Source organism: Arthrobacter sp. B0427-1-12 (assembly GCF_059092905.1).
Genome location: NZ_JBNHIC010000017.1, coordinates 1 through 56431, shown reverse-complemented (window position 1 = coordinate 56431; position 56431 = coordinate 1). Strand labels below are relative to the sequence as shown.

56 protein-coding genes (1 of these 56 cut by a window edge) are annotated in these 56431 nt (G+C 67.0%); 24 read left to right on the top strand and 32 right to left on the bottom strand.

The annotated features are described in order from the left end of the window. From lplAB to AC5RWU_RS12065, 5 genes are all read right to left on the bottom strand, one after another. Window positions 1-1010, bottom strand: the 5' portion of a protein-coding gene (gene lplAB, locus AC5RWU_RS12085; RefSeq protein WP_494031135.1) for a lipoate-protein ligase LplAB. 73 nt of this gene lie to the left of the window's left edge; only the first 1010 of its 1083 coding nucleotides appear in the window; it begins with the start codon at window positions 1008-1010; the stop codon falls past the left edge of the window. 107 nt (window positions 1011-1117) lie between these two features. Next, entirely contained in the window at window positions 1118-1372 is a 255-nt protein-coding gene (locus AC5RWU_RS12080) for a type B 50S ribosomal protein L31 (protein ID WP_494031136.1), read from the bottom strand. A gap of 109 nt (window positions 1373-1481) precedes the next feature. Next, window positions 1482-2306 (bottom strand): TrmH family RNA methyltransferase, encoded by an 825-nt coding sequence (locus tag AC5RWU_RS12075; protein WP_494031137.1) that lies wholly within the window; start codon window positions 2304-2306, stop codon window positions 1482-1484. Continuing rightward, a complete protein-coding gene (locus AC5RWU_RS12070; RefSeq protein WP_494031138.1) occupies window positions 2303-3076 on the bottom strand; it encodes a sulfite exporter TauE/SafE family protein in 774 nt (257 codons plus the stop codon). The genes AC5RWU_RS12075 and AC5RWU_RS12070 overlap by 4 nt, the downstream gene beginning before the upstream one ends. A 30-nt stretch (window positions 3077-3106) precedes the next feature. After that, the gene (locus AC5RWU_RS12065) at window positions 3107-3892 is read right to left on the bottom strand and encodes an ABC transporter ATP-binding protein (RefSeq protein ID WP_494031139.1); all 786 of its coding nucleotides are present in this window, start codon (window positions 3890-3892) and stop codon (window positions 3107-3109) included. Between the two features lie 121 nt (window positions 3893-4013). Between AC5RWU_RS12065 and serB the strand changes: the two genes are divergently transcribed. Continuing rightward, the gene (serB, locus tag AC5RWU_RS12060) at window positions 4014-4922 is read left to right on the top strand and encodes a phosphoserine phosphatase SerB (protein ID WP_494031189.1); all 909 of its coding nucleotides are present in this window, start codon (window positions 4014-4016) and stop codon (window positions 4920-4922) included. Between the two features lie 65 nt (window positions 4923-4987). Here serB and AC5RWU_RS12055 read toward each other — a convergent pair whose 3' ends face one another. Together AC5RWU_RS12055 and AC5RWU_RS12050 are read right to left on the bottom strand one after the other, a co-directional pair. Further along, on the bottom strand, window positions 4988-5737 hold the full coding sequence (locus AC5RWU_RS12055) for an SDR family oxidoreductase (RefSeq protein WP_494031140.1): 750 nt from the start codon (window positions 5735-5737) through the stop codon (window positions 4988-4990). 102 nt (window positions 5738-5839) lie between these two features. Further along, the gene (locus AC5RWU_RS12050) at window positions 5840-6577 is read right to left on the bottom strand and encodes a beta-ketoacyl-ACP reductase (RefSeq protein WP_494031141.1); all 738 of its coding nucleotides are present in this window, start codon (window positions 6575-6577) and stop codon (window positions 5840-5842) included. Window positions 6578-6726: 149 nt separating this feature from the next. Between AC5RWU_RS12050 and AC5RWU_RS12045 the strand changes: the two genes are divergently transcribed. The 4 genes from AC5RWU_RS12045 to AC5RWU_RS12030 are packed head-to-tail and all read left to right on the top strand — an operon-like array spanning window position 6727 to window position 9208. Further along, a complete protein-coding gene (locus AC5RWU_RS12045) occupies window positions 6727-7236 on the top strand; it encodes a DUF3099 domain-containing protein (RefSeq protein ID WP_494031142.1) in 510 nt (169 codons plus the stop codon). Then, window positions 7233-7481, top strand: a complete 249-nt coding sequence (locus AC5RWU_RS12040) for a hypothetical protein (protein WP_494031143.1) — start codon at window positions 7233-7235, stop codon at window positions 7479-7481. Before AC5RWU_RS12045 ends, AC5RWU_RS12040 begins: the two co-directional genes overlap by 4 nt. Continuing rightward, on the top strand, window positions 7481-8347 hold the full coding sequence (locus AC5RWU_RS12035; RefSeq protein ID WP_494031144.1) for an SURF1 family cytochrome oxidase biogenesis protein: 867 nt from the start codon (window positions 7481-7483) through the stop codon (window positions 8345-8347). The genes AC5RWU_RS12040 and AC5RWU_RS12035 overlap by 1 nt, the downstream gene beginning before the upstream one ends. 15 nt (window positions 8348-8362) lie before the next feature. Beyond that, window positions 8363-9208, top strand: coding sequence for a carbonic anhydrase (locus tag AC5RWU_RS12030; RefSeq protein ID WP_494031145.1), 846 nt, complete (start codon window positions 8363-8365; stop codon window positions 9206-9208). A 39-nt stretch (window positions 9209-9247) separates the two neighbouring features. On the opposite strand, the gene abc-f is transcribed toward AC5RWU_RS12030, so the two are convergent. Further along, window positions 9248-10846, bottom strand: a complete 1599-nt coding sequence (gene abc-f, locus AC5RWU_RS12025) for a ribosomal protection-like ABC-F family protein (RefSeq protein ID WP_494031146.1) — start codon at window positions 10844-10846, stop codon at window positions 9248-9250. A 161-nt stretch (window positions 10847-11007) separates the two neighbouring features. Here abc-f and AC5RWU_RS12020 point away from each other — a divergent pair, with 161 nt between their 5' ends. Genes AC5RWU_RS12020 through ypfJ form a run of 4 tightly spaced genes read left to right on the top strand, consistent with a single transcriptional unit; the run spans window position 11008 to window position 13941 of the window. Next, entirely contained in the window at window positions 11008-11634 is a 627-nt protein-coding gene (locus AC5RWU_RS12020) for a biotin transporter BioY (protein WP_494031147.1), read from the top strand. Further along, window positions 11631-12395: an energy-coupling factor ABC transporter ATP-binding protein gene (locus tag AC5RWU_RS12015; RefSeq protein ID WP_494031148.1), complete on the top strand. Its 765-nt coding sequence runs from the start codon at window positions 11631-11633 to the stop codon at window positions 12393-12395. Before AC5RWU_RS12020 ends, AC5RWU_RS12015 begins: the two co-directional genes overlap by 4 nt. Continuing rightward, window positions 12392-13042: an energy-coupling factor transporter transmembrane component T family protein gene (locus AC5RWU_RS12010; RefSeq protein ID WP_494031149.1), complete on the top strand. Its 651-nt coding sequence runs from the start codon at window positions 12392-12394 to the stop codon at window positions 13040-13042. Before AC5RWU_RS12015 ends, AC5RWU_RS12010 begins: the two co-directional genes overlap by 4 nt. Beyond that, the gene (gene ypfJ / locus AC5RWU_RS12005; RefSeq protein WP_494031150.1) at window positions 13039-13941 is read left to right on the top strand and encodes a KPN_02809 family neutral zinc metallopeptidase; all 903 of its coding nucleotides are present in this window, start codon (window positions 13039-13041) and stop codon (window positions 13939-13941) included. Before AC5RWU_RS12010 ends, ypfJ begins: the two co-directional genes overlap by 4 nt. Window positions 13942-13996: 55 nt before the next feature. Here ypfJ and AC5RWU_RS12000 read toward each other — a convergent pair whose 3' ends face one another. The 6 genes from AC5RWU_RS12000 to AC5RWU_RS11975 form a co-directional block, all read right to left on the bottom strand. Continuing rightward, the gene (locus AC5RWU_RS12000; protein WP_494031151.1) at window positions 13997-14326 is read right to left on the bottom strand and encodes a metal-sulfur cluster assembly factor; all 330 of its coding nucleotides are present in this window, start codon (window positions 14324-14326) and stop codon (window positions 13997-13999) included. A 42-nt stretch (window positions 14327-14368) separates the two neighbouring features. Next, window positions 14369-15136, bottom strand: coding sequence for a Fe-S cluster assembly ATPase SufC (sufC, locus tag AC5RWU_RS11995; RefSeq protein ID WP_494031152.1), 768 nt, complete (start codon window positions 15134-15136; stop codon window positions 14369-14371). Between the two features lie 71 nt (window positions 15137-15207). Continuing rightward, entirely contained in the window at window positions 15208-15570 is a 363-nt protein-coding gene (locus AC5RWU_RS11990) for a non-heme iron oxygenase ferredoxin subunit (protein WP_494031153.1), read from the bottom strand. Next, complete coding sequence (sufD, locus tag AC5RWU_RS11985; RefSeq protein ID WP_494031154.1) at window positions 15570-16844, bottom strand: Fe-S cluster assembly protein SufD; 1275 nt, start codon at window positions 16842-16844, stop codon at window positions 15570-15572. Before sufD ends, AC5RWU_RS11990 begins: the two co-directional genes overlap by 1 nt. A 1-nt stretch (window position 16845) precedes the next feature. After that, a complete protein-coding gene (sufB, locus tag AC5RWU_RS11980) occupies window positions 16846-18306 on the bottom strand; it encodes a Fe-S cluster assembly protein SufB (protein ID WP_494031155.1) in 1461 nt (486 codons plus the stop codon). Next, window positions 18306-19124 (bottom strand): helix-turn-helix transcriptional regulator, encoded by an 819-nt coding sequence (locus AC5RWU_RS11975; protein ID WP_494031156.1) that lies wholly within the window; start codon window positions 19122-19124, stop codon window positions 18306-18308. Before AC5RWU_RS11975 ends, sufB begins: the two co-directional genes overlap by 1 nt. Window positions 19125-19228: 104 nt before the next feature. Between AC5RWU_RS11975 and AC5RWU_RS11970 the strand changes: the two genes are divergently transcribed. The 3 genes from AC5RWU_RS11970 to AC5RWU_RS11960 are packed head-to-tail and all read left to right on the top strand — an operon-like array spanning window position 19229 to window position 21868. Then, window positions 19229-20182, top strand: a complete 954-nt coding sequence (locus tag AC5RWU_RS11970) for an ABC transporter ATP-binding protein (RefSeq protein ID WP_494031157.1) — start codon at window positions 19229-19231, stop codon at window positions 20180-20182. Further along, window positions 20179-20922 (top strand): ABC transporter permease, encoded by a 744-nt coding sequence (locus tag AC5RWU_RS11965; protein ID WP_494031158.1) that lies wholly within the window; start codon window positions 20179-20181, stop codon window positions 20920-20922. The genes AC5RWU_RS11970 and AC5RWU_RS11965 overlap by 4 nt, the downstream gene beginning before the upstream one ends. 4 nt (window positions 20923-20926) lie before the next feature. Continuing rightward, complete coding sequence (locus AC5RWU_RS11960) at window positions 20927-21868, top strand: COX15/CtaA family protein (RefSeq protein ID WP_494031159.1); 942 nt, start codon at window positions 20927-20929, stop codon at window positions 21866-21868. A gap of 183 nt (window positions 21869-22051) precedes the next feature. Here AC5RWU_RS11960 and AC5RWU_RS11955 read toward each other — a convergent pair whose 3' ends face one another. Further along, the gene (locus AC5RWU_RS11955; RefSeq protein WP_494031160.1) at window positions 22052-22960 is read right to left on the bottom strand and encodes a dihydrodipicolinate synthase family protein; all 909 of its coding nucleotides are present in this window, start codon (window positions 22958-22960) and stop codon (window positions 22052-22054) included. 28 nt (window positions 22961-22988) lie between these two features. After that, window positions 22989-23918 (bottom strand): heme o synthase, encoded by a 930-nt coding sequence (locus AC5RWU_RS11950; protein WP_494037006.1) that lies wholly within the window; start codon window positions 23916-23918, stop codon window positions 22989-22991. A 556-nt stretch (window positions 23919-24474) separates the two neighbouring features. On the opposite strand from AC5RWU_RS11950, the gene tkt reads away from it, so the two are divergent. The 6 genes from tkt (at window position 24475) to pgl (ending at window position 32733) form a co-directional block, all read left to right on the top strand. Next, entirely contained in the window at window positions 24475-26592 is a 2118-nt protein-coding gene (gene tkt / locus AC5RWU_RS11945) for a transketolase (RefSeq protein WP_494031162.1), read from the top strand. Window positions 26593-26602: 10 nt separating this feature from the next. Next, the gene (tal, locus tag AC5RWU_RS11940) at window positions 26603-27727 is read left to right on the top strand and encodes a transaldolase (protein ID WP_494031163.1); all 1125 of its coding nucleotides are present in this window, start codon (window positions 26603-26605) and stop codon (window positions 27725-27727) included. Window positions 27728-27733: 6 nt separating this feature from the next. Continuing rightward, the gene (locus AC5RWU_RS11935; protein WP_494031164.1) at window positions 27734-29344 is read left to right on the top strand and encodes a phosphoglucose isomerase-related protein; all 1611 of its coding nucleotides are present in this window, start codon (window positions 27734-27736) and stop codon (window positions 29342-29344) included. 70 nt (window positions 29345-29414) lie between these two features. Next, window positions 29415-30986: a glucose-6-phosphate dehydrogenase gene (gene zwf, locus AC5RWU_RS11930; RefSeq protein ID WP_494031165.1), complete on the top strand. Its 1572-nt coding sequence runs from the start codon at window positions 29415-29417 to the stop codon at window positions 30984-30986. After that, window positions 30983-31921 carry a glucose-6-phosphate dehydrogenase assembly protein OpcA gene (locus tag AC5RWU_RS11925; RefSeq protein ID WP_494031166.1) on the top strand — a complete coding sequence of 313 codons (939 nt, stop codon included), beginning with the start codon at window positions 30983-30985 and terminating at the stop codon, window positions 31919-31921. The genes zwf and AC5RWU_RS11925 overlap by 4 nt, the downstream gene beginning before the upstream one ends. Next, window positions 31918-32733 carry a 6-phosphogluconolactonase gene (gene pgl, locus AC5RWU_RS11920; RefSeq protein ID WP_494031167.1) on the top strand — a complete coding sequence of 272 codons (816 nt, stop codon included), beginning with the start codon at window positions 31918-31920 and terminating at the stop codon, window positions 32731-32733. Before AC5RWU_RS11925 ends, pgl begins: the two co-directional genes overlap by 4 nt. 38 nt (window positions 32734-32771) lie before the next feature. Here the strand turns inward: pgl and AC5RWU_RS11915 are convergent, their stop codons facing one another. The 14 genes from AC5RWU_RS11915 to AC5RWU_RS11850 form a co-directional block, all read right to left on the bottom strand. Continuing rightward, window positions 32772-33146: an RNA polymerase-binding protein RbpA gene (locus AC5RWU_RS11915; protein ID WP_494031168.1), complete on the bottom strand. Its 375-nt coding sequence runs from the start codon at window positions 33144-33146 to the stop codon at window positions 32772-32774. A 94-nt stretch (window positions 33147-33240) separates the two neighbouring features. Beyond that, the gene (gene secG, locus AC5RWU_RS11910; RefSeq protein WP_494031169.1) at window positions 33241-33492 is read right to left on the bottom strand and encodes a preprotein translocase subunit SecG; all 252 of its coding nucleotides are present in this window, start codon (window positions 33490-33492) and stop codon (window positions 33241-33243) included. 41 nt (window positions 33493-33533) lie between these two features. Further along, on the bottom strand, window positions 33534-34349 hold the full coding sequence (gene tpiA / locus AC5RWU_RS11905; RefSeq protein WP_494031170.1) for a triose-phosphate isomerase: 816 nt from the start codon (window positions 34347-34349) through the stop codon (window positions 33534-33536). Window positions 34350-34457: 108 nt separating this feature from the next. Then, window positions 34458-35684: a phosphoglycerate kinase gene (locus tag AC5RWU_RS11900; RefSeq protein WP_494031171.1), complete on the bottom strand. Its 1227-nt coding sequence runs from the start codon at window positions 35682-35684 to the stop codon at window positions 34458-34460. 13 nt (window positions 35685-35697) lie between these two features. Continuing rightward, entirely contained in the window at window positions 35698-36708 is a 1011-nt protein-coding gene (gene gap, locus AC5RWU_RS11895; protein ID WP_494031172.1) for a type I glyceraldehyde-3-phosphate dehydrogenase, read from the bottom strand. A gap of 212 nt (window positions 36709-36920) precedes the next feature. Beyond that, entirely contained in the window at window positions 36921-37550 is a 630-nt protein-coding gene (locus AC5RWU_RS11890) for a superoxide dismutase (RefSeq protein WP_494031173.1), read from the bottom strand. 109 nt (window positions 37551-37659) lie between these two features. Next, window positions 37660-38640 (bottom strand): DNA-binding protein WhiA, encoded by a 981-nt coding sequence (whiA, locus tag AC5RWU_RS11885; RefSeq protein ID WP_494031174.1) that lies wholly within the window; start codon window positions 38638-38640, stop codon window positions 37660-37662. A 10-nt stretch (window positions 38641-38650) separates the two neighbouring features. Continuing rightward, the gene (locus AC5RWU_RS11880) at window positions 38651-39682 is read right to left on the bottom strand and encodes a gluconeogenesis factor YvcK family protein (RefSeq protein WP_494031175.1); all 1032 of its coding nucleotides are present in this window, start codon (window positions 39680-39682) and stop codon (window positions 38651-38653) included. After that, the gene (rapZ, locus tag AC5RWU_RS11875; protein ID WP_494031176.1) at window positions 39682-40581 is read right to left on the bottom strand and encodes an RNase adapter RapZ; all 900 of its coding nucleotides are present in this window, start codon (window positions 40579-40581) and stop codon (window positions 39682-39684) included. Before rapZ ends, AC5RWU_RS11880 begins: the two co-directional genes overlap by 1 nt. Before the next feature lie 157 nt (window positions 40582-40738). Then, complete coding sequence (gene uvrC, locus AC5RWU_RS11870; RefSeq protein ID WP_494031177.1) at window positions 40739-42754, bottom strand: excinuclease ABC subunit UvrC; 2016 nt, start codon at window positions 42752-42754, stop codon at window positions 40739-40741. 22 nt (window positions 42755-42776) lie between these two features. After that, window positions 42777-43445 (bottom strand): lysophospholipid acyltransferase family protein, encoded by a 669-nt coding sequence (locus AC5RWU_RS11865; RefSeq protein WP_494031178.1) that lies wholly within the window; start codon window positions 43443-43445, stop codon window positions 42777-42779. Then, complete coding sequence (locus AC5RWU_RS11860) at window positions 43432-44172, bottom strand: HAD hydrolase-like protein (RefSeq protein WP_494031179.1); 741 nt, start codon at window positions 44170-44172, stop codon at window positions 43432-43434. Before AC5RWU_RS11860 ends, AC5RWU_RS11865 begins: the two co-directional genes overlap by 14 nt. Before the next feature lie 64 nt (window positions 44173-44236). Further along, a complete protein-coding gene (uvrA, locus tag AC5RWU_RS11855) occupies window positions 44237-47227 on the bottom strand; it encodes an excinuclease ABC subunit UvrA (protein WP_494031180.1) in 2991 nt (996 codons plus the stop codon). Window positions 47228-47283: 56 nt separating this feature from the next. Then, the gene (locus tag AC5RWU_RS11850) at window positions 47284-47658 is read right to left on the bottom strand and encodes a GntR family transcriptional regulator (protein ID WP_494031181.1); all 375 of its coding nucleotides are present in this window, start codon (window positions 47656-47658) and stop codon (window positions 47284-47286) included. 144 nt (window positions 47659-47802) lie between these two features. Here AC5RWU_RS11850 and AC5RWU_RS11845 point away from each other — a divergent pair, with 144 nt between their 5' ends. Next, entirely contained in the window at window positions 47803-48441 is a 639-nt protein-coding gene (locus tag AC5RWU_RS11845) for an MBL fold metallo-hydrolase (RefSeq protein WP_494031182.1), read from the top strand. A gap of 5 nt (window positions 48442-48446) precedes the next feature. Here the strand turns inward: AC5RWU_RS11845 and AC5RWU_RS11840 are convergent, their stop codons facing one another. After that, window positions 48447-49220, bottom strand: coding sequence for a trans-aconitate 2-methyltransferase (locus tag AC5RWU_RS11840; protein WP_494031183.1), 774 nt, complete (start codon window positions 49218-49220; stop codon window positions 48447-48449). Between the two features lie 102 nt (window positions 49221-49322). Here AC5RWU_RS11840 and AC5RWU_RS11835 point away from each other — a divergent pair, with 102 nt between their 5' ends. Further along, the gene (locus AC5RWU_RS11835; RefSeq protein WP_494031184.1) at window positions 49323-49772 is read left to right on the top strand and encodes an SRPBCC domain-containing protein; all 450 of its coding nucleotides are present in this window, start codon (window positions 49323-49325) and stop codon (window positions 49770-49772) included. 85 nt (window positions 49773-49857) lie between these two features. Next, window positions 49858-51144 carry an ATP-binding protein gene (locus tag AC5RWU_RS11830; RefSeq protein ID WP_494031190.1) on the top strand — a complete coding sequence of 429 codons (1287 nt, stop codon included), beginning with the start codon at window positions 49858-49860 and terminating at the stop codon, window positions 51142-51144. Window positions 51145-51165: 21 nt separating this feature from the next. On the opposite strand, the gene AC5RWU_RS11825 is transcribed toward AC5RWU_RS11830, so the two are convergent. Then, the gene (locus AC5RWU_RS11825) at window positions 51166-51885 is read right to left on the bottom strand and encodes a PIG-L deacetylase family protein (RefSeq protein WP_494031185.1); all 720 of its coding nucleotides are present in this window, start codon (window positions 51883-51885) and stop codon (window positions 51166-51168) included. A gap of 76 nt (window positions 51886-51961) precedes the next feature. Between AC5RWU_RS11825 and AC5RWU_RS11820 the strand changes: the two genes are divergently transcribed. The 3 genes from AC5RWU_RS11820 to AC5RWU_RS11810 are packed head-to-tail and all read left to right on the top strand — an operon-like array spanning window position 51962 to window position 56379. Then, complete coding sequence (locus AC5RWU_RS11820) at window positions 51962-54532, top strand: DEAD/DEAH box helicase (RefSeq protein WP_494031186.1); 2571 nt, start codon at window positions 51962-51964, stop codon at window positions 54530-54532. Between the two features lie 9 nt (window positions 54533-54541). Continuing rightward, window positions 54542-55057 (top strand): GNAT family N-acetyltransferase, encoded by a 516-nt coding sequence (locus AC5RWU_RS11815; RefSeq protein ID WP_494031187.1) that lies wholly within the window; start codon window positions 54542-54544, stop codon window positions 55055-55057. Beyond that, window positions 55054-56379 carry an alpha/beta fold hydrolase gene (locus tag AC5RWU_RS11810; RefSeq protein WP_494031188.1) on the top strand — a complete coding sequence of 442 codons (1326 nt, stop codon included), beginning with the start codon at window positions 55054-55056 and terminating at the stop codon, window positions 56377-56379. Before AC5RWU_RS11815 ends, AC5RWU_RS11810 begins: the two co-directional genes overlap by 4 nt. The last annotated feature ends 52 nt before the right edge of the window (window positions 56380-56431 follow it).

Genomic DNA, 56431 nt, shown 5'->3' with positions numbered 1-56431 from the left:
TCCTCGGTGATACCGGAGACGTGGGCAGCATAGCGGTCCGTGAAAGTCCGGGCCATGGTATCGATGATGTCCTTCCGGCTGGCACCGGTCTGCCGGCGCAGCGGGTCAACGCGCTTCTTCGCGCTGCGGATGCCTTTGTCCGACAGCTTCTCCTTGCCGATCCGCAGCACATCCATCATCTTGTCCGCGTCGATGTCGTAGGACATCGTCACGTGGTGCAGCATCGCGCCGTTGGCGAGCCGCTTCTGCGCCGCACCGCCGATCTTGCCCTGGTCCGTGGCGATGTCGTTGAGCGGCTGGTACCAGGCCTTGATGCCCAGTTCCTCCAGCGCCGCCATCACCCAGCTGTCCAGGAACGGATAGGAATCCGCGAAGCTGATGCCGTCCACCAGGGTCTGCGGCAGGTACAGCGAATAGGTGATGCAGTTGCCTGCCTCCATGAACATCGCGCCGCCGCCGCTGATCCGCCGCGCCACAGTAATGCCGTGCCTCTCGGCCCCCGCGGGATCGATCTCGTTGCGCAGGGACTGGAAGCTGCCGATCACCACCGACGGTTCGGCCCAGTCCCAGAACCGCAGGGTCGGATGGCGCCGGCCGGCCCCGACCTCCTCGGTCAGCACTTCGTCCAGGGCCACGTTGATGCGGGTGGGCAGCACGCTGGGCGGGATGACCTGCCAGCTGTGGTCGGCCCAGCCGGTGGCCTGGGAGAGCGCGCGGCGCACCGCCACGGCCACTGCGTGGGCGGAGAAGCCGAACAGCACCGCGTCCGCCGGCAGGGCGGCTTCCACCGCTTTGGCGAAGTCCTCGGCGGAGGTACCGGCCTGCAGTCCGGTCAGCCCGCGGTTGATGTCCAGCAGGGCCTCGTCCGGCTCCAGGAAGAAGTCGCCGCTGATGGACACGTTCGCCAGCCTGTGGTCAACCACGTCGAAATCAGCCACGACCAGCTTTCCGCCGAGCACCTTGTACTCGCCGTGCCGATGGCCGTCACTCACCGTGCCGCCTGCTGACATCCGTCCTCCTGGAAAAGCAACGTGGAAATCCGATGCGAAAGGGCCCGGCCGGCCTGTGCGGCCGGGCGGACCCTTTCAATGTATAACGCGTATGACCCAGCGGGAGGTTACTTCTTGCCGAAGTTCTTGAAGCGGGCGTTGAAGCGCTCCACGCGTCCGGCGGCGTCCATGATGCGCTGCTTGCCCGTGTAGAACGGGTGGGACTCGGCGGAGATTTCCACGTCGATGACCGGGTAGGTGTTGCCGTCTTCCCACTCGATGGTCTTGTCGGAGGTGGCGGTGGAACGGGTCAGGAACTTGACGCCGGACGCCAGGTCGTTGAACACAACCGCGTTGTAAGTGGGGTGGATATCAGTCTTCACGGTAATACCTTCTGTAGTTGCCTGGATTTTGCCAGGCACTGTCGGTGGAAAGTTTTCGGTGCGGCCACGATGGCCAGCACTCAACTCTAGCGCAAAGGACCCTGGATGGCTAACCGGAAACGCCGCCGGAAGCCGGCCGGCACGCCCAGAACGCCACGGCGCTGGCCGCCGCCACATTGAGTGAGTCCACGCCGCCGCGCATCGGTATCCGCACCGCCAGGTCCGCCTGACTCAGTGTGGCGGCGGACAGCCCGTCGCCCTCGGTGCCCAGGATCAGCGCCAGCTTCTCGTCATGGCGGGCGGCCAGCTCATCGAGCGTCAGCGAGTCCGCCGCCAAGGCGAGGGCCGCCGTCGTGAATCCGTGCCCGCGCAGCACCTGCAGCTGCGCCGGCCAGTCGTCCAGGCGCACCCAGGGAATCTGGAAGACCGTGCCCATGCTCACCCGGATGGCCCGGCGGTACAGCGGATCCGCGCAGCGGGGCGTAACCAGCACCGCGTCCACCTCCAGCGCCGCGGCGGACCGGAAGATCGCTCCGATGTTCGTGTGGTCGACGATGTCCTCGAGCACCGCGACGCGGCGCGCCGCGGCGAGCACCTCGTCCAGGTCCAGCGGCGCCGGGCGGTCCATGGCGGCCATGGCTCCGCGGTGAAGGTGGAACCCGGTGATCTCCTCCAGCACCCCGGGCGTTCCCACATAAGCGGGCACGTTGGGGAACCGGTCCAGCACATCCTGCAGCTCGCCCAGCCACTTCTCCGCCAGGAAGAAGGAGCGCGGCGTGTGGCCGGCGTCGAGCGCGCGTCGGAGCACCTTGGAGCTTTCGGCAATGTACATGCCCTCGGCCGGCTCGCGGCGGCGGCGCAGTGCCGTATCCGTCAGCTTCGTATAGTCGGCGACCCGGGGATCTTCGGCATCGGTCAGTTCGTAGACAGTCACAGCAGCTTTGCCACCATCGTCCACAGCGCCACCAGGCCCAGCACCACGATCACCCCGCGCAGCCACGCCGGCGGCAGGCGGCGGCCGACGGCGGCGCCCAGCAGCCCGCCGATCATGGAGCTGACCGCGATCAGCAGCACCACCAGCCAATCGATCCGGTCGAAGGCGAAAATCAGGTAGGAAACGGCGGCGATGATATTCACGGCCAGCACCAGCACGGTCTTGACGGCATTGGCCTGCTGCAGGGAGCCGTGCAGGAACACGCCGAGGATGCCCACCAGCAGGACGCCCTGGGCGGCCACGAAGTAACCGCCGTAGACCCCGGCCAGGTAGACCAGCAGGATCAGCGCCCACGGGTGCTGCCGGGACATGGCGCGGTCCACCTGGCGCCGCTTCACCCACGCCTGCAGCTTCGGCTGGAAGACCACGAAGGCCAGCGCCAGCACGATCAGGAACGGCGCGACGTACCCGAAGACTTCCTCGGGCAGGTTCAGCAGCAGCGCGGCGCCGGTGATGCCGCCGGCCAGCGACGCCGGCAGCAGCGTTGCCATGGTCCGGCCCATGCCGCGCAGCTCCCGGCGGTAGCCCCAGACGCCGGACATATTGCCCGCGATCAGGCCCATCGCATTGCTGATCGTGGCGGTGACGGGCGCATAGCCGAGCGCCACGAGGATCGGGAACGTGACCAGCGTCCCGGATCCGACGACGGCGTTGATGGTTCCCGCCCATAGTCCTCCGAGGAGGATCAGGGCAGCATTAAGCAGCTCCACAGGCGGCGGTCCGGCTCGTGGACGGCCGCGTCAGAGACGCGCGGTCGCGGTGTAGCGGCCGCCGTCGCTGGTCACGTTCAGCGGCAGGTCGAAGGTCTCGCTCAGGTTCTGCTCGGTCAGCACCTCGGAAATCGGCCCGGCGGCGACGACTTCGCCCTCGCGCAGCAGCATCGCGTGGGTGAAGCCCGGCGGCACCTCTTCGAGGTGGTGGGTCACCAGCACGATGGCCGGCGATTCCTCGTCCGCGGCCAGTTCGGACAGGCGGCGGACCAGGTCCTCGCGGCCGTGCAGGTCCAGTCCGGCGGCCGGCTCGTCAAGCAGCAGCAGTTCCGGGTCCGTCATCAGCGCACGGGCGATCTGCACGCGCTTGCGCTCTCCCTCGCTCAGTGTTCCGAACTTACGGTTGATGAAGGTGGACATGCCCCAGGCATGCAGCAGGAAAAACGCCCGGCGCTCATCCATGCGCTCGTACTGCTCGCGCCAGCGTCCGGTCACGCCGTAGGACGCGGTGACCACGGCATTGAGGACGGTCTCATGTTCCGGGATCTGGGTGGCCAGCGCGGCGGAGGCCAGGCCGATGCGCGGCCGCAGCTCGAAAACATCCACGGATCCCAGGACCTCGTCCAGGATGCCGGCCCTGCCGCGGGTGGGATGCATGCGGGCGCCGGCGATCTGCAGCAGCGTCGTTTTGCCCGCACCGTTGGGCCCCAGCACGACCCAACGCTCTCCATCCTTGACCTGCCAGTCGATCTCGTTCAGCAGCGTCTTATTGCCGCGAACAACACTGACCCCGGCCAATTCAAGCACATCACTCATATCAGTAGACACTAGGCTAAGTAAGAGGTTCTTGGCCAAACGCTACGCCGCGCGCAACCCGCGCCGGCGCGGGTTGGTCCAGGACAGCCCGCCGCCCCCGCACGAACAGGATTTTCGCATCATGGCGCAGGATTATTTTGTGGTCAGCTATGGACCGGAACTGCCGGACCGCTACCTCGTCGCCGTCCAGTCGGCCGTCCAGGAATGCGGCGCCACGATCGTCGAACTGGAGAATGCCGGGGACCGGCGCTGCGAGGTGAGCAAGCTGGCGGTGGAGTTCGACGGCGGCATCGACGTCCTGCGCGACGCCCTCCGCCCGCTGGACGCCGGTACCGTCACCGGCGGCGCGCCGGCCGGATCGGTGGGGACCGCCGTCGTACCTGCCGACTTGGTGGCGGCGGACCGAAAGCTGCTGATCATGGATGTGGATTCCACGCTGATTAAGCAGGAAGTCATCGAACTGCTCGCAGCGCATGCGGGCAAGGAGGCGGAGGTCACTGCCGTCACCGAAGCGGCGATGCGCGGCGAACTCGACTTCACCCAGAGCCTGCATGCGCGCGTGGCAACGCTCAAGGACCTGCCGGAAAGCGTGATCGACGAGGTCCGGGCCAAGGTGGAACTGACCGACGGCGCCGACGTCCTGGTGGCGGCCTTCCTGCAGGCCGGCCATCCGGTGGCCGTAGTGTCGGGCGGCTTCAGCCAGATCCTCGACCCGCTCGCCGCCCGCCTGCAGTTGACCTACGCCCGGGCGAACCTGCTGGGGGTCGACGGCGGCTACCTGACCGGCACTGTCATCGGCGAGGTCGTGGACCGCAAGGCCAAGGAAGCCGCACTGCGGGCCTGGGCCGCGGAACAGGACATTCCGCTGGAGCACACCATTGCCGTGGGGGACGGCGCCAACGACCTGGATATGCTCGGCGCGGCCGGACTCGGCGTGGCGTTCAACGCCAAGCCGGCGGTGCGTTCGGCCGCGGACGCCGCCGTCGACGTCCCGTACCTGGACGTTGTCCGGCACTTCGCCGGAGTGTAGCCCCGGGGGTCGGGGCGGCTTAACCGACGCGTGGCCCGGGGCTGCACCCCGGGCCACGCGCTGTCCTACTGCTGGTTCTGGAAGGAGTCCGCTCCGCCCACGTATTCGGTGTGGCCGGTTTCGACGTCGGCCGTCACCATCTTCGCGATCTCGGCACCGAATTCCTCGACCGAGTAGAGCTTGCCGGCCTGCGCGCGACGGGCCTCGATGGCTCCGGGATTGGCGCGGTCCAGCAGCGTGGCCGTCACGGTCCCTTCGATCATGTCGCCGGAGACCACCACGAGGTCGATGCCGCGCTCGCTCAGGAACGGGATCAGGTCCCGCAGCGCGTCCTCGCCGGCGCGCTTGCTCAGGGCCACCGGCTCGTATTCCGGCATGGTCGGCACGGAGCGGATGAAGTGAGCCTGGTGGCTGGTCACGAACACCACCCGGGAACCTCGCGGCATGGCCGGCACAGCAGCCTGGAGCATGTTGACCTGGGCGTCGCGGTTCAGCCGCAGCGCGTAGTCCTCCCCCAGGCCGGTTTCCATTCCGCCGGAGGCGTTGAGCACCAGGATGTCCAGACCGCCGAAATTCTCCTTCGCGGCATCCACCAGGGCCTGCGCGCCCTCGGCGCTGGTCAGGTCGGCGCCCACGGCAACAGCCCGTCCCCCGGCGGCCTCGATCCCGGCCACCACCTTGTTGGCCCGCGGGGCCTTCTGGCGGTAGTTGACGACGACCCCGGCGCCCTCGCCGGCCAGCAGCGCGGCGACGGCGGCGCCGATGCCGCGGGAAGAACCGGTAACGATGGCTGTCTTGCCGTCAAGTGCGCCCATGGGCAACTCCTCTTGTAGAAACTGTTCAAAGAAATGGATCCAGTGACCATATTGCCAGCCACCGGATCCAGGACGGTTGTAGGAAACCTACAGCGTTCGGCGTCAGTGCCCCATGCCCAGGCCGCCGTCCACGGGGATCACGGCGCCGGAAATGTAGGCCGCCTCGTCGCTGGCCACCCAGCGGACCACCTTCGCCACTTCCTCCGGTTCGGCAAAGCGGCCGGCCGGAATGGTGGACAGGTAGTTCTTCTGCGTTTCCTCCGACAGGGCGGCAGTCATCTCCGTGTTGATGAAGCCCGGTGCCACGACATTGGCCGTGATGCCGCGCGAACCCAGCTCGCGGGTCAGTGACCGGGCAATGCCGACCATGCCGGACTTGGATGCGGCGTAGTTGATCTGCCCGGGCGACCCGTAGAGTCCGACGACGGAGGAGATCAGCACCACGCGGCCCTTCTTCAGCCGGATCATGCCCTTGGACGCCCGCTTGATCACGCGGAAGGCGCCGGTCAGGTTCGTGTCGATGACCTCCGTGAAGTCTTCCTCGCTCATCCGCAGCAGGAGCGTGTCGCGCGTGATCCCGGCATTGGCAATGAGGACCTCCACCGGCCCGTGCGCGGCCTCCACCTCGCTGAAGGCGGCGTCGATCGACGCGGCATCGGTGACGTCGGCCTTGACGGCCAGCATGCCCTCGGGAACCTCGCCGCTGCGGTAGGTGACGGCGACCTTGTCTCCGTTGGCCAGGAACGCCCGGGCGATGGCCAGTCCGATGCCGCGGTTGCCGCCGGTCACCAGGACGCTGCGTCCGGTTGCAGCCGCCTGGTTCTGGTCTTCGTTCTGCACAGATTCCTCCGAATGGTCGTCTCGATGTCCCCATCGATCCTAGCGGCCAGGCTGCAGCGGTACGGTGATCCGGTCCGGCTTCGGCTGCGCGCGCCGGGTTTAAGTCCGGGCCCGGCAGTGAGAGAATTGATGGAGTCCCCGGGAGTGTGATGAGCAAGCAAACCAAGAAGCAGCAGGACGTCCACAACATCACGGACGCCCATGAAGCGCACAGCGCCGACATGCACTCCCGCATGGTCAAGTACTCGATCTCCATGGGCATCCGTTTCGTCTGCCTGGTGCTGATCTTCTTCGTCGACGGCTGGATGGTCTGGGTCCTGATCGCGGGCGCGGTATTCCTGCCGTACTTTGCGGTCATCATCGCCAACGCCGGCAGCGACAACACCCTTGGGCACAGTGAATCGCTGCTGGACCATGCGCCGGTCGCGGAGCTGGAAGCCGGCCCCATGGAGCCCGACGGCGCGGATACAGCCGTCCTGCAAGGCGAAGTCCTTGACCCGGAGAATGAGGCCGGTCCGCCCGGGACAGCCTCCCCCACGACCGAACCGACCGCCGTCGAACCTACCGTCAAGCCGCCCGGCGCCCCAACCAACCGTGCCCCGACGAACGGCGCCCCAATGAACGGCGCCCCGAAGAACGAGGTCCCGCCGACCGTATGAATATTCTTGATCAGCTCACGGGCGGCCCCGCCGCGCCGTCGGCCATCTGCTCCCGGAAAGCCTGCCGGCACGACGCCAGCTGGCAGCTGCTGTGGAACAATCCCAGGATCCACACCCCGGAGCGCCGGAAGACCTGGCTGGCCTGCGGTGAGCACCGCGAGTGGCTGGAAGACTACCTGAAGCTGCGCGGCCTGTGGAAGGAAACCCTCCCCCTCGGAACCGCCCCGGCGGAGGGCGGCCGCTGATGTACCGCTTCCTCCTGAGCAGCAAGTGGATCGGCTGGTTCGTCCTGGCAGTGGTGCTGGCCGCCGCCTGTGCTGGGCTGGGTCTGTGGCAGATGGACCGGCGCAACGCCGCCGTGGCCGAGATTGAAAGAATCGAGGCCAACTACGACCGCGCACCCGTGCCGTTCAGTGAAGCCGGCCAGAATTTCGCGGACTTCGATGCGTCCCGCCAGTGGCTGCCGGTCACCATGGTGGGAACGTACGACGCCGGCAACCAGCGGATCGTCCGGAACCGTCCCTTGAACGGACGGCCGGGTTACGAGGTGCTGGTGCCGCTGCGGCTGGCCACGGGCGAGAGCGTGATCATCAACAGGGGCTGGCTGCCGATCGGTAACAACCAGGCAGGGCAGCCTGACACCATACCTGCCGCTCCTTCGGGACAGGTGACCGTCACCGCGCGGATCAAGCCCGGCGAGGGGACGCTGCAGCGCGGCGCTCCGGAAGGCCAGCTGGCATCGATCAACCTGCCCGCCTACCAGGATGAACTCGACTATCCGATCCTGACCGGGGCCTACGGCCTCATGGCCAAGGAAACACCGGCGGCCTCCGTGAACCCGGTCGCCCTGCCTAAGCCTTCCATCGATGAGGGACCGCACCTGTCCTATTCCATGCAGTGGTTCGCCTTCGGCGTCCTGATGTTCGTCGGGTTCGGGTACGCCGCCCGCCAGCAGGCCCAGATGCCCTGGCGCGACGAGGACGACGACGATATGCACCAGGCGAACCCGGCGCCGCGCCGGCGCCCTGACCGCAAGCACCCGGACCGCAAGCGGCGGAAGCCCACGGCCGAAGAGGAAGAGGACGCACTGCTGGACGCCCAGGGCTTCTAGCGGTTAGCTGGAAGCATGCGCGTCCGCAAGCATCATGGCCTGCTGGCGGCTGCCGGCCTGGCCCTCGCCGCCTGTGGCGACACCGGCACGCCGGCTGATCCGGCCAGCCCCGGCATTTCGGCCTCCGCTCCCGGGCAGGCACCGGCGGAATGGAGCTACGAGGAGGGCGCGGACGGTCCCGCACAATGGGCCCAGCTGGACAGCAGCTACGCCGCCTGTTCCACCGGTACCGAGCAGTCTCCCATCCAGATCACCTCGGGCTCGGCCCAGGAAAGCGGGGGCCAGGACAGCGGGGGCCAGGACAGCCGCGCCGAACCCATCAGCCTCCACTACGCCCCGGGGGCGGCCCGGATAGTCGATACCGGCCACACGGTACAGGCCGCTCCGGAGACCGCAGCCGGGGATGCCGCAAACGCCCTGAACTTCGCCGGGGAGGAATTCAGGCTGGCGCAGCTGCACTTCCACGCGGACGCCGAACACACCATCGACGGGAACACCGAGCCGGTGGAATTCCACTTCGTGCACAGCAATGCCGACGGCGAACTGCTGGTGCTTGCAGTCCTGGCCACCCAGGGCGCGGAAAACGCCGCCTGGACGGATTTCATCGATGCCGCCGGCGCCTCCCCCACAGCCGAAGCCGGCAGCATCCGGTGGGACAGCCTGCTGCCGGAAGACACCGCCAACTTCCAGTACGAAGGCAGCCTGACCACGCCGCCGTGCACCGAGGGCGTCCAGTGGGTGGTGTTGAAGACACCGATCATGCTGAGCCCCGAACAGATCGGCAGGCTCGAGGCGGCCTATGCGGATAACAACCGCCCGCTTCAGCCGCTCGACGGCCGCGAGGTCGTCGAAAGCGACTGAGTCCGCGAAGGCGGCTCCCCGGCGTCAGTGCCCCCGGCGTCAGGCGAGGGTCACGAGGTCAAGGTAGTCGTCGCTCCACAGGTCCTCGACGCCGTCGGGCAGCAGGACCACACGTTCCGGATTCAGGGCCTCGACGGCGCCCTCATCGTGGCTGACCAGCACCACGGCTCCGGTGTAGGTCCGCAGGGCGCCCAGGATCTCGGCGCGGCTGGCGGGGTCCAGGTTATTGGTCGGCTCGTCCAGCAGCAGGACATTCGCCGATGAGGCGACAATCGTGGCCAGGGCCAGGCGGGTCTTTTCGCCGCCGGACAGCACTCCGGCCGGTTTGTCGACGTCATCTCCGGAGAACAGGAAGGAACCGAGGATTCCGCGGACCTCCGCGTCTTTCATGTCCGGAGCGGCGGAGCGCATGTTCTCCAGTACGGTCCGCTCGGTATCGAGCGTTTCGTGCTCCTGGGCGTAGTAGCCGATCTTCAGTCCATGGCCCGGCACCGTCTCTCCGGTGTCCGGCTGCTCCACGCCGGCCAGCATGCGCAGCAGGGTCGTCTTGCCCGCGCCGTTAAGCCCGAGGATCACGACCTTGGAGCCGCGGTCGATGGCCAGGCTGACGTCGGTGAAGATCTCCAGCGAGCCGTAGGACTTGCTCAGTCCGTCCGCGCTGAGCGGGGTCCTGCCGCAGGGCGCGGGGTCGGGGAAGCGCAGGGCCGCGACGCGGTCCTGGGCGCGGACGGCATCGAGGCTGCTGAGGAGCTTCTCGGCCCGCTTGGCCATGTTCTGCGCGGCCACGGCCTTCGTCGCCTTCGCACGCATCTTGTTGGCCTGGTCCATCAGGACGGCGGCCTTCTTTTCCGCGTTCGCCCGTTCGCGCCTGCGGGCGCGTTCGTCGGTTTCCCGCTGCGTCAGGTAGCGCTTCCAGTTCATGTTGTAGATGTCGATCGTGGCGCGGTTGGCGTCCAGGTGGAAGACCTTGTTCACCGTCGCTTCCAGCAGCTCCGTGTCGTGGCTGATCACGATCAGGCCGCCCTGGTGGCCCTTGAGGAATTCCCGCAGCCAGCTGATGGAGTCCGCGTCGAGGTGGTTCGTGGGCTCGTCAAGCAGGAGCGTATCGGCGCCGGAGTAGAGGATCCGGGCCAGTTCGACGCGGCGCCGCTGGCCGCCGGACAAAGTCCTGAGGGGCTGGTTCAGGATGCGGTCGGGCAGGGCCAGGTTGGAGGAAATGGCAGCGGCTTCGGCCTCGGCGGCATATCCACCGCCGGCCAGGAACTCCGCCTCCAGCCGGTCGTACCGCCCCATCGCCTTGTCCCGGACCGCAGGGTCATCGCTGGCCATTTCCGTCTGCGCAGTCCGCAGCCTGGACACGACCACGTCAAGGCCCCGGGCGGACAGGATCCGGTCCCGGGCCAGCTGCTCCATGTTCGGTGTCCGCGGATCCTGCGGCAGGTAGCCGATCTGGCCGTTCCGGGTGACCTGCCCGGCGGCGGGAAGCCCTTCGCCGGCCAGGACCCGCGTCATGGTCGTCTTGCCGGCACCATTGCGGCCGACGAGTCCGATTTTGTCCCCTTTGTCGATACGGAATGACACCGCTTCCATGAGCAGCCGTGCGCCGGCGCGGAGCTCGAGACCAGATACGGCAATCAATACAAAAGCCTTTCAGCAGAGGGAAGATTGTGCGAACGCAGCCTGTCCAGTCTACCGACCGCGCCAACGTGGTAGGTAACCTACAACTTGCTCCGGAAGCCGAGGCGCTATTGTCGACTCCTGACGGCACGTTTTGTAGGTCTGCAACAGAAGGAAGACGAATGCCCAACCTCCACCCAGGAGCCAGCCACGGCACCGATGCCGCCCGGCTGACCAAGGCCGGCTGGAATGCCACGGACTTGTCCCTCATCGCTGTCTTCGCGGCCCTGCTGGCTGCTTCCATCGCGGTGCCGCCGATTCCGGCGGGGAACGTGCTGGGCGTACCGTTGACGCTGCAGACTCTGGTGGCGACCCTCACCGGCCTGGTGCTCGGCGCCGGACGGGCCGCCGCAGCGGCAGGGCTGTATGTCGCCGTCGGCCTGGCCGGCCTTCCGGTACTCAGCGGCTTCACGGGCGGGCTTGGCGTGCTGGCCGGCGGATCGGCCGGCTACCTGCTGTCCTTCCCGCTGTCGGCCGCGCTCGTGGGCCTGCTTACCCAGCTGATTATCCGCAGCGGCACCAGACGGCGCGCGGTCTGGATGTTCGCGGCCACCCTCGCAGGCCTGATCACCACGCATGCCCTCGGCGTGCTCGGCATGATGGTCAACGGCAAGTTGGCACTCGGGGCTGCTGTCCTGGCCGACGCAGCGTTCATCCCCGGTGACATCGTCAAGAACGTCTTCGCCGTCCTCGTGGCAGTCAGCCTGCACAAGGCGTTCCCGGATCTGCTGGTGCGCCGCCGCCGGTGAATTCGGTCCGTCTTAGGGAAGTCGAGGTGACGGTCCCCGGCCACGGCCGGGGACCGTCCACCATTCTGCGCAGCATCAGCGCTGACCTGACAGAAGCGCGCATCGCCGTGATCGGCGGCAACGGTTCCGGCAAATCGACCTTGCTGCGCCTCATCAACGGGCTGGTCCTGCCAAGTTCCGGCGAAGTGACAGTCAACGGAATCAGCACTGCCACGGACGGCGCACGGGTGCGCCGGCAGGTCGGATTCGTGTTCACCGACCCGCTGTCCCAGCTGGTCATGCCGACGCCCCGCGAAGATCTGGAGCTGTCCCTGCGGCGCATCCACCGCAGCGCCCGGGACCGCAGGGCGGCCGCCGAAGAGGCCCTGGCCTCCTTCCGCCTCGGCCACCTGGCCGACAACAGCATCTATGAGCTCTCCGGCGGAGAGCGTCAGCTCGTGGCCCTGGCAACCGTACTGGCTGTGGCCCCCCGGATCCTGGTCCTGGATGAACCATCGACGCTGCTGGACCTGCGCAATACGGCCAGGCTGCACCGGGTGTTCGCCAGCTTGGACCAGCAACTGATCATGGCCACCCACGACCTCGCCTTCGCGGCCGAGTGCGACCGTGCCCTGGTCATCCACCGCGGCGCCCTTGCCTTCGACGGCAACCCCCGCGATGCCGTGGCTTTCTACCGGCAGCTGTGCGCGGATGACTCCGCGTGGGCCCCCGGCTCCGGGACGCCCGCCCTGGATGACGACGACGGCGCGGGCGCGGCATGAGGGGGCACGCCTACCTTGTGGGCGCCTACCAGGAGGGAAGGTCGCCGGTCCACCGGGCCCCGCTGCCGCTGAAGATGGCGGTCCTCGCCGTCGTCGGCGTCTTCGCTTTTCTCCTGGCTGATCCGGTGAGCCGGACCGCTCTGCTGCTGGCCGTCGTCGTACTTCACTGTGTGGCCGGGCTGCCGGCGGCCCGCCTGCTGGGCCCGCTGAAAGCGATGTGGCTTTTCCTGCTGATCCTGGCGGCGTATCAATGGTGGCAGAACGGTCCGGCGACGGCCTGGCAGATCATGGCCGGAGTGCTGGCGTGCGTCCTCGCCGCCAATGTCCTCACGGCCACGACGCCCGTCCAGCGCCTGCTCGACGGCCTGGTGTCGGCGGTTCGCCCGTTCCGCAGGCTGGGCGCGGATCCGGAGCGCTTCGCACTGACCATCGGGCTCATGCTGCGGAGCATCCCGTTCATCATCGGTTCCTTCAACGACGTCCGCGAGGCGGCCAAGGCCCGCGGGCTGGAGCGCAGCCCGCGGGCGCTGGTGCTGCCGGTCATCATTGGCACCGTTGCCTACGCACGCCAGACCGGCGAGGCACTGGCCGCCCGCGGACTGGGCGAGAAGGACGAGGAGGACCCCGGGTCTATCCTTGGGGCATGAGTTTCAACGAAGGTTCACAACTCGACACCTCGCAGGTCCAGGACCGCCGCGGCAGGGGCCGCGGAGCCAAGATCGGCGGCGGGGTGGGCGGCGGACTCATCCTGCTGCTCGCCGCCTTGTTCGGCATCAACCCCCAGCTGCTCGAGGGCCTGGTGCAGGACGGGACGCCCGCGCCGCAGTCCGGCCCGGCCGAAGACATCGCCGCGACCTGCCGGACCGGTGAAGACGCCAACGAGCGGACCGACTGCCGGATCGTAGGCACGGCCAACAGCCTGAACGATTTCTGGGCGGCCTACCTGCCGCAGTACGGCATGCGGTACCCGCAGCCGGAAACGGTCCTTTTCCAGAACCAAGTGAGTACGGCCTGCGGTGCCGCGGACAGCGCGGTCGGCCCGTTCTACTGCCCGGCGGACCAGTCTGCCTACTTTGATACCGGCTTCTTCGACCAGCTGGTCCGGCTGGGTTCATCGGGCGGGGCACTGGCGGAGGAATACGTTGTGGCCCACGAATTCGGCCACCACATCCAGAACCTGACCGGCGCCATCAACTTTGCCCAGCAGGACCCGCAGGGGCCGGAATCCGGGGCCGTGCGCGTGGAACTGCAGGCCGACTGCTATGCGGGCCTGTGGGCCGCGCACGCTGCCACCGTACCGGATCCGGCTACCGGCCTGCCGTACCTTGATCCGATTGACGACAGGGAGCTGGCCGATGCCCTGTCAGCCGCGGAGGCGGTCGGCGACGACCGAATCCAGGAGACGGCCACCGGGCGGGTGAATCCGGAGGCCTGGACGCACGGCTCCAGTGAGCAGCGGCAGACCTGGTTCCTGCGCGGCTACCAAAGCGGCGACATCAACCAGTGCAACACCCTCGAGGCCGCAGACCTCAACAATCCTGGCTGAAAATTAAGGGTGGCTTCCCGGCTGGGAAGCCACCCTCTGCGCACTCGCTGTTGAACTAGATGTTGAACCCGAGGGCGCGCATCTGGTCGCGGCCGTCATCGGTGATCTTTTCGGGACCCCACGGCGGCATCCAAACCCAGTTCAGGCGCCATTCATCGACGACGCCGTCAAGGGCCTGGCCTGTCTGCTCCTCGATGACGTCGGTCAGCGGGCAGGCAGCCGTGGTGAGCGTCATGTCGATGAGCAGGGCGCCGTCGTCGGCGTAGCGCAATCCGTACAGCAGCCCGAGGTCCACGACATTCACGCCGAGTTCCGGGTCGATGACGTCCTTCAGAGCTTCCTCGATGTCCTCAAGGCTGGTCCGCGAAGTGTTCGTTTCAGTCATGGCTTCCTCCCATGGTGCTGGCCTTCAAAGGTCCCGCCGGCCCTAGGCCTGGGCCGCGGCGGGTGCGATGAAGCGGTCGTAGCCTTCTTCTTCCAGACGGTCGGCCAGCTCCGGGCCGCCCTCTTCGGCAATCCGGCCGTCCACGAAAACGTGGACGAAGTCCGGCTTGATGTAGCGCAGGATCCGGGTGTAGTGGGTGATCAGCAACGTGCCCATGTTCCCGGCAGCATGGGCGCGGTTCACGCCCTCGGAGACGACCTTCAGGGCGTCGACATCCAGGCCGGAGTCGGTTTCGTCCAGGATCGCGAACCTCGGCTTGAAGAGCTCGAGCTGCAGGATCTCCACGCGCTTCTTCTCGCCGCCGGAGAAGCCCTCGTTGACATTGCGCTGGGCGAAGTCGGCGTCGATGCGCAGCTGCTCCATGGCGCCCTTGACTTCCTTGGTCCAGGTGCGCAGGCTCGGAGCCTCGCCGTCGATCGCGGTCTTGGCGGTGCGCAGGAAGTTGGTCATGGTGACCCCGGGTACCTCCACCGGGTACTGCATGGCCAGGAACAGGCCGGCACGGGCCCGCTCGTCCACGGACATCTCCAGCACGTCCTCGCCGTCCAGAGTGATGGAGCCGCTGTCGACGGTGTAGCGCGGGTGGCCGGCGATGGTCGCGGCGAGGGTGGACTTGCCGGAGCCGTTCGGGCCCATGATGGCGTGCGTCTCGCCGGTGTTGATGGTCAGGCTCACGCCCTTCAGGATTTGCTTGGCGCCCTGATCCGTCTCGATGCTGACGTGCAGGTCCTTGATCTCAAGAGTAGACATCTGTCTGGTGTTCTCCTTCGCACCTTGGCGGTGCCGTTCTCAGTTCGAAAAGTTCAAAACCCGGCGGGCAGCTAGCCCAGTTCCGGAGCCGGGGCCCCGTTGGTCACGGTCGCGATATCCACATAGACATCGTCCCCGTCGATGGCTACCGCGAAAACCGGCACCGGCTCGTACGCCGGCAGGCTCAGTGGCTGGCCGCTGCGCAGATCGAACTGGGAGCCGTGGCCCCAGCATTCGATCGTGCAGTCCTCCACATCCCCTTCGGAGAGTGAAACATCCGCGTGCGAGCAGGTGTCTCCGATGGCATGGATCCCGCCTTCGGAGTCCTTCACGATGGCTACGGGATAGTCATCGATCAGGATGCGCAGCGCCTGCTTGACCGCCAGGTCATTGACGCTGCAGACCTTCTCGCCCTGCGGTGCCCCTTCACCCATCAGTAGTTGCCTGCCTCGAGTTCACGCTCGACGGCCGCGGTCAGGCGTTCTTCCAGTGCCGGGACCCTGATCTGCTGGATGATCTCGTTCAGGAAGCCGCGGACCACCAGGCGGCGGGCAGCATCCTCGGGGATGCCGCGGGCCATCAGGTAGAACAGGTGCTCGTCGTCGAACCGACCGGTGGTGCTGGCATGGCCGGCGCCTTCAATCAGGCCGGTCTCGATTTCCAGGTTCGGCACCGAGTCGGCGCGCGCCCCGTCCGTCAGGACCAGGTTGCGGTTGGCCTCGTAGCTGTCCGTGCCTTCGGCTTCCTTCCGGATCAGTACGTCGCCCACCCATACGGTGTGCGCATTCCTGCCCTGCAGGGCTCCCTTGTAGAGCACGTTGGACTTGCAGTTGGGCACGGCATGGTCGACGAACAGCCGGTGTTCCAGGTGCTGTCCCGCATCGGCGAAGTACAGTCCGTACAGTTCCACCTCGCTGCCCGGTTCCGCAAAACGGGCCGAAGGAGTCACGCGCACCAGATCGCCGCCGAGGCTGACGACGACGTGCTTGAACTTCGCGTCGCGGCCCACCTTGGCCTGCTGGGAGCTGGCGTGCACGGCGTCGTCGGCCCAGTCCTGGACGCTGACAACAGTCAGGTCCGCGCCGTCCTCCACGAGGATCTCCACGTTCTGCGACACGGTTGCCGAGCCCGTGTGGTCCAGGACCACGACGGCCTTGGAGAACTTTTCGGCACGGATCACCAGGTGCTGTGCCGCGGCCTCCAGCCCGGACCCGTTGATGGCCACGCTGACCTCTTCGGTAACCACGGTTTCCGCCGGGATGGTCACCACGGTGGCTTCCTGGAAGGCTTCCCAGGCCGCCGCGGAGACCCGGTCCTCGGGAATGCCGGCGGAACCGATCCGGCTGTCATCGCGGGACACGGTCTCCACCGTGACCGCGTCCGGCTTGGTAACCACGACGGCGGGCGCCGCGCCGGCCGGTGCATTCGTGTGCAGGCCGCGCAGGCGCTTGAGCGGGGTGAACCGCCAGTCCTCCTCGAAACCCGTCAGGGCCGGGAAGTCGGCGAGCCGGTAGGAAGTCAGCCGCCCGGCGCGGGAACTGTCCGGAATGCCGACGCCGCCGCCATGGCTGTGCTGCTTGGCACCGTGCTGGGCTGTGCCGGCATTGGCGGTGGACAGCTTTTCGCCTTCCTCCGTCATGCCCGCGATTGCGGCAGAGCCGGCGCTGGGTGCGCCAATACGTGCTTTTTCGTCAGTCAGCTCTGTCATATCAGCCAACGGATCCTTCCATCTGCAGTTCGATCAGGCGGTTCAGCTCGAGGGCGTATTCCATCGGCAGCTCACGGGCGATCGGCTCAATAAAGCCGCGCACAATCATGGCCATGGCCTCGTCCTCGGGCAGTCCGCGGGACATCAGGTAGAACAGCTGCTCTTCGCTGACGCGCGATACGGTGGCTTCGTGGCCCATCGTGACGTCGTCTTCGCGGACGTCGATATAGGGGTAGGTGTCCGACCTGGAGATGGTGTCCACCAGCAGCGCGTCACAGACCACACTGTTCCTGGAGTTCTTGGCACCTTCCCGGACCTGCACCAGCCCGCGGTACGCCGAGCGGCCTCCGCCGCGGGCCACGGACTTGGCGACGATAGAGCTGGAGGTGTTCGGCGCGATGTGCACCATCTTGGACCCGGTGTCCTGGTGCTGGCCCTCGCCGGCGAAGGCGATGGACAGGGTCTCACCCTTGGCGTGCTCGCCGGTCAGGTAGACGGCCGGGTACTTCATGGTCACCTTGGAGCCGATGTTGCCGTCGACCCACTCCATGGTGGCGCCTTCGTGGGCGATGGCACGCTTGGTGACCAGGTTGTACACGTTGTTGGACCAGTTCTGGATGGTCGTGTAGCGGACCCGGGCGTTCTTCTTCACGATGATCTCGACGACGGCCGAGTGCAGCGAGTCGGAGGTGTAGATCGGGGCGGTGCAGCCCTCGATGTAGTGGACGTAGGAATCCTCATCCGCGATGATCAGCGTGCGCTCGAACTGGCCCATGTTCTCCGTGTTGATGCGGAAGTAGGCCTGCAGCGGGATGTCGACATGGACGCCCTTGGGCACATACACGAAGGAACCGCCGGACCACACTGCGGTGTTCAGCGACGCGAACTTGTTGTCCCCGACGGGGATGACGGTGCCGAAGTACTCCTTGAAGATCTCCGGGTGCTCGCGCAGGGCGGTGTCCGTGTCCAGGAAGATGACACCCTGCTGCTCGAGGTCCTCGCGGATCTGGTGGTAGACCACCTCGGATTCGTACTGGGCGGCGACGCCGGACACCAGGCGGCTGCGCTCGGCCTCCGGAATGCCCAGCTTCTCATACGTATTGCGGATGTCCTCCGGGAGATCCTCCCAGGTGGCCGCCTGCTTCTCGGTGGAACGCACGAAGTACTTGATGTTGTCGAAGTCGATGCCCGACAGGTCCGCGCCCCAGGTGGGCATGGGCTTGCGGTCGAAGTACTTCAGGCCCTTCAGGCGCAGGTCCAGCATCCATTCAGGTTCGCTCTTCTTGGCCGAGATATCGCGGACGACGTCCTCGTTCAGGCCTCGGCGGGCGTTGGCGCCGACGTCGTTCTTGTCGGCCCAGCCGTACTCATAGTTGCCAATCCCGTGCAGTTCGGGGTTCTTTTCCAGGATCTCGGAAATGACACCGTCGGAGACAGCGCCATGGGCTATTTGATCCGTCATCACGGCCTTTCTTGCTCATGGATGGATACAGGCGTCGCCGGTCCGCCTTGGCGGACCGCAGACCTTGTCCGGCCCACCGGGATGTGGGTCGTACAGACGTGTCCCCCGCCGGCGAGGGTGGACAGCCTACGGACGTCGACCCCCAGCAGCCGGGTAAAAACTTCGGTTTCGTTGTCGCAGAAAGCCGGATTTTCGGCGGCCAGCTGCTGCACCGGGCAATGCCCCTGGCAGAGCTGGACGCTCAGCATCGCGGCATGCGGACTGTTGCCGCCGACGACGGTCGAGGAAGCCACGTAGCCGTCCTGGCTGAGGGCATCCGCCAGGGCCTCGGCCCTGGCCTCGACCGAATCGCCGGCTGCTTCGACGAACGGCCGGTAGCGCTGTTCCATCTCGGCATAGCGCGACCGGACAAACTGTTCGACGGCGGCCGGGCCGCCGAGCGCCGTCAGCTCCTGGAGCGCGGCACGGGCGATATCGAGGTAGTCGTTGCCCAGCTTGGCCTGGCCCTGGCTGCTCAGCACGTACCGGCGGGCCGGGCGTCCGGCCTTGGCCGCGGCGTTGCTGACCAACTTGACCTCGACCATGCCCTTCTTGGACAGCACATCGAGATGCCGGCGGACCGCAGCCGGGGTGAAACCCAGCAGTTCGCCCAGTTCCGCGGCACTGACGGGCCCATGTTCCAGGACCGCACCCAGCACCCGGTCCCGTGTCCGCTCATCGGATCCGCGGGCCACCACGCCGCTGGCCGCGGCCGGGGTGGCCCCGGCGGGCACAGGCGCCGGCGGGCGCGCAGAAACAGACTCACTCACGGAATACACAACACAATCATGACCTAATTTGATTCCCGCCTCCAGTAAGGCAAGGCTTGCCAGCAGGCCCCGCCGGGGCCGGGAATCCTTACTACGTCCAGTAGAATGTCCGGGTGCGCAATACCGAACCCTGCCTGAGCATCGAGGGGCTGATCAAGGACGTCGGCCCCGTGTCGGCCCAGGACGGAAAGATGGTGCGGGTGCTCGACGGCGTCGATCTGGCTGCCCGCCGGGGAGAGGTCACGGCGCTGCTGGGTGCCAACGGCGCCGGCAAGACGACCACGCTGGAATGCGCCCAGGGCCTGCAGCCCATCAACGGAGGCAGTGTCAAACTGCTGGGCCAGGATCCGTTCCGTGCCGGCGCGGCACTCCGCAGCCGGGTGGGGGTCATGCTCCAGGAAGGCGGACTGCCGCCGGCCGCCCGGCCCGTTCCGCTGCTGCGCCACATCGCCGGGATGTACCGGGATCCGCGGCCGGTCGGCGAACTCGTCGAACGGCTCGGCATCGACGGCTTCGCCAGGAACACCATCCGCCGCCTGTCCGGCGGCCAGAAACAGCGGGTGGCGCTGGCCGCCGCGCTGGTCGGCAATCCGGAGGTCCTGTTCCTGGATGAGCCGAGCGCCGGCCTGGATCCCCAGTCCCGCCATATCGTCTTCGAGTTGATCCACGAACTGCGTTCCGAAGGCCTGGGCATCATCCTCACCACCCACCTGCTGGACGATGCGCAGAAACTGGCGGACAGCGTGTTCATCATCGACGGCGGCAAGACGGTCGCCAGCGGCACCGTTGCCGAGCTGACTGCCTCCGGCGCCGGCGAATCCGACAGCCGCGTTTTCACCTTCGAAGCCGCCGGCAATCTGCCGCTGCCGGCGGACCAGTGGCCCCACCTGTCCGTCCTGCAACCTGTACCGGGCCGCTATGTGTTTACCGGCGCCATCACGCCGGCGGACCTGGCCGCGGTGGCCGCGTGGTGGGCGGCCAACGACATCATGCCCCATGCCGTCCACATGGCGCCGCGCTCCCTGGAGGACGTGTTCCTGGACCTATCCGGAAGGAGCATCCGATGAGCGCCCCCGCGTCCCTGGGCCGCCGCATCATGCTGCAGGGCAGCTATGAGGCGCTGACCATGCTGCGGAACGGCGAGCAGCTGGTGCTGGCCATCGCACTTCCGCTGATGGCACTGGTCGGCATGGTCGTCACACCGCTGCTGGACGGCTATGGTGCGGCCCGCATCGACGTCGCCGCCCCCGGGATCCTGGCCCTGTGCGCCATGTCGACCGCCTTTACCGGACAGGGCATCGCCACCGGTTTCGACCGCCGCTACGGCGTCCTGCGGTTCCTGTCGACCACCCCGCTGGGCCGGGCCGGCCTGATCCTCGGCAAGGGCCTCGCCGTCCTCAGCGTCCTGGCCATCCAGGTCGTGGTAATCAGCGCCGTCGCATTGTTCCTGGGCTGGGCCCCCTCCCCCGCAGGTATCCCGCTGGCCATCCTGCAGCTGGTGCTGGGGGCGGCAGCGTTCACCGCGCTCGGACTGCTGGTCGCCGGAACAGTGCGACCGGAAGCCACCCTGGCCATCACCAACCTGTTGTGGATCCTGCTGGCCGCCGTCGGCGGCATCATCATCCCGGCAACCAACCTGCCGGCAGAGTTCCACCCGTACGTGGAGATCCTGCCCTCCGCTGCCTTGGGGGACGCGCTGCGCGGAGCCCTCATCCATGCGGACTTCAACCCCGCAGCGCACATCATCCTGCTGGTGTGGGCAGTCCTGGCCAGCCTGGCCGCCATCCGATGGTTCAAGTGGAGCTAGTACCGTGACCGTTTCCCCCGCCAATACCCTCACCGAAAAACTACCGCGGTCCATCACGCCGGCCGTCCGCGGCCTGGCCATCGCTTCGCTGGTGTCCCAGATCCTGATCGTCGTCACCGGCGGCGCGGTGCGGCTCACCGCCTCGGGCCTCGGCTGCCCGACGTGGCCGCGCTGCACGCCGGATTCCCTGGTCAACACGCCGGAAATGGGCATCCACGGCGTGATCGAATTCGGCAACCGCTCACTCACCTTCGTCCTGACCCTGATCGCGTTCGCCATGCTCATCTCGCTCTGGAACCTGCGCCGGGAACGGCGGGACCTGTGGTGGCTGGCCTTGGGCCTGCTCGCCGGCATTCCGGCGCAGGCAGTCATCGGCGGCATCACGGTCCTGACGCAGCTCAACCCCTGGGTGGTCGGCTGGCACTTCATCGTCTCCATGGCCCTGATCCTGCTGGCCACGTTGCTGGTCAACCGGGTCCGGCTGACGACAGCCGAAAGCCGCGTCCGCATAGCTGGGTCAGCGTCGAAAACCATGCGCCAGCTGCTGGTGGCGATCGCAGCCACGGCGGGTGCCGCCGTCGTGCTTGGCGTAGTGGTGACCGGCTCCGGTCCGCATGCCGGCGACCACGGTGCGGCACGCAACGGGCTGGATCCCGATCTGGTCACCCGGCTCCATGCAGCCCCGGTCTACCTGCTGGTCGCCGCCACGGCCCTCGCCCTGGTGCTGGCCTACCGACGGACCACAGACCGCCGGCTTCGTACCCCGCTGGTGCTGCTGGCCGTGATCGTGCTGGCACAAGGCGGCATCGGCTACCTGCAGCACTTCACCGGACTGCCGGTCCTCCTCGTGGCGCTGCACATGCTCGGTGCCTCGCTGCTCACCGCGGCTGTCACGCACGCGGTCTACGCCGGCTTCACCCGCCAGCCGCTGCCGGCGTCCCGCTGACCTCAGCCCTTTTCCTCGCCGGCTCGCCCCTCCCCCGCTGGCTCAGCAGCTCAGGCACGAATCGAGGCTCAGACGTGCGCGTGCTGCGGAGTCAGGCTAGGGCTTCTGGTTGACTCAGTCCCAAACGCCCGAATGCGGACCCAAGCGGGCGCCTGCTGCGGAGCCCACACGGCGCGGAGGCCGCTAGGCTGCGCCGCTTGCCGCCTCCAAGTCGTCCACCAGCCGCGCCAGGTCGCGCTGCTCACTGCCGGGAACCGGCAGCAGCGGGAGCCTGGGATCGCCGGCGTCGATTCCGCACGCCCGGGCGAGCGAGTGCAGGCCACTGAGCTTGCGCAGGTCCGCCAGTGCCCACAGGACCGGCAGCAGCTCGTTCTTGGCGGCTTCGATGTCGGCCTTCACCCCGGACAGCACGGCCCGGCGCAGCCGCAGGTAGGGCTGCGGGAGCAGTGCGGCGGGGCCGGAATGCCAGGCGTCGGCGGCGAATTCGTCCTCCGCGATCCGCAGGTCGCCGCTGAGTCCGTAGGAGAACCCGTCCGGAACCAAGTCCTTCAGCGCCCGGCAGCGCAGCGCGAAGATGTCCGGTCCGGCTGCCGCGTCCTTGAACGCGGTGACATTGGGCAGCTGGGCCAGCTCCGCCACGAGTTCGAGGGGGAATTCGAAGCGGGTAGTGCCCGGGTTGTTGTACAGGCAGATGGGCAGATCGGTCGCTGCGGCAACGGTCCTGGTCTGGGCTGCGACTTCCCCGGCGCTCAGCGGGATGTAGGACACCGCGGAGAGCACCAGCCCGCGCGCCCCGGCGGCTGCCGCGTCCGCCGCATGCTGGAGGATCTCCCGGGTGCCGACGGCGCTGACGCCGGCGTTCACCGGAAGGTCCGCGTCCGCCTCGGCCGCTGCCTCCACGGCGTGGCGGACAACGTCGGCCCGCTCCTGCCGGTCCAGGTAGGCGAAGCTGCCGGAGGAGCCGAGCACGGTGATGGCGTCCACCCCGGAGACTGCCAGCGCGGCGATGTGCCGGCGCAGCTCGGAGAAATTGACGGCTCCGTCCGCGCGGAAGGGCGTAATGGGATAGGCGACCATACCGTTGAAGACCATGGCCTAAGCCTACAGATCAGCGCCCGGACTAGCCGAGGACGGGTCCTCCGACGAACGGATCGACGGCCAAGGCCAGGAAGAGCAGCGTCAGGTAGCTGATGGAGCCGTGGAAAACCTTCATGGCTTCCTTGTTCGTGTAAGTACCGGCCTGCGCACTGCGGTGCAGCTTGTGGGACTCCCGGACGAACCAGGCGCCGCTGACCAGAGCACCGAGGGTGTAGACCCAGCCGGCACCGCCGACCGGCACCAGCAGCAGGGTGCAGGCGAGCGTCGCCCATGCATACAGCACAACCTGGACCGACACGACCTTGGCACCGGCGATCGCACCCAGCATCGGCACGTTGGCATTGTTGTAGTCATCGCTGTACTTCATGGACAGCGGCCAGTAGTGCGGCGGCGTCCAGAGGAAGACGATCATGAAGAGGATGATGGCGGGCCATTCGACCTTGTTGGTGACGGCCGCCCAGGCGATCAGGACCGGGAAACAGCCCGCCGCGCCGCCCCAGACGATGTTCTGGGCGGTGCGCCGCTTGAGGACAAGAGTGTAGATGACCACATAGAAGAAGATGGCAGCGACGCCCAGCCAGGCGGCGAGCGGATTGGCTCCGAACCAGAGGATGGCAATGGCGGCGGCGCCCAGGAGCCAGGCGAAGACCAGCGCCTCCCGCGGTGTCACCTCGCCGGTGACCAGCGGACGGTTCTGGGTCCGCTGCATGAGCTTGTCCATGTCCCGGTCGATGTAGCAGTTGAATGCGCCCGCGCTGCCCGCGGCGAACGCACCGCCGACCAGCGTGGCCAGGATCAGGCCGATGTGGGGGAACCCTTGCTGGGCGAAGATCATGGTGGGCAGGGTATTGACCAGCAGCAGTTCGATGACGCGGGGCTTGGTCAGGGCGATGTAGGCCTTGACCTTCCGCCCGATCCCCAGCGGTTCCCGCGCGGGTGCGGTCTTCAACACGGCATCATGGGTATTCACTAAGCTGTCACTCTGTTCTGTCCTCGTTCTGCCCTGTTCCTGTCCCGTACCAAATCCGGGAACCGGCAGCCGGCTGTCCGGCAGAGGCCGCAGGAGGTTATTGTCCAGGCAGCCGGATGCGGACCGAATCCGGCCCTGGAAGAGTTCTGAAAGTTCGTCCGGCGGGAAAAGTCCGCCTTCATCATACCCTCTATCGTTCGTAGAACTCGAAGCCGCGCCAGTGGCGGCCCCGCCGCCGCCGACACGTCCATTTCAAAGATTCTTCCCGGGATAACCCCTGATCCGGGCCGGAAACGATAAGGTGGAACGGAGCCGGCGCCGGCTGGATCGTCCGATGCCTCTCGGTTCGGGAATCCTGCGGATGTGCTGTTCGGTGTTTGATCGAACGGCCGTCCGGGCGCGCGGGCTGACAATCTTTAGACGGATGTTTTCAACGGTGAACGGCCTGCCGGCCTCTGCCCTTGCTGGCAGTGCCCGGCAGCTACGGCGCCGCGGCGCCAGCCGTTCCAAAAGAGAGGGGCCCGGTTTCGTGCCACATGTGGAAGAGCTAGAACTGTCTTGGACTGAGTTGGACCGGCGCGCCGTGGACACGATCCGTGTCCTCGCCGCGGACGCGGTGGAGAAGGTCGGCAACGGCCACCCGGGCACTGCCATGAGCCTGGCGCCCGCAGCGTACCTCCTCTTCCAGAAGCTGATGCGCCATGATCCGTCGGATCCGCAGTGGGTGGGCCGCGACCGCTTCATCCTCTCCCCCGGCCACACCTCCCTGACGCTGTACCTGCAGCTGTTCTTCTCCGGCTACGGCCTGGAGCTGTCCGATATCGAGTCACTGCGCACCTGGGGCTCGCTGACGCCGGGCCATCCCGAGTACAAGCACACGGCCGGCGTCGAAATCACCACCGGCCCGCTGGGCCAGGGCCTCGCGTCTTCGGTGGGATTCGCCTATGCGCAGCGCCGCACGCGCGCCATGTACGACGCCGATGCTCCCGCCGGCGAAAGCCCGTTCGACCACACCATCTGGGTCATCGCCTCCGACGGCGACCTGCAGGAGGGTGTGACGTCCGAGGCGTCGTCGCTGGCCGGCCACCAGCAGCTGGGCAACCTCGTCGTTCTCTACGACGAGAACCACATTTCCATCGAGGATGACACGGACATCTCCTTCACCGAGGATGTCCTCAAGCGGTACGAAGCCTACGGCTGGCACGTCCAGCGCGTGGACTGGACCAAGACGGGCGAGTATGTCGAAGACGTCGCCGAACTCTACAACGCGCTGGTCGCGGCGAAGCAGGAAACCACCAAGCCGTCCATCATCTCGCTGCGGACCATCATCGGCTGGCCGGCGCCGAACAAGCAGAACACCGGCAAGATCCACGGTTCGGCCCTGGGCTCGGCGGAAGTCGCAGCGCTGAAGGAAGCGCTGGGCTTCGACCCGGAAAGCTCCTTCGAGGTCGACCAGGAGGTGCTGGACCACGCCCGCCAGGTCGTTTCCCGCGGCAAGGAAGCCCGCTCCGAGTGGGACAGTGCCTACAGCGCCTGGCGCGAAGCCAATCCCGAGGCGGCCGCGCTGCTGGACCGCGTCGAGAAGTACGAGCTGCCCGACGGCTGGGATGCGGCGTTGCCCGTCTTCGAGGCAGGCAAGGACGTCTCCACCCGCGCGGCCTCCGGCAAGGTCCTCAACGCGATCGGACCGGCCCTGCCTGAGCTCTGGGGCGGCTCGGCCGACCTCGCCGAGTCGAACAATACGACCATCGAAGGGGCGCCGTCCTTCATCCCGGAGGCCCGCCAGACCAAGATGTGGAGCGGCGGCCCGCACGGCCGCGTGCTGCACTTCGGCATCCGCGAGCACGCGGCCGCCTCGATCGTCAACGGCATCGTGCTGTCCTCGAAGACCCGCGCCTTCTCCGGCACCTTCCTGATCTTCAGCGACTACCAGCGCCCGGCCATCCGGCTCGGTGCCCTGATGGGCGTGCCCTCCATCTACGTCTGGACGCACGACTCGATCGGCCTGGGCGAGGACGGACCGACGCACCAGCCGGTGGAGCAGCTGGCGAGCCTGCGTGCGATCCCGGGTCTCGACGTCGTCCGCCCCGCGGACGCCAACGAAGTGGCCTACGCTTGGAAGACGGTCCTGGAGAACCACCAGAACCCGGCCGGAATCGTGCTGACCCGCCAGGGTGTTCCCACCTACGCGCGCGGCGAGGGCGAGGCCAACGGTTCCGAATTCGCCTCCGCCGCCGGTGTCGCCAAGGGCGGCTACATCCTTGCCGAAGCCCAGGCCGACGGCCGGGACGCCGAACCCCAGGTCATCCTGGTGGCCACCGGCTCCGAGGTCCAGCTGGCCGTCGAGGCCCGCGAAACCCTGCAGGCCGAGGGCGTCGCCACCCGCGTGGTATCCATGCCGTGCGTCGAGTGGTTCGACAAGCAGGATGCGGCCTACCGCGAGAAGGTGCTGCCCTCCGCCGTCAAGGCGCGCGTCTCGGTCGAAGCCGGTATTGCACAAAGCTGGCACCGCTTCATAGGCGATGCCGGACGGTCCGTCTCCCTGGAACACTACGGCGCGTCCGCGGACTACAAGACCCTGTTCCGCGAGTTCGGCATCACCGAAGAGGCCGTCGTCGCCGCCGCCCGTGAATCCATTGCAGCCAACGCTTCCTAAGGAGTTCGACATGTCCAACACCAACACCCAGGCCCTGTCCGACGCCGGTGTCTCCATCTGGCTGGACGATCTGTCCCGCGAACGGATCACCACCGGCGATCTCAAGTCGCTCATCGAGGAAAAGAACGTGGTTGGCGTGACCACCAACCCGTCCATCTTCGCCGCCGCGCTGCAGCACGGCCCGTCCTACGCCACGCAGATCGAGGCCTTGGCCGAACGCGGCGCCACGGCGGAAGAGGCAGTCTTCGAGATCACCACGGATGACGTGCGGGAAGCCTGCGATCTGTTCTCCGGCATGTGCTCCTTCAGCAAGGGCGTCGACGGCCGCGTCTCCATCGAGGTGGATCCGCGCCTGGCGCGCGACACCGCCGGGACCATCGCGGAGGCCAAGAAGCTGCACGACGTCGTCGACCGCAGCAATGTGCACATCAAGATCCCCGCGACCGTCGAGGGGCTGGAGGCCATCACCGCAACACTCGCGGAGGGCATCAGCGTCAATGTCACGCTGATCTTCTCCCTGGAGCGCTACCGTGCCGTGATCAACGCCTTCATGTCCGGCCTGGAACAGGCCAAGGACAACGGCCACGACCTGACCAGGATCCACTCCGTCGCGTCCTTCTTCGTCTCCCGCGTGGACACCGAGATTGACAAGCGCCTGGATGCCATCGGCTCCGAGGAGGCTGCGTCGCTCAAGGGCCAGGCCGGCGTCGCCAACGCCCGGCTGGCATACCAGGTCTACGAAGAGCAGTTCGCGACCGAGCGCTGGCAGGTCCTCGCCGCGGCCGGGGCCAACGCCCAGCGTCCGCTGTGGGCATCGACCGGCGTCAAGAACCCGGATTACCCGGACACGCTCTACGTCACCGAACTGGTCGCGGCCAACGTGGTCAACACCATGCCGGAGAAGACGCTGGACGCCACCGCGGACCACGCCAAGATCACCGGTGACACGATCAGCGGAACCTACGATGAGGCCAACGACCTGCTGAACCGGATCGATGCCATGGGTATCTCCTACAACGAGGTCGTGACACTGCTGGAGAACGAAGGCGTCGATAAGTTCGTCGTCAGCTGGAACGAACTGCTGCAGACCGTGCAGTCCTCCCTGGATGCGGCCGCTGCGAAGGTGGAGGCCTAGAACCAGATGAGTTCACTGTCCTTCGAAGCTTCCGGCGCAGCCGGGGAAGCGATTGAACTGCAGGTCGGAAAGCTGGCGGCAGACCAGGTGGCTTCCCGGATCATGGCCAAGGACCACACGCTGTGGGGTCCGGACGCAGAAGCCGAATCCGCGATCCGGCTCGGATGGGTCGAGGCCGCGGACACGTCCCGCCCGCTGGTGCCGCAGATCCTCGAGCTCAGGGATGCCCTGGCCGCCGACGGTGTCACTCGCATCGTGCTGGCCGGCATGGGCGGCTCCTCCCTGGCGCCCGAGGTGATCACCAGGACGGCCGGCGTTGAGCTGACTGTCCTGGACAGCACCGACCCCGAGCAGGTGCGCAGCGCCCTGGCCGACCGCCTGCAGGAGTCTGCGCTGGTAGTTTCCTCCAAGTCCGGTTCGACGCTGGAGACCGACTCGCAGCGCAGGATCTTCGAGAAGACCTTCAGCGACGCCGGCATTGACGCGGCCAGCCGCATCATCGTGGTCACCGATCCCGGTTCTCCGCTCGATGCGGCGGCCCGCGAGGCCGGCTACCGTGCCGTCTTCAACGCCGATCCCAACGTCGGCGGGCGCTATTCGGCGCTGACCGCCTTCGGCCTGGTTCCCTCGGGCCTGGCCGGGGTGGATATCGAGCAGTTGCTCGAGGACGCGGCGGAAGCCGCTGAGCTGCTGGCCGAGGATGCCGATGACAACATTGGCCTGCAGCTGGGCGCGGCCCTGGGCGGCACGAGGCCGCTGCGGGACAAGATCGTGATCGTGGACGAGGGGTCCGGAATCGTCGGCTTTGCCGACTGGGCAGAACAGCTGATCGCCGAATCCACCGGAAAGCTGGGGACCGGTGTCCTGCCCGTCGTCGCCGGCGCCGGCGCCCCCGAGCTGACCTCCGGAGCCCGCGATGTGCTGGCGGTCCGGCTGGTGGCCGCCGACGCTGAGGTGGAGCTGGCGGAGAACCAGGTCGCCATCGGCGGCAGCCTCGGCAGCCAACTGCTGGTGTGGGAATTCGCCACCGCCGTGGCCGGACGCCTGCTGGGGATCAATCCCTTCGACCAACCGGATGTGGAGGCCGCCAAGGCAGCCGCCCGGGGCCTGCTGGACGCACGGCCGCAGCAGTCGCCTGCGGACTTTACGGACGGCGCCGTGGAGGTCCGCGCAACGGCCGGGCTCCTGAACGGTGCCGGCAGCCTGGCCGACGCGCTGCGGGCGCTGTTCGGACAGCTGTCCGACAACGGATATGTCAGCGTACAGGCCTACTTCGACCGCATCGCCTATGCGGAACTGGAGGAGGTCCGCGCACCGCTGGCGGCCCTGACCGGCCGCCCGGTGACCTTTGGCTGGGGTCCGCGCTTCCTGCACTCAACGGGGCAGTTCCACAAGGGCGGCCCCGCTGTCGGTGTCTACCTGCAGATCACCGCCGCCGCATCCGAGGACCTGCAGATCCCGGACCGCCCGTTCAGCTTCGGTGAGCTGATCTCGGCCCAGGCCGCGGGGGACGCGCAGGTGCTCAGCGACCACGGCCGTCCGGTACTCCGACTGCACCTGACCGACCGTGCAGCCGGCGTTGCACAGCTGCGGGACGTCATTTCGAACCTGGGCTAGTCCGCAGCCGGTCCACGGGCAGCAGCCCGTGGACCGGCCGGGACCAGCCCGACAACACCGAAGGTAGCCAATGCCAGATACTGAACCCAGGCGGCCCGCCAATCCCCTGCGGGATCCCCGGGACCGCCGGCTGAGCCGCATTGCCGGCCCGTCCTCCCTTGTCCTGTTCGGCGTGACCGGAGACCTGGCCCGGAAGAAACTCATGCCGGCCGTCTACGATCTGGCCAACCGCGGCCTGCTGCCGCCAAGCTTCGCCCTTGTCGGCTTTGCCCGGAGGGACTGGGAACGCCAGGACTTCGCAGCCGAGGTCAAGGCCAGTGTGCAGCAGTATGCGCGCACGCCATTCAGCGACGACGTCTGGGAACAGTTGCTGGACGGCATCCGCTTTGTCCAGGGCAATTTCGACGACGATGCCGCCTTCGAGCGGCTGAAGGAGACCCTCGAGGAACTTGACGAGCACCGGGGGACGCAGGGCAACCACGCCTTCTACCTCTCCATCCCGCCGAATTCCTTCGAAGTCGTGTGCCAGCAGCTCTCCAAGCACGGCCTGGCCCAGGCGGAGCTGGGCGATGAGGCGCCATCGGAGCGCCCGTCCAAATGGCGCCGGGTAGTGATTGAAAAGCCGTTTGGCCACGACCTCGAATCGGCCCGCGAGCTCAACGAGATCGTGGAATCGGTTTTCCCGCCGGATTCCGTGTTCCGCATCGACCACTATCTGGGCAAGGAAACCGTCCAGAACATCCTGGCCCTGCGGTTCGCCAACCAGCTGTTCGAACCGATCTGGAACGCGAACTACGTCGACCATGTCCAGATCACCATGGCGGAGGACATCGGCATTGGCGGCCGGGCAGGATATTACGACGGCGTCGGTGCCGCCCGCGACGTCATCCAGAACCACCTGCTGCAGCTGCTGGCCCTGACCGCCATGGAGGAACCCATCTCCTTCAATGCGGAGGACCTGCGGACGGAGAAGGAAAAGGTGCTCGCTGCGGTGAAGCTGCCAGAGGACCTGTCCACGCACTCCGCCCGGGGACAATACACCTCCGGTTGGCAGGGCGGGGAACAGGTCAAAGGCTTCCTCGACGAGGACGGCATCCCCGCCGATTCGACCACCGAAACCTATGCGGCCATCCGTCTGGACATTCACACGCGCCGCTGGAGCGGAGTGCCGTTCTATCTGCGCGCCGGCAAGCGCATGGGCCGGCGGGTGACGGAGATCGCCGTCGTCTTCAAACGCGCACCCAACCTGCTGTTTCGCGGCCACCGCGAGGAAGACTTCGGCCAGAATGCCGTCGTCATCCGGGTGCAGCCGGATGAAGGCGCCACCATACGTTTTGGTTCCAAGGTCCCGGGCACCCAGATGGAAGTCCGCGACGTAACCATGGACTTTGGCTATGGACATGCCTTCACCGAGTCCAGCCCGGAAGCCTACGAACGCCTCATCCTTGACGTGCTCCTCGGCGAACCGCCCCTGTTCCCACGGCATGCGGAAGTGGAGCTGTCCTGGAAGATCCTCGATCCGTTCGAGAAGTTCTGGGAGATGCAGGGCGGGCAGCCGCAGTCGTATGCCCCCGGCAGCTGGGGTCCCGCCGCTGGCGACGAGCTGCTGGCCCTCGACGGAAGAACCTGGAGACGCCCATGATCATTGATCTGCCCGATACCACCACCTCCAAGGTTTCCAAGGAGATCGTCGCCATCCGGGAGCAGGGCGGAGTCATCGCGCTCGGCCGCGTGCTCACCCTGGTGGTGCTGACCCGGCGTGGTTACGTCGAGGAAGCCATCAGTGCCGCCAATGAGGCCAGCCGCGAGCATCCGTGCCGGATCATCGTCCTGGCCGTGGGTTCCGCCGAGGAGCCGACGCGGCTGGACGCCCAGATCCGGGTAGGCGGCGACGCCGGTGCCTCCGAAGTCATCGTGCTCGAAGGCTTCGGCGAACTGGCCTCCGAGAGCGAATCGCTGGTGTCCGGACTGCTGCTGCCGGATGCCCCGATCGTCGCCTGGTGGCCCCACGGCGCACCCACGTCGGCTGCCACCACCCAGATCGGCCGGATAGCGCACCGCCGCATCACCGATTCCGCGAACGAGCCCGACCCCAGGACAGCCCTGCGGAACATTGGTTCCACCTATGCCGCCGGAGATACGGACCTGGCCTGGACACGCCTGACCAACTGGCGCATCCAGCTGGCAGCCGTGCTGGACCAAGTCGAGCCGGAACCGATCAGGCGCGTGACCGTGGAAGGCGCAAGCGACTCGCCCAGTACGCTGCTCATGGCGGCTTGGCTTCAGCTGGCTCTGCAGGCACCCATCGACATCATCGAGGATCCGGCCGGCACGGGCATGCGGCGGGTGGTGCTCGAGCGAAGCGGCGGCGACATCGAACTATTCCGTCCGAACCTGGGCATTGCGGTACTCACCCAGCCCGGCCAACCGGAACAGCGCATTTCCCTGCCCCGCCGCAGCCTGGAGGAATGCCTGGCCGAGGAACTGCGGCGGCTGGATCCGGACGACGTCTTCGGTGAAGTCATCACCCAGGGCCTGCCCGCCTGCTTGGCCCACGAGGAGGAACTCCCGGTATGACGTCGGCTCCGCGGGTCACCATCCACCCTGACTTTGATGTGCTGGCGGCGGCCACTGCGGCACGGCTCATCACCCGTCTGGCAGATATCCAGAGTGAGCGCGGAGAGGCGACCGTCGTGCTGACCGGCGGTAACGTGGGCACAGCCACGCTCAGGGCCGTGGCGGCTTCCCCTGCCTGCAGGGCGGTGGACTGGTCCAGGATCAACTTCTGGTGGGGCGATGAGCGGTTCGTGCCCGGCGGCCACGAGGAACGGAATGAACGCCAGGCCCGCCAGGCGCTGCTCACCCATATTCCCGTCGACCCCGGACGCGTACATCCTTTCGGGTCCGCGGATCAGTACGACGACGTCGATGCTGCCGCCGCGGCGTATGCCGACGAACTGCAGGCTGCGGCCCGGCAGGAGGCCGGCAGCTGGGAGGACACCCGGACGGCGTACCCCCTGCCGCGCTTTGATGTCCTGCTGCTGGGGGTCGGTTCCGACGCCCACATCGCTTCCCTGTTTCCGGAGATGGCCGGCATCCGGGCCAAGGGTCGGACAACCGTCGGGGTCCAGGCCGCGCCGAAGCCACCGCCCGAACGGCTTTCCCTAACTCTGGAAGCGATCAATTCCGCGGACGAAGTCTGGCTGTCAGTGGCCGGCAGCGACAAGGCCGGCGCCGTCGGCCTGGCGCTGGCCGGTGCCGGCCCCGTGCAGGTGCCGGCGGCGGGAGCACACGGACGGAAGAAAACGCTGTGGCTGCTCGACCATGACGCAGCAGCCAAGGTTCCCGGCGCCCTGATCCATACGGACTCGGCCGAGGCGGGCCGGTAACAGCCAGCTGCCTTTCTGCCCTGACTGCCAACGCGGCCCTACTGGCCGCGCCGTTTCCGCAGCCTGTCCAAGGCCTGGTCCAGCACCCATTGCGCCTGGGCCGGGTTCCGGCGCTCCTTGGCATATTCCAGGTGCGTCTTGTACGCCTCGTCCCGCCTCCCGGCGGGAGCAGCACCCTTGCTGCGGACCGCGGGACGCCCGCAGTGCCGGCACTCCCACTCGGCGGGGATCTCCTCTTCGGTCAGCTCGGCGAACACGGGGCGGGTTTCGTGTCCGCGGGCACACCAATAGGAAACCGGAACATGGCAGATCTCCGCCGGCTTCCGGCCGGACATGGCCTGCCAGCCGGGAACTGAACCGGCTGCGGCGGACCCGGCGCGGGCCGCCCTGAATGCATTGCTTGAATGAACCATGGGTCGCTCTCCGACGCAGCGAGCTGGAAACAGCTTCAGTCTACGCCGGGGAGCGACCCATTAACAGGCAGTTCCGGTGAATTCCCGCTGTCCGTCAGAAGTCAGCGGAAAAGCGGGTAACCAGCCCAAGTCCGATGATGACCAGACCCCAGGTGATGCCGAGGACAACCGTGAACCGGTTCAGGTTCCGTTCGGCAACGCCGGAAGAGCCGAGGGTGGAGGTCATGCCGCCTCCGAACATATCTGACAGACCGCCGCCGCGGCCCTTATGCAACAGGATCAGCAGGGTCAGCAGCAGGCTGGTGATTCCCAACAGGATCTGCAGAACGATTTCCAGAACTTCCACAATGGCCTTTCAGCTGTGCCGGTCACAAGGACCGGCGGGAATCAGTTGGTCAGCAGATGCTGCTCGAACCTGACAATGTTAGCAAACTCCGCCGCATCGAGGCTGGCACCGCCCACCAGGACGCCGTCGACGTCGCGTTCATTCAGGATTGCCGCGGCGTTGCCGGCCTTGACCGAACCGCCGTAGAGCAGGCGGACCTTGCCGGCGACGTCCTCATCGTAGAGCCGTACCAGTTCGGCCCGGATGGCGGCGCACATTTCCTGGGCGTCCTCCGGTCCGGCTACTTCGCCGGTGCCGATGGCCCAGACGGGTTCGTAGGCGATGACGAGTTCGGCGGCCTTGGCGGCATCGAGGCCCTCGAGACCGGCGCGGACCTGCGCCAGCGTGTGCTCAACGTGCTTGCCGGCCTGGCGGATGTCCAGGCCTTCGCCGACACAGAGCACCGGGGTCAGCCCGTGGCGGTAGGCAGCCTGCACCTTTTTGTTCAGGACCTCGTCCGTCTCCCCGTGGATGGTGCGGCGTTCGCTGTGCCCGACCAGCACGTAGCGGCAGCCCAGCTTGGCCAGGAACTGGCCGGAGATGTCTCCGGTATAGGCGCCGGAATCGTGTTCGGAGAGATCCTGGCCCCCGTAGGCGACGTCGAGGTTGTCCCCCGCCACCAGCGTCTGGACACCGCGCAGGTCCGTGAAGGGCGGGAACACTGCGACTTCAACCCGCTTGTAGTCGTGGTTGGCGTCGTCCAGTGTCCAGGCCAGCTTCTGCAGCAGGGTGATGCCCTGGACATGGTCCATGTTCATCTTCCAGTTGCCGGCAATCAGCGGCGTCCTGTCAAAGCTGCCGTTGGTTGAGGTAGTCATGAAGTCTCCAGTCAAAAGCTTTATTTCGTGGGGCCGGCCAGGCTTTCCTGCGGAACCGGTCCGGATAACGGGCGCGGCCCGCCGCCGAAGCAGCGGGCCGCACCGGAATTACTGGTCCAGGGCCGCCAGGCCGGGCAGGATCTTGCCTTCGAGGTACTCCAGGCTAGCTCCACCGCCGGTGGAGATATGCCCGAAGGCCTTGTCGTCGAAGCCAAGGCTGCGCACGGCAGCCGCCGAATCGCCGCCGCCGACCACGGTGAAGCCCTCGGATTCGGTCAATGCCTTGGCCACGGCACGGGTGCCGTTGGCGAAGGCATCGAATTCGAAGACGCCCATGGGGCCGTTCCAGAACACCGTGTTGGCCGAACGGATGTGCGTGGCGAAGGCTTCCGCCGACTGGGGCCCGATATCCAGGCCCAGTCCCTCGGCGCCGAATGCACCCGACTCGATCGCGTCAGCAGGCACGACCTCGTGCTCGGCATCAGCGGCGAACCGGGACGCCACCACGATGTCCGTGGGAAGCACGAATTCGCAGCCGAGCTCCTTGGCCTTGGACAGGTAGCCGCGGACGGTGTCCAACTGGTCCTTCTCCAGCAGGCTGGCCCCGACCTTGTGGCCCTGGGCCGCCAGGAAGGTAAAGACCATGCCGCCGCCGACCAGCAGGTAGTCGGCTTTGCCGAGCAGGTTGTCGATTACGGCGAGCTTGTCCGAGACCTTCGAGCCGCCGAGCACCACCACGTAGGGGCGCTGCGGAGCAGCTGTCAGCCGGCCCAGCACCTCGAGCTCGGTGCGGACCAGATCCCCCTGGTAGGCCGGAAGCTTCCGGGCCACGTCGTAGACGCTGGCGTGCTTGCGGTGCACCGCGCCGAAGGCATCGTCGACGTACGCACCGTTCTCGCCTGTCAGTGCCACGAGCTCGTCCGCAAAGGCGCCGCGCTCGGCGTCGTCCTTGCTCGTTTCCCTGGCGTCGAAGCGGACATTCTCCAGGACCAGCACGTCGCCGTCCTGCAGCTTGGCCGCCAGTTCGCGGGCGCTTTGCCCCACGGTGTCCGCTGCCAGCTGCACATTGAAGGAAGCCAGTTCCTTCAGGCGTTCGGCGGCGGGAACCAGCGAGTACTTCGGGTCCGGTTCGCCCTTGGGGCGTCCCAGGTGCGCCATGACGATGACGCGGGCGCCGGCGTCGCTCAATTTACTGATCACCGGCAGGGACGCGCGAACGCGTCCGTCATCGGTCACGGTGGTGCCGTCGAGCGGCACGTTCAGGTCCGAGCGGACCAGAACGTGCCGTCCGCGCACACCAGCGGCGAGCAGTTCGTCCAATGATGATTTAGCCACTGGCCGGATTCCGCTAGGAGAGCTTGGAAGCAACGAGTTCGGTCAGGTCAACCAGGCGGTTGGAGTAGCCCCACTCGTTGTCGTACCAGGAGACGACCTTGACCTGGTTGCCCATGGCCTTGGTCAGGCCGGAGTCGAAGATCGAGGAGTGCGGGTCCGTCACAATATCGGAGGAGACGATCGGGGCCTCGGTATAGGACAGGATGCCTTCCCACTTGCCCTCGGCGGCAGCGTTCTTGAACGCCTCGTTGACCTCTTCGGCGGTGACCTCGCGGCTCAGGGTCGCGGTCAGGTCGGTGGCGGAACCGGTGGGAACCGGAACGCGCACGGCGTAGCCGTCCAGCTTGCCCTTCAGCTCCGGCAGGACCAGGCCGATGGCCTTGGCGGCGCCGGTGGAGGTCGGCACCATGTTGATGCCTGCAGCGCGGGCGCGGCGCAGGTCCTTGTGCGGGCCGTCCTGCAGGTTCTGGTCTGCGGTGTAGGCGTGGATGGTGGTCATCAGACCACGCTCGATGCCGAAGCTGTCGTTCAGCACCTTGGCCAGCGGGCCGAGGCAGTTGGTGGTGCACGAGGCGTTGGAGATGATGTTGTGGGCTGCCGGATCGTACAGCTCGTCGTTCACGCCCATGACGATGGTGATGTCCTCATCCGATGCGGGAGCGGAGATCAGGACCTTCTTGGCACCGGCCTCGATGTGCTTCCTGGCATCCGCGGCCTTGGTGAAGAAGCCGGTGGACTCGACGACGATGTCCACGCCCAGCTCGGCCCAGGGAAGCTTCGCGGGATCGCGCTCGGCCAGGACCTTGATGATGTTTCCGCCCACGACAAGGTTTCCGTCCTTAACCTCCACGTCTTCGGCGAGGCGGCCGGTGATGCTGTCGTACTTCAGCAGGTGCGCCAGCGCTTCGGGGCTCGTCAGGTCGTTGACGGCAACAATCTCAAGGTCTGCACCCTGCTCCAGAGCGGCACGGAAGTAGTTACGGCCAATACGCCCGAATCCATTGATTCCAACACGTGTTGTCACTTGTTTATTGCTCCTTGATAGGCGTTGCTTAACTCAGGTTTAAGCGTCATTTCGGCCTTCGCAGGCCAACGGACATGCTGACAATGGAGATGCCGCTTACACCGCATCGTGCACTCAGCTTGGGTTGGTCCGGCTACGTCCGGCCGGGGCAGGCCCGGCCGGACGCCGTCCAAGGTTCATCTTACGCGCCGTGGCGCGCGATGAAGCGAAGGTTACTTCGCGAGGGTGATGAGTCCGGCACCGCTGGTGCGGGCGGCCTCGAAGCGGGCTGCAGCGTCGGCCCAGTTGACGATGTTCCAGAACGCCTTGACGTAGTCCGCCTTGACGTTGACGTAGTCCAGGTAGAAGGCGTGCTCCCACATGTCCAGCATCAGCACCGGGACGGTGCCGACCGGAATGTTGCCCTGCTGGTCGTAGAGCTGCTCGATGACCAGGTTCTTGCCCAGCGGCTCCCAGGCCAGCACGGCCCAGCCGGAGCCCTGCAGGGAGGTGGCCGCGGCGGTGAACTGGCCGCGGAAGGCATCGAAGCTGCCGAAGGCGTCATCGATCGCTGCGGCCAGCTCGCCCTCGGGCTTGTCGCCGCCGTCCGGGGAGAGGTTGTTCCAGAAGACCGAGTGGTTCGTGTGGCCGCCCAGGTGGAAGGCCAGGTCCTTGGACAGCTTGGGGATGTTGCCGAACTCGCCCTTGTCCCGGGCCTCGGCCATCTGCTCCAGCGCGGTGTTGGCGCCGGCCACGTACGTGGCGTGGTGCTTGGAGTGGTGCAGCTCCATGATCCGGGCCGAGATATGCGGCTCCAGGGCTGCGTAGTCGTAGTTCAATTCGGGCAGTACGTACTCGCTCACAAAATCCTCCATCAGTCGGATTGTTGTTCCGGGCGGCGGTTCCACCCGGAAACCTCTCTCTACCGGGCGTCCGGTTCAGGACACCACTGGCTCCATCCTATGCATGGGCCTATTCATCAAGCATTTCCGGCGTCACATTCGCCTCCGTGCCCGGGATGCCCAGTTCGGCAGCCCGCTTGTCCGCCATCGCCAGCAGCCGCCGGATACGCCCGGCAATCGCGTCCTTGGTCAAGGGCGGTTCCGCCATCCGGCCCAGCTCGTCCAGGCTGGCCTGTTTGTGCGCCACCCGCAGCTCGCCGGCGTAGCGCAGATGGTCGGGGACGTCGTCGCCCAGGATCTCCAGCGCACGGTCCACCCGTGCACCGGCGGCAACAGCGGCCTGGGCGGAGCGCCGGAGGTTGGCGTCGTCGAAATTGGCCAGGCGATTGGCCGTGGCGCGCACCTCCTTGCGCATGCGCCGCTCCTCCCACACCATCAGCGCGTCGTGGGCACCCATCCGGGTCAGCAGCGCTGCAATCGTGTCGCCATCGCGGATCACCACGCGGTCCACGCCGCGGACTTCACGGGCCTTGGCCGCGATGTCCAGCCGGCGTGCCGCCCCGACCAGCGCCAGGGCCGCTTCCGGGCCGGGGCAGGTCACCTCCAGCGACGACGAGCGGCCGGGTTCGGTAAGGGAGCCGTGCGCCAGGAAGGCGCCGCGCCAGACCGCTTCGGCATCGGCCGTGGAGCCGTTGACGACGACGGACGGCAATCCGCGTACAGGCCGGCCCCTGGCATCCAGCAGGCCGGTCTGGCGGGCCAGGGACTCCCCGTCCTTGACCACCCGCACGACGTAGCGGTTCCCGCGCCGCAGCCCGCCCCCGGAGACAATGATGATTTCGCTGCTGTGCCCGTAGACCTCGTTGATGGCGGCGCGGAGACGGCGCGCCGTAGATGCCAGGTCGACCTCGGCTTCGATCACGATCCGGCCGGAAATAATGTGCAGACCGCCGGCAAAGCGGAGCATCGCGGATACTTCCGCCTTGCGGACCGAGGATTTCCTGACTTCGAGGCGGGACAGCTCTTCTTTGACCGCTGCGGTCAGGGCCATGGGACCATTCCTAACTCTCCCCAAATATGTCGTGGTACGCCGTCGCCAGGCGCAGGGGATCGTGCACGGGCTTGCCTGTTGACGACCCTACTCTACCCAAGACCACGCGGGCCCCCATCTGTGATGCGGCAGCTTCGACCTCGCGGAGGTCGTCGACCACGGACGGATCGGCCAGCACGACGTCGACCCGGAATTCCGGGGCATAGCGGCGGATGACGTTCAGATGGTCCGCGGCGGTCATGCCCGGAGTTTCCTTGGTTTCATTACTCAGGTTCATGGTGATGCAGCGCCGGGCCGGAGTGCGGCACAGGGCCTCGCGCAGCTCCGGCAGGAGCAGGTGCGGCAGGACCGAGGTGTACCAGGAACCTGGGCCCAGGACCACCCAGTCCGCCAGTTCGATCGCCTCCAGCGCATCCTTGCAGGCCGGGGCGTCCTCGGGCACCAGCCGTACATTGCTGACGTGGCCGGTGCTGCCCAGCTGGGCCAGCCTGGCCTGCCCGTGGATGGTGTCCACCCGCAGCCGTTCACCGGATTCGACCAGCACGTCGCCTTCGATGGTCAGCGGGACGCTCGCCATCGGCAGCACCCGGCCGCGCGCACCCAGCAGGGCGCCGGCCCACTGCAGGCCCGCGACCGGGTCCCCCAGCAGCTCCCACAGCGTGACGATCAGCAGGTTGCCCAGGGCATGGTTGTCCAGGGATCCCTGGATGCCCTCACGCGATTTGAACCGGTGCTGCATGACATCCCGCCAGGTGCGGCCCCAGTCGGTGTCGTCGCACAGCGCCGCCAACGCCATGCGCAGGTCCCCGGGCGGGAGGACGCCCAGCTCGTGCCGCAGGCGGCCGGAGGAACCGCCGTCGTCCGCCACTGTGACGACGGCGGTCAGTTCGTTGGTGAGCAGGCGAAGGGCGGACAGCGAGGCCGAGAGGCCGTGGCCGCCGCCGAGTGCTACGACGGAGGCCGACGCTTCCGCGAGCGTCCCGTCGGCGCGCTTGACCGCGACCGCAGGAATGATGGGCAGGGATCCGGTGAGGACTGCCACTACTCGCGCCCCAGGTCCCGGTGCTGGACGGAGACGATGACGCGCGGCAACTGGGCCAGCCGCTTCGCCAGCTCCACGGTCACCGCCACGGAGCGGTGCTTGCCGCCCGTGCAGCCGACGGCGATGGTGGCATAGTGCTTGTTCTCCTGCCGGTACCCGTCCAGGACCGGTTCGAGGGCATGCACGTAGCGGTTGACGAACTCGGCCGCACCGGAATCCACCAGCACGAAGTCGCTGACGTCCCGGTCCAGTCCGGTGTGCGGCCGCAGCTGCGGCACCCAGTGCGGATTCGGGATGAACCGCACGTCGGCCACGTAGTTGGCGTCCATCGGCAGGCCGTACTTGAATCCGAAACTCATCACGTTCAGGCGCAGGACGATGGGGCCGGAATCGGAGAAGAGCTCGGTGATCGTCGTCGCCAGCGCATGCACGTTCATGGTCGAAGTGTCCACCACCAGATCGGCCGCGAGCTTGAGCTCCTTGAGCACTTCGCGCTCGGCTGTGATCCCGTCCGTGATCCGGCCGTCGTCCTGCAGCGGGTGGGGGCGGCGGCCCTGCTCGAAGCGGCGGATCAGCGTGTCGTCGCTGGCGTCGAGGAACAGCACCCGGTAGTTGACCCCGCTGGCTCCGAGTGCCTGCAGCGATTCGCGGATGTCGACGAACAGTGCTTTGCTGCGGACATCGACGACGACGGCGAGCTTCGGAATGGACTGCGGCATGCGTGCGACCAGCTCGGTCAGTGTGCTGAGCAGCTGCGGCGGCAGGTTCTCCACGACGTACCAGCCATGGTCCTCAAGCGCATGGGCGGCGGTGCTCCGCCCTGCCCCAGACATCCCGGTAACCACCAGCAGTTCGGATTCCTCTGGTTTGACCGGTGTCAGGCTGTGCGCCTCATTCATCTGCCAATCCCTGCCTGTCAATCGAAGTCCGCGTCGTTACTGCCTAGTTACCGATTAGTTATCGAGCCGTGCCTGTCCTAGCTTAGCCATGTTTCCGGACCACAGGCCAAGCGCTCCCGGCGGTTTGTTCCGCGGCCCGGAGCGGTGCCTGCGGTACCTATGGCTCAAGGATTTCGCCGGTAGTCATGTTCACCGCCGGCGCTGCGGCAGCACCTCCGTCGTCCTTGCCGGCCAGCTGACTGTGAACGGACGCCGCCAGGGCGGGCCCGATGCCCGGCACCTCCCGCAGTTGGTCCACCGACGCAGCGCGGAGTTTCTTGACCGAGCCGAAGTGCTTCAGCAGGGCCTTCCGTTTGGCTGGCCCCAGGCCGGCGACGTCATCAAGGACCGATGCCGTCATCGATTTGCCGCGCTTCTGCCGGTGGAAGGTAATGGCGAACCGGTGGGCCTCGTCGCGGATCCGCTGGAGCAGGAACAGCCCCTGCGAGGCCCGCGGCAGGATCACCGGGAAGTCGCTGTCGGGAACCCAGACCTCCTCGAGCCGCTTGGCGAGTCCGACGACGAAGACGTCCCGGATGCCGAGGTCCCCGAGGGCCCGGGCGGCCGCCGCCACCTGGGGCGGGCCGCCGTCGACCACGACGAGGTTGGGCGGATAGGCGAACTTCTTCTTTGGCGCGGGCGTGGTGGTGTCCGTCCGGATACCGGCCGGGCCGGTTTCGGTGACCGCGGATTCGGCGGCCTCGGTCTCGGACTCAGCGGCGGTGGCGTCCAGGTCGACCAGATAGTTCCGGAAGCGGCGGCTGATGACGTCGTACATGGCCGAAGTATCGTCCCGGGCGGCCTCCCCCGTGATGGCGAACTTGCGGTAGTCGGCCTTCTTCGGCAGCCCGTCTTCCACCACGACCATGGAAGCCACCACATTGGTGCCCTGCACATGGGAGATATCGAAGCATTCGATCCGCAGCAAGGCGACCGGCAGTTCCAGCGCCTCCTGCAGTTCCTTGAGGGCCGCGGAACGGGTGGTGATGTCTCCGGCCCGTCGGGTCTTGTGCAGCTTCAGGGCCTGTTCCGCGTTCTGTGCCACGGTCTGCAGCAGCGCTGCCTTGTCCCCGCGCTGGGGCACCCGGATCGTGACCCGCGCGCCGCGCAGGCCGCGCAGCCACTCGGCCAGCTGCTCACTGTTGCTGGGCATGGCCGGCACCAGGATTTCCCGCGGAATCCGGTTGCTGTCGGCATCCGAGTCGCCGTAGACCTGCTGGATCAGGTGCTCGACCAGCTCTTCGGTGCCCGTATCCTCGACCTTTTCCACGACCCAGCCCCGCTGGCCGCGGATCCGTCCGCCGCGCACGTGGAAGACCTGCACCGCGGCCTCGAGCTCGTCCTCCATGAGGGCGAAGACATCCGCGTCCGTATCCTCGCTCAGCACTACGGCATTGCGTTCAAAGACCTTGCGCAGGGCGGCGATATCGTCACGCAGCCGGGCGGCGGTCTCGTAGTCCAGTTCCGCGACGGCCGCGGCCATGTCACGCTCCAGCTTGGAGATGAACCGCTTGGCCTCCCCGTTCATGAAAGCGCAGAACTCCTCGGCCAGCGCGCGGTGATCCTCCTCCGAGATTCGGCCGACGCAGGGTGCGGAGCACTTGTCGATGTACCCCAGCAGGCACGGACGGCCGGTGCTCTGCGCCCGCTTGAAGACGCCGGCGGAACAGGACCGGATGGGGAACACCCGAAGCATCGTGTCCACCGTGTCGCGGATGGCCCACGCCTGGCTGTACGGGCCGAAGTAGCGCGTCCCCTTCCTCCGGTCCCCGCGCATGACCTGGACGCGCGGGACCTTCTCCCCCATCGTCACGGCCAGGTACGGGTAGGACTTGTCGTCGCGGAAGGCGATGTTGAAACGCGGATTGAATTCCTTGATCCACGTGTATTCCAGCTGCAGGGCCTCAAGTTCGCTGCCGACCATGGTCCACTCCACGCTCGCCGCGGTATGGACCATCGCATGGGTCTTGGGCAGCAGCGACTGCGGATTCGCGAAATAGGAGTTGAGCCTGGAGCGCAGGTTCTTGGCCTTGCCCACATAGATGACCCGCCCGTGCTCGTCCCGGAAGCGGTAGACACCGGGAGTGGTGGGGATCTCCCCGGTCCGCGGGCGGTAACTTGCTGGATTTGCCACTACAACATCCTACGTTCGCGGCTCACTCCACGGAGGGCGTTTTGTTGTAGCTCGCGGACCGCTCCTGCCCTGACAATTCCGCGATGGCGTCCATGACATTGTCCGTCACGGCGCGCCGCGCCGGAAGCGCATGCTCCGGGCCCAGCTTGTCGAAGTACAGCGGCGCACCGACGTTCATGGTGAAGTGCCTGGGTTTGATCCACTTCTTGTCCACGGGCTGCAGCTTTTCGGTGCCGATCAGGCCGACCGGAACAACCGGGGCTCCGGTGGTCAGGGCCAGCCAGCCCACCCCCGTCCGTCCCCGGTACAGCAGGCCGTCGCGGGACCGCGTCCCTTCCGGATAGATCCCGACGCCGCCGTCCTGCTCCAGAATGTCCAGCAGCGTCTTCAGCGCGGCCACGCTGGCGGCCTGCTGGCCGCGTTCGACCGGAATGGAGCCCACGCTGGTGAAGAACCAGCGCATGAGGGCGCCGTTAATGCCTTTGGTGTTGAAGTATTCGGCCTTGGCGAAGAAGGCGACGCTGCGGGGCATCAGGGCCTGGATGATCACGCTGTCCAGGAACGACAGGTGGTTCGACGCCACGATGATCGGTCCCTCCGGGGGGACGTGCTCCAGCCCGGTGACGGTGGGCCGGAAGGCGCCGGCCAGCAGGCCGCGGATGCTGGAGCGTGTCAGGTCATACACACCCATGGAGCGCCGCCTCCCTTCCGTCCAGGCTGAACCGCTGCCGGATTTCCAGCTCCAGCTCGCCGGCCGTATCGACGACGGCGGAGGCGCCGGCCGCCGCCAGCTCGCCGTCGGCGGCGAATCCCCAGCTGATCCCGATGCAGGGCACGCCGTTGGCGTGGGCGCCGTCAACATCGTGCCTCCGGTCCCCCACCATGACCGCAGACTCCGGCTCACGGTTCAGCCGCTGCAGTGCGCGGGCGATGATGGGCGTCTTGCCTTGCTGCAGCTGGTGCCGTTCCAGCCGTCCGCGCCCTGAAGCGCCGGGCACTTCCTGGTCCGGGGAACCGCAGACGGCGGCGAAGGCGCCTGACAATTCATGGAGGTCCAGCAGCTGTTCCGCCAGGCCCTGCGGCTTCTGGGTGGCGACGGCCAGTTCGAAGCCGCTGTCTCCAAGGGATTCGAGCACTCCGCGCATGCCGGGATAGACGCGGCTGCGGGACATGCCCTCCCGCCGGTACCAGCCCCGGTAGGCCCCGATGATCTCCGGCAGGTTTCCCGCATGGACACCGGGGACCGATGCCAGTCCCACCGCGAGGGGCGGCCCGACCATGCAGTCGAGCACCGCTTGACCGGGCACCGGCACACCGGTGGTCTCCAGGCCATGGCGGATGCCTTCGGTAATACCGCCGGCCGGGTCCACGAGGGTCCCGTCGAGATCGAAAAGCACCAGCGGCATTGAATTATTCACCGGGCAAGTTTCTCATGCTCCCGGCATGGCGGAAAAATCGCATTCCGGTGCAGGAATATGCGTCCTATTTCCCGAAGATTTCGGCAAGGAAACGGCCCGTGTGGCTCTGTTCCGACTGCGCGACCTTCTCCGGTACACCGGTTGCGATCACCTGGCCGCCGCCCGAACCGCCGTCGGGACCCAGGTCGATCACCCAGTCCGCGCTCTTGATGACGTCCAGGTTGTGCTCGATGGTGATCACGGTATTGCCCTTGTCCACCAGCCCCTGGATGACCATCAGCAGCTTGCGGATGTCTTCGAAGTGCAGGCCGGTGGTCGGCTCGTCCAGCACATAGATGCTTCGTCCGTTGGAGCGCTTCTGCAGCTCGCTGGCCAGCTTGACACGCTGGGCCTCGCCGCCGGAGAGGGTCGTGGCGGGCTGGCCCAGCCGCACATACCCCAGCCCCACATCCACCAGGGTGTTCAGGTGCCGGGCGATCGGCGTGAAGGCCGCGAAGAACTCCGCCGCTTCCTCGATCGGCATGTTCAGCACGTCCGCGATGGTCTTGCCCTTGTAGTGGACCTCCAGGGTTTCGCGGTTGTACCGGGCCCCGTGGCATATCTCGCACGGAACATATACATCCGGGAGGAAGTTCATCTCGATCTTCAGCGTGCCGTCGCCCGAGCAGGACTCGCACCGGCCGCCCTTGACATTGAAGGAGAAGCGCCCGGCCTGGTAGCCCCGGACCTTGGCCTCGTTCGTCTCGGCAAAGAGCTTGCGGATGTGGTCGAACACGCCGGTATAGGTGGCCGGATTGGACCGCGGCGTGCGGCCGATGGGGCTTTGGTCCACGTGGATCACCTTGTCCAGATGCTCCAGGCCCTCGATCCGGGTGTGCCGGCCGGCCACCTGCTTGGCGCCGTTGAGCTTGTTGGCCAGTACCTTGTACAGGATGTCATTGACCAGCGTGGATTTGCCGGAACCGCTGACGCCGGTGACGGCGGTCAGCAGGCCCAGCGGGAAGGACACGTCGACGGACTGCAGGTTGTTCTCGCGCGCCCCGACCACCTTGATCTGGCGACCCTTGTCATACTTGCGGCGCTTGGCGGGGACCTCGATCGACTTCCGGCCTGCCAGGTAGTTGCCGGTCAGGGATTCATGGTTCTCCAGCAGTCCGGCGAGCGGCCCCGAATGGACCACCTGTCCCCCGTGTTCCCCGGCCCCCGGACCGACGTCGACGATCCAGTCCGCTTCATGGATGGTGTCCTCGTCGTGTTCGACGACGATCAGGGTGTTGCCCAGGTCCCGCAGGCGGGTCAGCGTCTCGATCAGGCGGCGGTTGTCCCGCTGATGCAGGCCGATGGACGGCTCGTCCAGCACATAGAGCACCCCGACCAGGCCGGAACCGATCTGCGTGGCCAGCCGGATGCGCTGCGCCTCGCCGCCGGACAGGGTCCCGGCCGCACGTTCCAGGTTCAGGTATTCCAGCCCGACATCCAGCAGGAACGTCAGCCGGGCCTGGATTTCCTTCAGGACCTGGGCGGCGATCTGCACTTCACGGGGGGCCAGGTCCAGGGTGTCCAGGAATTCGGCGCACTCGCGCAACGGCAGGGCGCTCACTTCCGCAATGGACTTGCCGTTGACCAGCACGGACAGCGACGCCGGATTCAGCCGGGCGCCGCCGCACTCCGTGCACGGAATCTCCCGCATGTATTCCGCATAGCGGTCCCGCGCATGCTCCGATTCGGTTTCCAGGTGCTTGCGGTGGATGTACTGCACCGCGCCCTCGAAACCGGTGGTGTACTTGCGCTCCCGGCCGAACCGGTTCCGGTACTGGACCACCACCTTGTAGTCCTTGCCGTACAGGGCGGCTTTCCGGGCCCGGGAGGGCAGGTCCCGCCACGGTACATCCATGGAGAAGTCGAGTTCGTGGGACAGGCCTTCCAGCAGCCGGTTCCAGTACTCCAGGGTGGCCTTGCCCAAGGCCCACGGAGCAATGGCCCCTTCGGCCAGGGAAAGGTCCGGATCCGGAACGACCAACTCCTCATCAACCTCGAGTTTGGTGCCGATGCCGGTACAGGCAGGGCAGGCACCGAACGGGTTGTTGAAGGAGAAGGACCGGGGCTCGAGCTCATCGATGGCCAGTGGATGCTCATTCGGGCAGGCCAGATTCTCGGAAAAAGCACGGGTCCGCCCGGGATCATCGGCCGCAAGATCCACGAAGTCAACCAGCACCCGGCCCTCGGCCAGCCCCAGCGCCGTCTCCACCGAATCGGCCAGCCGCTGGCGGATGCCGTCCTTGACCACCAGCCGGTCCACCACCACCTCGATGGTGTGCTTGTACTGCTTGCCCAGCTTCGGCGGCTCAGCCAGCTGCACCAGGTCACCGTCGACCCTGGCCCGGGAGTAGCCCTTGGCCGTCAGCTCCTTGAACAGGTCCACGAATTCGCCCTTGCGCCCGCGCACCACCGGCGCCAGCACCTGGAACCGGGTGCCGGCGTCGAGCTCCAGCAGTTGGTCCACGATCTGCTGCGGCGTCTGCCGGGTCACTGGCTCACTGCATACCGGGCAGTGCGGGCGGCCGATGCGCGCCCAGAGCAGGCGCATGTAGTCGTAGATTTCGGTGATGGTGCCCACTGTGGAGCGCGGGTTCTTGCTGGTGGACTTCTGGTCGATCGACACGGCAGGCGACAGGCCCTCGATAAAGTCCACATCCGGCTTGTCCACCTGGCCCAGGAACTGGCGCGCATAGGCGGAGAGGGACTCCACGTAGCGGCGCTGGCCCTCGGCGAAGATCGTGTCGAAGGCCAGGGACGACTTGCCGGAACCGGACAGGCCCGTGAACACGATCATTGCATCGCGCGGAAGGTCAAGGTCCACATTGCGCAGGTTGTGCTCGCGGGCACCCTTGACGATCAGCCGGGAAAGGTCCGGCCGGGAAAGGTCTGCCCGGGCAGGACCGGGGCGCGGAACCTCCCGCCGAACGGTGTCCCGGACGGCCGCTTCCGCCTGCCCGGGTTCTGCGGCCTCGAGGGAATCAGCCGTGGAGGTGGTCATTGAAGAAGCTTTAGGCACGTCCCCACTTTAGTCGAAAACTTCTTCGAAGACACATTCAGACCAGGTGCCGCGGCCTACTTTGCCTCCAGCGCCGCCTGCACATACCGGAGCGCGTCGTCGTCGGTGAATCCGTTGGCCCGCACCACATTGGCGTAGATCCTGGCGGCCTCGGCCACCTTCGCCCGGGCCTGGTCACCTGCGGCGGACACCACGGTCCCGGCGCGGGATTTGGTCTGGACCACGCCAGCCTGCTCGAGCTCGCGGTAGGCTTTGGCCACCGTGTTGACGGCCAGGCCCAGCTGGGCGGCCAGGGCCCGGACCGTTGGAAGTTTGGTACCGGCCACCAACCGGCCTTCGGCAACTGCCGCTGCTACGGACTGCCGCAGCTGTTCATAAGGCGGGACGGCACTTGCTGGGTCGACGGTCAGCCAGTCAAAGGCATTCGTCATGGTGCCAGCATGGACGCATTATCGGCGTAGTGCAAGCGCCGGTACAAACGCAGCTGCCGGCACAAACGGGGCACCGGAGGCCTGTTCCCGCTGAGCCGTCCCCAGACGGGGATGGTTCATCCGGGCGATGGTTAGACTGGCAGCATGATTGACCTCCCCGAGATCACCATCCGCAGCATTTCCGTCAGCGAGATGGACAACAATGTGTACCTCTTGACAGCCAAGAAGTCCGGGAACCAGGTGCTCATCGACGCCGCGGACGACGCCGGGGCCATCAAGGAAATGCTCGATGCCAGCCGGGCCGATGCCGCAGCGGAAACCCAGGTCCTGTTCGTGGCCACGACCCACAGCCATTGGGACCATGTCCGGGCGCTGCCGGAAATCGTGGCCTATACCGGGGCCAAGACAGCAGCCGGCTCGGAAGATGCACCCAACATCGAGGTACGGACCGATGTCCTGCTGGAGCAGGGCAACCAGGCCGACTTTGATGGCTTCTCGCTGGAGGTCATCAAGCTGCGCGGCCACACACCGGGCTCGGTTGCCTTTCTCTACCGGGACCCCCATGGCCCCGCCCACCTGTTCACGGGCGATTCCCTCTTCCCGGGCGGCGTCGGTAACACGCAGAAGGATCCAGAGCGCTTCGCATCACTGTTCAACGATGTGGTGGAACGGGTCTTCAACCAGCTGCCCGACGACACGATCGTCCATCCCGGGCACGGCAAGGGCACCACGCTCGGCGCCGAGCGCCCGCACCTGTCCGAGTGGAAGGCACGGGGCTGGTAGCAGCGCTACAGTTTGCGGCCGACGCAGAAGATGCGGCGGAACGGGAAGACCGTCCCGTGTTCCGTGGCGGGATAGGCTTCCTGTAGCGCCTTCCGGTACGCGCCCTCGAACTCGGCGGCCTCGTCCGGAGCCAGGGCCTCAAGGACCGGACGCAGCCCCGTTCCCCGCACCCATTCGAGCACCGGATCCGGACCGGACAGCTGGTGCAGATACGTCGTTTCCCATGCCTCCGCCGCGCAGCCGGCGTCCAGCAGCAGCCGCAGGTAGTCAGCGGGGTCACCCACCGCGCCGGCGTGCCTGAGGACGCCGGCCAGCCGGTCCCTCCACCGGTCCGATTCCGCCAGCTCCCGCATCAGCACGTGCGACGGGGACCTGAAATTGCCCGGTACCTGGACGGCCAGCCACGCGCCGGACGGCAGCAGCCGGAGCCAGCGGCGCATCAGGTCCCGGTGTCCCGGAACCCACTGCAGGGCGGCATTGGAGACCACCACGTCGACGCCGGCGGAGGGCTCCCAGCCGGAAATGTCTCCGGTTTCGAACCGGAGGTTCGGCGCCTCATGGTCAGCCCGCGCACGTGCGGCCATGTCCGGCGAGGAATCCAGCCCCAGCACCTGCGCCCCCGGCCACCGCGCGGCCAGGACCGCGGTGAGGTTTCCCGCCCCGCTGCCCAGGTCGGCCACGATCCGCGGGGCCTCCGCAGCGATGCGGCCGGTCAGGTCGAAAAACGGGCGGTTTCGGTGGTCCGCGAACTCAATGTATTTCCGGGGATCCCATTTCACGCCCCCAGCATTGCGCGGGGCATGGTTTCGCTCAACCATTAAAGTGCAGTTGGACTAAAGCGCACGTGGTTTTCATCCGGCCTCAGTGGAATCGAGCAGACCATGCCCAGCGAACTGGCCATCAACCGAACCGTGGACATCCCGGCGCGCCGCAGCATGGTCTGGGATGCGCTGACCGACGCCGAGCACCTTGCCGAGTGGTTCTCGGATGAGGTCGCCCTGGAGCTCCGTCCCGACGGCGCAGCGACATTCACGTGGGCGGAGTACGGCACCTTCCATGCCGTCGTTTCGGCGGTGGAAGAAGCGCGGCGCTTCAGCTACCGCTGGGCCAATCCCCCGGACACGGCCGTGGCGGAAGGCAACTCGACGCTGGTCACCTTCGAACTGGAGGATTACGACGGCGGCACCCGGCTGACCGTTTCGGAGACGGGCTGGGAGGAACTCACCGAATCGAACGAGGAACTTCGGCGGGACCTGCAGAACAACTGCGAGGGCTGGGACAAGGAACTGGCGGATCTGGTCGCCTTCCTGGCCGAGGAAACCGGGTCCTGAGTCCGTCATATTCCGTCGCCCCGGTCCGCTTGTGCCATGATGCATGCGAAGTTCAAGCAGAACCATGGCAACGAGGGGACGGCGGATGACCGGCTGGCGGATCAGGGATTTCCATTCGGAGGACATGGACGGGATCCTGCACCTGTGGGAGACCCTGAAGGCAGCAGGCGTCGAACCGGTCTACGCGCTGTCCGAGGTCCTGGCGTCCTGCCAGAAGGACCACGCTGTGGTCGCGGTCCACGGCGACGAGGTGATCGGTGCCGCCGTCGGGCGGGCTGCCCATGACCAGGGCTGGATCGTTTTCCTGGCCACCGCCATGCCGTGGCGGGGCCGCGGCATCGGCACGGCGCTGCTCGCCGCCGTCGAAAACCGGATGGCGCAGCACGGACTGACCAAGCTCTCCGCCCTGATGCCGGAAACCGAGACCCGGGTGGAAGCGTTCCTCAACCGCGGTTTCGCGATCAAAAAGAACCTGCGCTATTTCGAGCGGCACATCCCGGTGCAGCGGCAGGAACTGGGGGCGCTGAGCGAGCTCGGCGGCCGGGTCCTGCCGCGTGACCTGTGGAATGCAGTCGGCGGCATGCAGCGGGAAAAGGAGCTGCTGGAGCGCAGGCTCGTCCTCCCGCTGGCCGAGCCGGAGCTGGCGGAACAGTACGGCGTCGTAGCCCCGCGCGCCGTTGTCCTTTTCGGCCCGCCCGGGACCGGCAAGACCACCTTCGCCAAGGCCATCGCCTCCCGGCTGGAGTGGCCCTTCGTGGAGGTCTTCCCCTCACGGCTGGCCTCGGATCCGAAGGGCCTGGCCGGTGCGCTGCGCCAAACGTTCCTGGACATTGCGGAGCTGGAGCACGCCGTCGTCTTCATCGATGAAGTCGAGGAAATCGCCGCCCAGCGCCAGGGCGAGCCGCCGTCTCCGCTGCAGGGCGTCACCAACGAGCTGCTCAAGATCATCCCGGCCTTCCGCGAGCAGCCGGGCCGCCTGCTGGTCTGCGCCACCAATTTCATCCGTGCCCTGGATTCAGCCTTCCTGCGCCATGGGCGGTTCGACTACGTCATTCCCATCGGTTTGCCGGACGAAGCGGCGCGCTTTGCCATCTGGCAGCGCTACGTTCCCGACGCCGTTGCCCAGGATGTCCAGCTCGACCTGCTGGTGGGCAAGACTGCCGGCTTCTCCCCCGCGGACATCGAATATGCGGCGCGCAAGGCCTCCCAGAGCGCCCTGGAGCTCGCCCTGTACCAGCCGGAAAAGTCCAACGGCGCCAAGGGTCCGTCGACGGCGGACTACCTGGAAGCGATTGCCACGACCCGGACCACGGTGTCCGAGGAAGTCGCCCAGGAGTTCCTGGAGGATATCGAGACCATCGCCAGGCTGTAGGCCCGCCGGCGGAACCGATGCTCAGAACCGGTACAGTTCGAACCCCACCCGCCGCACGGCGGCCTCCGGGCCGCCGGTCACCAGCTCGACCTGCCGCCGGGCCTGGTCCTCGACCGGATCGGCGCTCAGCGCTGCCAGATACCGGCGGTGCTCCGCCAGCGAGCGCACAGCGCGGCCGATGCTGCCGCCGTCGACCTGCACCCAGTGCGTGGGCTGCATAGAGTCGACGGCCACCCAGCTCACGCCCGCGTGCGGCGCCAGGCCTTCGGCGGCCAGTTCGGGGAAGATCCAGTTATTCGCCGCATCGGCCACCGCGTCCATGACCGCGCGGCCCAGCTGCCGGTGGTCCGCGGAGTTCCACTGGCCCGGCCCCCAGGTATCAGCGAAGTTGAGGGTGATGATGCCGTCGGGGCGCCGGCGCCGGATGGCGCGCGCGATGTCCCGGCGCAGGCCCAGTGTGTTCTCCAGGCGGCCGTCCGGCCAGCCGAGGAACTCCACCTCCCTGACTCCGACGTGCGCGCAGGCACGGCGCTGTTCCGCTTCACGGATGTGGGCCGCTTCGGCCGGGGGCAGTCCGGCGATGCCGGCCTCGCCCCGGGTCGCCAGCAGGTAGGCCACGTCCTTGCCCCCGGCGGTCCAGTGCGCGACGGCGGCAGCGACGCCGTATTCGGCGTCGTCCGGGTGGGCCATGACCAGCAGGGCGTGCTGCCAGTCGTCGGGCATTTCGGCAAATGCTTCCATGGAGGGCTCCTTCCTGCTGCCCAGCCTAGTCCCGGGCCGCGGGAATGTCGGTGCCTGCGGCTACCCTTGATGAGTAATGAAACTTCTTGAGCTGCTTCCCGCTACCGCGTCCCCTGCCACGGCCCCATCCGCACCGGTCAACCCCGACGACGTCTACACCGGCTTCGTCGAGTGGGTGGAGGGCCGCGGCATGCAGCTGTACCCCGCGCAGGATGAGGCGGTGATGGAGCTCGTCAGCGGCAGCAACGTCATCCTCGCCACGCCCACCGGGTCGGGCAAGTCCATGGTGGCCATCGCCGCGCATTTCCACGCCATGGGACGGGGCGAGCGCAGCTACTACACCGCGCCGATCAAGGCCCTGGTCTCGGAAAAGTTCTTCGCCCTGTGCGACGTCTTCGGCGCGGAGAACGTGGGCATGGTCACCGGCGATTCCGCCGTGAACCAAGACGCGCCCATCATCTGCTGCACGGCGGAAATCCTGGCCAATATCGCGCTCCGCGAGGGCTCCGCGGCGGAGCTGGGCGTGGTCATCATGGACGAATTCCACTACTACTCCGATCCGCAGCGCGGCTGGGCCTGGCAGGTGCCGCTGCTGGAGCTGCCGCAGGCCCAGTTCCTGCTCATGTCCGCCACCCTCGGCGACGTGTCCCGGTTCGAGGACGAACTCACCGAACGCACCGGCCGCGGCACCACCACGGTCAGTTCGGCGGAGCGGCCCATCCCGCTGCATTACTACTACGTGCAGACGCCGGTCCAGGAATCGCTGGAAGAGCTGCTCAGCACCCGGCAGGTCCCCGTTTACGTGGTCCATTTCAGCCAGGCGGAGGCCATCGAACGGGCCCAGAACCTGATGAGCATCAATGTGTGCACCCGCGAGGAAAAGGACCGCATCGCCGAGCTGATTGCCGGCTTCCGCTTCGCTCCGGGGTTCGGAAAAACGCTGAACCGCCTGGTCCGCCACGGCATCGGCGTGCACCACGCCGGCATGCTGCCCAAGTACCGCCGGCTGGTGGAGCAGCTGGCCCAGGCCGGGCTGCTGAAGGTCATCTGCGGTACGGACACGCTGGGGGTGGGTATCAATGTGCCCATCCGCACCGTGCTGCTGACTGCCCTGAGCAAGTACGACGGCGTGCGCACCCGTCTGCTCAACGCCCGCGAATTCCACCAGATCGCCGGGCGGGCCGGGCGCGCCGGCTACGACACGGCAGGGACCGTCGTCGTACAGGCCCCCGAACATGTGGTGGAGAACGCCAAGGCGATGGCGAAGGCCGTCGCCAAATTCGGCGACGACCAGAAGAAACTGCGGCAGGTCGTCAAGAAGAAACCGCCGACCGGTTTTGTCTCCTGGGGTGAAGCGACCTTCCAGAAGCTGGTGGAGAGTGCGCCGGAGCCGCTGACCTCCAGCTTCACAGTGACCCACGCCATGCTGCTGAACCTGCTGGAACGGCCCGGCGACCCGTTCACCGCCGCCCGGCGGCTGCTGACGGAAAACCATGAGCCGCGGGCGACGCAGCTGCGGCTGATGAAGCGCGCGCTGGGGATCTACCGCGAACTGCTGACCGCCGGCATTGTGGAGCGGCTGCCGGAACCGGACGCCACCGGCCGGACCATCCGCCTGATGGTCCATCTGCAGGCCAACTTCGCCCTGAACCAGCCGCTCTCCCCCTTCGCCCTGGCCAGCCTGGAGCTGCTCGATCCGGAAGCCGGCAGCTACGCGCTCGACGTGGTGTCCGCCATCGAGGCCACCTTGGAGAAGCCCCGGCAGATCCTCTCCGCCCAGGAATCGAAGGCCCGCGGCGAGGCGGTGGCGGCCATGAAGGCGGACGGCATCGAATACGAGGAACGCATGGCCCAGCTGGAGGAGGTCAGCTATCCGCGGCCGCTGGCCGACCTGCTGTTCCAGTCCTTCGAGGTCTACCGCAAGGGCGCTCCATGGCTGGGCGACTTCGATCTCTCGCCCAAGTCGGTGGTGCGGGACATGTACGAACGCGCGATGGACTTCGGCGAATTCGTCCAGTTCTACAGCCTGGCCCGGTCCGAAGGCATCGTGCTGCGCTATCTGGCGGATGCGTACAAGGCACTGCGGCAGACGGTCCCGCCGGAGGCGCTGCGCGAGGATCTGGAAGACATCATCGCCTGGCTCGGCGAGCTGGTCCGCCAGGTGGATTCGAGCCTGCTGGACGAATGGGAGGAGCTGGCCGCCGGGGCCGGCGCTGCCGATCTGGCCGCCGAACACGCTGCCGAATCCGTGCTGACCAAGGCGCCGCCGAAGCTGACGGACAATATCCGGGCCTTCCGGGTCATGGTCCGCAATGAGATGTTCCGCCGGGTGGAGCTGTTCGAAGCGGAGAAGGAAGACGTCCTGGGCGAGCTCGATTCCGCTTCCGGCTGGACCGTGGAGCGCTGGGGTGCGGCCATGGATGCCTACTTCGATGAGCACGATGATCTGGGCACCGGCCCGGATGCCCGCGGGCCGCAGTACCTGGTCATCGAGGAGGGCCTGGCACAATGGAAGGTCCGGCAGATCTTCGACGACCCGGCCGGAAACCATGACTGGGGCATCAGCGCAGTGGTTGATCTGGACGAATCGAACCAGGCCGGCAGCGCCGTTGTCCGCGTGACGGGCGTCGGCACCGATCTGTCCTAAGCTCGAATCATGAACCACATTCGTCCCGCCCGTCCCGACGACGTCCCCACGATCCTCCAGTTCATCCATGACCTCGCGATCTATGAGAAAGAGCCGAACGCGGTCAAGACCACCGAGGAGCAGCTGCACCGGACGCTCTTCGGCGAGAACCCCGCTGTCTTCGCCCACGTCGGCGAACGGTACGGCGAGGTCCAGGGCTTCGCGCTGTGGTTCCTGAACTACTCGACGTGGGAAGGCGTGCACGGCATCTACCTGGAGGACCTCTACGTCCGTCCGCACATGCGCGGCGCGGGCCTGGGCAAGCACCTGCTGCGGACCCTGGCGCAGATTGCAGTGGAACGGGGCTATGCCCGGGTGGAATGGAGCGTGCTGAACTGGAACGAGCCGTCCATCAAGTTCTACCGGAGCCTCGGCGCCGGACCGCAGGACGAGTGGACGACGTACCGGCTGACCGGCGAGGCCCTCGCCGCCTTCGGCGGGCCGGTGGACCAGGCCGATGCCGTAGGCGCCAGGGCCGCGCAGTGACGCCTTCGGCCGGCCGCTCCGCAGACCACGTCGCCGGTCCGGCCTATGAGCTGCGCGGGCTGCGGGCGGTGGAGCACCGGTTCAGTGCGCCGCTGGACCACAGCAGGCCGGACGGGGAAACGATAGATCTCTTCGCCCGCGAGTATGTCTCGCTCGACCATGCCCCGGAAACCGTTGCCGACCTTCCATGGCTGCTGTTCCTGCAGGGCGGTCCGGGAGGACGCGGCACCCGTGCCATGTCATTGAACGGCTGGATGAAAGCCGCCGCCCGGAACTTCCGGATCCTGATGCTGGACCAGCGCGGCACCGGTCTGTCGACGCCGGTCAACCGGCAGACCCTGCCCGCGCGCGGAGACGCCCGGACGCAGGCCGCCTACCTGTCCCTGTTCCGGGCCGACTCGATCGTTGCGGACGCGGAGCTGATTCGGAAGACCCTCGTCGGCGGGCCGTGGAGCATCTTCGGCCAGAGCTTTGGCGGCTTCTGCGCGCTGACCTACCTGTCCTTCGCGCCGGACGGCCTCAGGGAAGTCCTGATTACCGGTGGGCTCGCGCCGCTCGCGGGCCACCCGGACCGGGTCTACGAAATGACCTTCCAACGGGTGGCCGAGCGCAACGCGGAGTACTTCGCCAAGTACCCCCAGGACCGCGGCCTTGCCACCCGGATCGCGCGGCACCTGGAAACGGTTCCCGAATACCTGCCCACCGGCGAACGGCTGACGGTCCGGCGCTTCCAGATGGCCGGTTCCTTCCTCGGCGGCAATACCCGTTTCGACGGACTGCACTACCTGCTGGAGGACGCTTTCCTGCCCACAGCCGACGGACCACGGCTCTCGGATACGTTCCTGCAGCAGCTCGGCGGGCTTGTCAGCCGGGCAGCGAACCCGTTATATGCCGTGCTGCATGAATCCATCTACTGCCAGGGCGAAGCCTCCAACTGGGCTGCAGCCCGGGTGCTGCTGTCCCGGCCGGACTTCCTGCCGGAGGCTGAAGAGCCGCTGTTCACGGGCGAGATGATCTACCCCTGGTATTTCGACGAAGATCCGGCGCTGCGGCCACTGAAGGAGACCGCGGAACTGCTCGCAGCCAAGGCGGACTGGCCGCCGCTGTACGACCGTGACCGGCTGATCCGCAACGCCGTCCCCGTGGCCGCTGCCGTCTACCGCGACGATATCTACGTGGACCGCACCCTGTCCCTGGAGACAGCGGCCATGGTCAAGGGCCTGCAGGTCTGGGAGACGGCCGACTTCCACCATGACGGCATCAGCGACGACGGCGCCGGCATCTTCAACCGCCTGCTGCGGAAGTGCCGGGGACTCGACTGACCATCACGCCGTTAACGCGGCGGGGGGGGGGGGGGGGGGGGGGGGGGGGGGG

Excerpts from the sequence above, each read along its gene's own strand:
- AC5RWU_RS11815 (WP_494031187.1), top strand. The coding sequence starts at position 54,542 with ATGAACCACATTCGTCCCGCCCGTCCCGACGACGTCCCCACGATCCTC.
- AC5RWU_RS12065 (WP_494031139.1), bottom strand. The coding sequence starts at position 3,892 with ATGAGTGATGTGCTTGAATTGGCCGGGGTCAGTGTTGTTCGCGGCAAT.
- tpiA (WP_494031170.1), bottom strand. The coding sequence starts at position 34,349 with ATGACTACCTCAACCAACGGCAGCTTTGACAGGACGCCGCTGATTGCC.
- AC5RWU_RS11845 (WP_494031182.1), top strand. The coding sequence starts at position 47,803 with ATGATTGACCTCCCCGAGATCACCATCCGCAGCATTTCCGTCAGCGAG.
- rapZ (WP_494031176.1), bottom strand. The coding sequence starts at position 40,581 with ATGAATGAGGCGCACAGCCTGACACCGGTCAAACCAGAGGAATCCGAA.
- AC5RWU_RS12040 (WP_494031143.1), top strand. The coding sequence starts at position 7,233 with ATGAATATTCTTGATCAGCTCACGGGCGGCCCCGCCGCGCCGTCGGCC.
- sufC (WP_494031152.1), bottom strand. The coding sequence starts at position 15,136 with ATGTCTACTCTTGAGATCAAGGACCTGCACGTCAGCATCGAGACGGAT.
- AC5RWU_RS12020 (WP_494031147.1), top strand. The coding sequence starts at position 11,008 with ATGCCCAACCTCCACCCAGGAGCCAGCCACGGCACCGATGCCGCCCGG.
- tal (WP_494031163.1), top strand. The coding sequence starts at position 26,603 with ATGTCCAACACCAACACCCAGGCCCTGTCCGACGCCGGTGTCTCCATC.
- AC5RWU_RS11835 (WP_494031184.1), top strand. The coding sequence starts at position 49,323 with ATGCCCAGCGAACTGGCCATCAACCGAACCGTGGACATCCCGGCGCGC.
- AC5RWU_RS11955 (WP_494031160.1), bottom strand. The coding sequence starts at position 22,960 with ATGGTCTTCAACGGTATGGTCGCCTATCCCATTACGCCCTTCCGCGCG.
- sufB (WP_494031155.1), bottom strand. The coding sequence starts at position 18,306 with ATGACGGATCAAATAGCCCATGGCGCTGTCTCCGACGGTGTCATTTCC.
- AC5RWU_RS11935 (WP_494031164.1), top strand. The coding sequence starts at position 27,734 with ATGAGTTCACTGTCCTTCGAAGCTTCCGGCGCAGCCGGGGAAGCGATT.
- pgl (WP_494031167.1), top strand. The coding sequence starts at position 31,918 with ATGACGTCGGCTCCGCGGGTCACCATCCACCCTGACTTTGATGTGCTG.
- ypfJ (WP_494031150.1), top strand. The coding sequence starts at position 13,039 with ATGAGTTTCAACGAAGGTTCACAACTCGACACCTCGCAGGTCCAGGAC.
- AC5RWU_RS12010 (WP_494031149.1), top strand. The coding sequence starts at position 12,392 with ATGAGGGGGCACGCCTACCTTGTGGGCGCCTACCAGGAGGGAAGGTCG.
- AC5RWU_RS11850 (WP_494031181.1), bottom strand. The coding sequence starts at position 47,658 with ATGACGAATGCCTTTGACTGGCTGACCGTCGACCCAGCAAGTGCCGTC.
- AC5RWU_RS11990 (WP_494031153.1), bottom strand. The coding sequence starts at position 15,570 with ATGGGTGAAGGGGCACCGCAGGGCGAGAAGGTCTGCAGCGTCAATGAC.
- whiA (WP_494031174.1), bottom strand. The coding sequence starts at position 38,640 with ATGGCCCTGACCGCAGCGGTCAAAGAAGAGCTGTCCCGCCTCGAAGTC.
- AC5RWU_RS12055 (WP_494031140.1), bottom strand. The coding sequence starts at position 5,737 with ATGGGCGCACTTGACGGCAAGACAGCCATCGTTACCGGTTCTTCCCGC.
- AC5RWU_RS11830 (WP_494031190.1), top strand. The coding sequence starts at position 49,858 with ATGACCGGCTGGCGGATCAGGGATTTCCATTCGGAGGACATGGACGGG.
- zwf (WP_494031165.1), top strand. The coding sequence starts at position 29,415 with ATGCCAGATACTGAACCCAGGCGGCCCGCCAATCCCCTGCGGGATCCC.
- AC5RWU_RS12000 (WP_494031151.1), bottom strand. The coding sequence starts at position 14,326 with ATGACTGAAACGAACACTTCGCGGACCAGCCTTGAGGACATCGAGGAA.
- AC5RWU_RS11925 (WP_494031166.1), top strand. The coding sequence starts at position 30,983 with ATGATCATTGATCTGCCCGATACCACCACCTCCAAGGTTTCCAAGGAG.
- AC5RWU_RS11825 (WP_494031185.1), bottom strand. The coding sequence starts at position 51,885 with ATGGAAGCATTTGCCGAAATGCCCGACGACTGGCAGCACGCCCTGCTG.
- AC5RWU_RS11915 (WP_494031168.1), bottom strand. The coding sequence starts at position 33,146 with ATGGTTCATTCAAGCAATGCATTCAGGGCGGCCCGCGCCGGGTCCGCC.
- AC5RWU_RS12030 (WP_494031145.1), top strand. The coding sequence starts at position 8,363 with ATGCGCGTCCGCAAGCATCATGGCCTGCTGGCGGCTGCCGGCCTGGCC.
- AC5RWU_RS11965 (WP_494031158.1), top strand. The coding sequence starts at position 20,179 with ATGAGCGCCCCCGCGTCCCTGGGCCGCCGCATCATGCTGCAGGGCAGC.
- serB (WP_494031189.1), top strand. The coding sequence starts at position 4,014 with ATGGCGCAGGATTATTTTGTGGTCAGCTATGGACCGGAACTGCCGGAC.
- AC5RWU_RS11865 (WP_494031178.1), bottom strand. The coding sequence starts at position 43,445 with ATGGGTGTGTATGACCTGACACGCTCCAGCATCCGCGGCCTGCTGGCC.
- AC5RWU_RS12045 (WP_494031142.1), top strand. The coding sequence starts at position 6,727 with ATGAGCAAGCAAACCAAGAAGCAGCAGGACGTCCACAACATCACGGAC.
- AC5RWU_RS11820 (WP_494031186.1), top strand. The coding sequence starts at position 51,962 with ATGAAACTTCTTGAGCTGCTTCCCGCTACCGCGTCCCCTGCCACGGCC.
- AC5RWU_RS12035 (WP_494031144.1), top strand. The coding sequence starts at position 7,481 with ATGTACCGCTTCCTCCTGAGCAGCAAGTGGATCGGCTGGTTCGTCCTG.
- sufD (WP_494031154.1), bottom strand. The coding sequence starts at position 16,844 with ATGACAGAGCTGACTGACGAAAAAGCACGTATTGGCGCACCCAGCGCC.